We start from the raw sequence: 56,601 nt of genomic DNA, 5'->3' as shown, positions 1-56,601 counted from the left end.
TCACGCTTATCTGCCGACCGATTCTTCACCGGAGTTGTTATGACCGCTCGCCGACACCCGTTTTTCACCAGCGCCCGTGGCCGCCTGCTCTCCTTTAATCTGCTGATGGGCGTGGTCACCCTGTTGGTCAGCGGCGTGGCGGTGTTCGGCTTTCACCACGCCAGCCAGCTGCAGGAGCAGGTGCAGCGCCAGACTCTCAACGACATGCGCGGCAGTATGGATCTGGCGCGGGACACGGCGAATGTCGCCACGGCGGCGGTGCGCCTGTCGCAGGTGGTGGGGGCGCTGGAGTACAAAAGCGAAGCGGAACGGCTGCTGGCGACGCAGCAGGCGCTGAAGCACTCGCTGGCCCAGCTGGCGGCGGCCCCGCTGGCGCAGCAGGAGCAGGCGCGGGTGGCCAATATTATTCGCCGCAGCAACGCGCTGCAGCAGAGTGTGGCGGAGATGCTGGAGCGCGGCCAGCGCCGCCATCTGCAGCGCAATGCGCTGCTGAGTTCGCTTTACCAGAATCAGAGTAACCTGCGCCATCTCGCCGATCTTAACGATCGCGGCGGGGATAAGGCGATCGATCCGCGCCGGCTGGCCGAGATGGACCGGCTGATCGTGGCTGCGATCCATACCGTCACGCCGCGGTCGATCGTCCTGCAACTCGACCAGCTGCGCGGCTCCCTGCCGACACGCAGCGCCGATCCCGCGCTGGCGTTTGTCCTCCCTGATGTGAACCGCGAGCTGGCGACGCTGGCCCCGCTGTCGGCCCAGCTGGAGGAGAGCGACCTGACGATCAGCTGGTACATGTATCACATCAAAGCGCTGGTCGCGTTGCTTAACGAAGATATCAATCAGTACGTGACCCGGGTGGCGGAAGCCTCAGAGCAGCGGGCGGCGCAGAGCCATCGGGAGCTGCGCTCCATCAGTATGTTTATTCTGCTTTCCGCGCTGCTGGCGCTGGCGATCACCGGCTGCGCCGGGTGGTACATCTACCGTAATCTCGGCTCGAACCTGACCGCCATCTCGCGGGCGATGTCGCGGCTGGCTCAGGGAGAGCCGAACGTCTCGGTGCCGGCCCTGCAGCGGCGCGACGAGCTGGGGGAGCTGGCGCGGGCCTTTAACGTTTTCGCCCGCAATATGGCGTCGCTGGAGCACACCACCCGGCTGCTGAAAGAGAAGACCAACCAGATGGAGATCGATCGGATTAAGCGCCAGGAGCTGGAGGAGGCGCTGCTGCATAGTCAGAAGATGAAGGCCGTCGGCCAGCTGACCGGAGGTCTGGCGCATGACTTTAACAACCTGCTGGCGGTGATTATCGGCAGTCTTGAGCTGGTGGAGCCGGATGCGCGCGATGTGCCGCGCCTCTCCAGGGCGCTGAAGGCGGCGGAGCGTGGGGCGCTTCTGACCCAGCGGCTGCTGGCCTTTTCGCGCAAGCAGGCGCTGCATCCCCAGGCGGTGGCGATGGCGCCGCTACTGGAGAACCTCAGCGAGCTGATGCGTCACTCCCTGCCGGCGACCTTAAGCCTGGAGATTGAGGCGCAGTCGCCGGCGTGGCCGGCATGGATAGACGTTGGCCAGCTGGAAAATGCCCTGATCAATCTGGTGATGAACGCCCGCGACGCCATGGCGGGGCGCGGCGGGGTCATCAAAATACGCACCTGGAATCAGCGGGTCACCCGCAGCAGCGGCCAGCGGCAGGATATGGTGGCCCTGGAGGTGATCGATCATGGCAGCGGGATGTCGCAGGCGGTGAAAGCCCGGGTGTTTGAACCTTTCTTCACCACCAAAGCCACCGGCAGCGGCAGCGGCCTGGGGCTGTCGATGGTGTATGGCTTTGTGCGCCAGTCTGGCGGCCGGGTGGCGCTGGAGAGCGCGCCGGGGCAGGGGACGACGGTGCGGCTGCAGCTGCCGCGAGCGTTGACCGAGGTTGAGAAGGAGGTGGCGCCAGCGGTGGACGAGCCGCCCCCGGCGGGCGAGCGGCTGGCGCTGGTGCTGGAAGATGAAGAGGATGTCCGCCAGACGCTATGTGAACAGCTGCATCAGCTGGGCTGGCTGACGCTGGAAACCGCCAGCGGTGAAGAGGCGCTGCAGCTGCTGGAGGCCTCGCCGGATATTGCCCTGCTGATTAGCGATCTGATGCTGCCCGGCGCCCTGAGCGGCGCCGATGTGATCCATACCGCCCGACGCCGCTTTCCGGCGCTGCCGGTGCTACTGATCAGCGGCCAGGATTTGCGTCCAGCGCAGAACCCGGCCCTGCCGGAGGTTGAGTGGCTGCGTAAGCCGTTTACCCGAGCCCAGCTGGCGCAGGCGCTGAGCGCGGCGTACGCGAGGATTTGAGATTCCTCCGCTACCCGGGTTTCATGCGGATGATTAAGGTAGCGGCAGGACTCTGATGAGATTGGCCCCGATGAAACGTTACGCAACCGCACTGCTCTTTTGCACTCTGTCGCTGACCAGCCTGGCCGCTCGCGCCGATATTATCGATGACGCGATCGGCAATATTCAGCAAGCCATTAACGACGCCTATAACCCGGGCAGCAGTCGCTCCGATGACGACGACAGATACGATGACGATGGCCGGTATGATGACGGGCGCTATCAGGGGAGCCGTCAGCAGAGCCGTGACAGTCAGCGCCAGTATGACGAGCGGCAACGCCAGCTGGACGAGCGCCGCCGCCAGCTGGATGAACGCCAGCGTCAGCTCGACCGCGATCGTCGTCAGTTAGAAAGCGACCAGCGTCGGCTGGATGATAGCTACTGATCGCCCCCCGCAGGCCAGCGCTTAATCCAGCGCTATTTCCATCCCGTCATAGCCCGCTTCGAAACCTGTCGGCAGCGGGTTATCCATCATCCAGATGTCAAACTGGTGGCTGATATGGGTGAGGATCACCCGCGGACAGCCAATGATCTGGTTAAGGCTGCGGACGGTGTTTAGATCGTTATGGTTACGCGGGGTCTGCGCGCGCGGCTCATGACTGCAGTCGATGATCATCGCCTGCGGGCGGTTATTGAGCAAAAACTTCAGCGTCTTGTCCGGCAGCCCGGCGGTATCCGAGAGCCAGGCCAGCCGGCTGTGGGCCGACTCCAGCAGATAACCAAAGGTCAGCTTCGAGTGATTAAGGGGTAGGGGCGTCACCCGCAGCCCCTGCAGGTTAAACATCACAAACGGCGTGACGGTATGGCTAAAGTCAAGCAGACCGGGGTGTTTGAGCAGATCGTCGCAGCCTGCGTCATCCGGCGGGCCATAGACCGGAATCGACGCGCCGACTCCCCAGCGCAGCGGAAACAGCCCCTGCACATGATCCAGATGGTAGTGGCTCAGCAGCACCTGTTGAAAGCTGCCGGCGGGATGATGCTCCATCAGATCCGGTCGTCCGGCATCGAGCAGCGTCACGGCGCTGTTGAACGTGACCACTCCGCTACAGGGGCGGCGTCGGTGGCTCTCCTCGCGGCGTGCGCGGCGGCAGGCCGCGCAGTCGCAGCCGAAGACCGGCACCAGCTGAGCGCCGCCGGTGCCGGTTAAGCGGAGGGTCAGGCTCATCGTGTCACCTTTTGTTTATACCAGTTGATCCGCTTCGCGCGCCGCGTGGCTGCGCAGCAGGCGGAAAAATTCATCGACCGATTGTCGGAGACTGCCGTCGTTATTCAATGTCAGGCAGTTGTCCGGCTTATAGCGCGCGGCGCGTTCCAGACGCTGGGCGATTTCCAGCGCGTTTTCCCGGCCGCGCTGCTCCAGCCGCTGGCGCAGCACCGGCGGCGAGACGGCGAGACAGATCGGCACCAGCACCTCGCCGTAGCGTTCCCGGGCCAGCGCCAGATGGGCGCGGGAGCCGTTGGCCACCACGTCAAAGCCGGCGTGCAGCCAGAGGTCGATCTCCACGCCAATGCCATAGTAAGTATTGTTGGCGTGCCAGCTGAGAGCAAAAAGATGCTGCTCGGCGCGGGTAAAAAACTCATGTTCGCTGAGGGCGATATGATTCTCGCTGCCCGCGTTAAACGGGCGGGTTATGTAACGATGGGCCACCAGCAGCTGCGGGTGCTCGCGCTGGCGCAGCGCCGCCAGCAGGCTATCTTTACCGGAGCCGGAGGGGCCCACCAGCCAAATCAGTTTTCCTGGCATTAAAAGACCCTCTTTCCCTGGCGCCAGACATGGTCGATCTGGATATGTTCGCCGCGACGGTGCGCCAGCACCAGGTCGGCGCGTTTCCCCTCGGCGATGACGCCGCGATCGTCAAGGCCCAGCGCCTGCGCCGGATGCTGACTGACCAGACGGATCGCCTGTGGCAGGGTGAAGGCATTGTCCTCGGCGTCGGCGATGCGGAAAGCGGCATCCAGCAGGCTGGCGGGGTAATAGTCAGATGAGAGGATGTCCAGCAAACCGTGGCTCGCCAGCTGGTGGGCGGCGACGTTGCCGGAGTGGGAACCGCCGCGCACGATATTCGGCGCCCCCATCAGGACGTGCATCCCGTGCTGACGTGAAGCCTGCGCCGCGGCCAGCGTGGTGGGAAACTCGGCGATCACGCTCCCTAGCTGGTGAGATTCGGCCACATGCGCCTCGGTGGCGTCGTCGTGGCTGGCGAGGGCGATACGGCGGGCGCGGCACATGGCGGCGATGGTCTGGCGATTGGGCTGCGACCAGGTGGCGGCCAGAGCCATCTGCTCGGCTTCAAAACGGTCCATTTCGTCATGCGTCAGATGATATTTGCCCTGATAATAATCGCGGTACTTGCTGCGATCGGCGTACTGACGCTGGCCCGGCGAGTGGTCCATCAGAGAGACCATGCTCACCGACTCGCGATCGATCAGCTTTTCAAACAGCGGCAGCGTGGTGTGATGCGGCAGCTCGCAGCGCAAGTGCAGGCGGTGTTCGGCGCGGTTGAGACCGCGCTTTTGCGTCTCCTCCACGGCATTGACCATCTTCTCCAGATTCTCAAGACGATCGCCGCCATCGCGCACGTCGCCAATCGCCACGGCGTCCAGCACGGTGGTGATGCCGCTGGCGACCATCATGGCGTCATGGCTGCTCATCGCCGAGTGGGCCGGCCAGTCTACCTTCGGCCGCGGGGTAAAGAACTTGTCGAGGTTATCGGTATGCAGCTCGATAAGGCCCGGCAGCAGCCAGCCGCCTTCCCCATCCAGCGCCTGCGGCAGCCGGCTCTGGCTTTCGGCGAAGGCGAGGATGCGACCGTCCTGGACTTCCAGCGAACCGTGGACCACCTCGTCGTCGAGAACCAGTTTTACGTTATTGATAATCATGCTGTCATTCCCATGGAGTGCAGTCGGTCGGCGACCTGACGGCGTACCCCTTCGTCATGGAAAATCCCCACGATGGCCGCGCCGCGCGCTTTGGCATCGTGGATCAGGTTGACCACGGCAGCACTGTTTTTGCCATCCAGTGAGGCGGTGGGTTCATCAAGGAGCAGGATCGGATAGTCGACCGCAAAACCGCGGGCGATGTTGACCCGCTGCTGCTCGCCGCCGGAAAAGGTGGACGGCGCAAGGTGCCACAGGCGTTCCGGAACGTTGAGGCGGGTCAGGAGCTGGGCGGCTTTCGCGGCGCTCGCTTCGCGCGGCGTCCCAAGATCGAGCAGCGGCTGCATCACCACCTCCAGCGCCGAAATGCGCGGGATCACCCGCAGAAACTGGCTGACCCAGCCGATGGTGGTTTTGCGCACTTCCAGCACCTTGCGTGGGGTGGCGGTGACCAGGTCCACCCATTCGTCGCCGTGGCGAATATGGATATGGCCGCTGTCCGGCAGATAATTGGCGTACAGCGAACGCAGCAGGGTCGATTTGCCGCTGCCGGAGTGACCGTGGAGCACCACGCACTCCCCGGCGTTAACGGTCAGCGAGGCGTCGGCCAGCACCGGCAGACGCACGCCGTGCTGTTGGTGCAGAACAAAGGTTTTATGGACGTTTTCAACGCGGATCATGTTAGCTCTCACGAGGTTGAGTTGCCGGGTGGCGCTTCGCTTACCCGGCCTACGAATAACGCACCTGTGGGCCGGGTAAGGCGCAGCCGCCACCCGGCAAAACAGCATCAATTCTGCAACACCGACGACACCAGCAGCTGGGTGTAAGGATGGTGCGGATCGTCGAGCACCCGGTCGGTTAAGCCACTCTCCACCACCTGGCCCTGCTTCATCACCAGCAGACGGTTCGCCAGCAGGCGAGCGACGCCGAGATCGTGGGTAACAAGCACCACCGCCAGATTCAGCTCCACCGCCAGGCCGCGCAGCAGGTCTAGCAGTCGCGCCTGCACGGACACATCCAGCCCGCCGGTGGGTTCATCCATAAAAACCAGCTTCGGCTGGGTGACCAGATTGCGGGCGATCTGCAGACGCTGCTGCATGCCGCCGGAGAAGGTGGTGGGCAGGTCGTCGATGCGCGAGGGCGGGATCTCCACCTCCTGCAGCCACTTTTCGGCGGTGGCGCGAATGTTGCCGTAGTGGCGGGCGCCGGTGGCCATGAGCCGTTCGCCGATGTTGCCCCCGGCAGAGACCTGGCGACGCAGACCGTCCATCGGGTGCTGATGCACCACTCCCCATTCGGTGCGCAACAGGCGGCGGCGTTCGGCTTCGCTCATGGCGTACAGCGAGCGCTGCTGGTACAGCACCTCGCCCTGCTGCGGCGTCAGGCGGGCGGAGATTGCCTTCAGCAGGGTGGTTTTACCGGAGCCGGACTCGCCGACGATGCCGAGCACTTCTCCCGGCCACAGCTCGAAGGAGACATTGCGAAAACCTTTATCCGGGGCGTAGAGATGGGTCAGGTTATTCACAGCAAGTAATGGCTGGTTCATTTTTTCTGCCCCTCGCTCTGCTGGCGGCAATAGTCGGTATCGGAGCAGACAAACATCCGCTGGCCGCTGTCATCCAGCACCACTTCGTCGAGGTAGCTGTGGCGCGAGCCGCATATGGCGCAGGGCTCATCCCACTCCTGCACGGTAAAGGGATGGTCGTCGAAATCGAGACTCTCCACCGGGGTATAGGGCGGCACGGCGTAGATCCGCTTTTCGCGCCCGGCGCCGAACAGCTGCAGCGCCGGCATCATGTGCATTTTCGGGTTATCGAATTTCGGGATCGGCGAAGGGTCCATCACGTAGCGGCCATTGACCTTCACCGGATAGGCGTAGGTGGTGGCGATATGGCCGAAGCGGGCGATATCTTCATACAGTTTCACCTGCATGACGCCGTACTCTTCCAGGGCGTGCATGGTGCGGGTTTCGGTTTCACGCGGCTCGATAAAGCGCAATGGCTCCGGGATCGGCACCTGGTAGATCAGGATCTGATCCTCCACCAGCGGCGTCTCCGGGATCCGGTGGCGGGTCTGGATCAGGGTGGCGTCTTCGGTACGCTCGGTGGTGGCGACGCCGGTGACGCGCTTAAAGAACTGACGAATCGACACCGCGTTGGTGGTGTCATCCGCGCCCTGGTCAATCACCTTCAGCACGTCGTTCTCACCGATGACGCTGGCGGTCAGCTGGATGCCGCCGGTGCCCCAGCCGTAGGGCATTGGCATTTCGCGCCCGCCGAACGGCACCTGGTAGCCGGGAATCGCTACCGCTTTGAGAATAGCCCGGCGGATCATGCGCTTGGTTTGTTCGTCGAGGTAAGCAAAGTTATAGCCAGTCAGTGGGTTAGCCACGTTCGTTCTCCCGTTGCAGGCGTTTCAGCAGCGCCAGTTCGGCCTGGAAATCGACATAGTGCGGTAGCTTCAGATGCGAGACGAAGCCGGCCGCTTCGACGTTATCGGCGTGAGCCAGCACAAACTCTTCATCCTGCGCCGGGCCGGCAATCTCTTCGTCATAGTCCGGCGCCTGCAGCGCACGGTCGACCAGCGCCATGGCCATCGCTTTGCGCTCGCTCATGCCGAAGGTCAGGCCGTAGCCGCGGGTGAAGTGCGGCGGCTCCTCCTGCGGGGCGACGAAGCCATTAACCATCTCGCACTCGGTCAGCAGCAGCTCGCCAATATTGACGCTAAAGCCCAGCTCTTCCGGGACGATTTCCACCTGCACGTAGCCGCTGCGGATCTCGCCGGCAAACGGATGGTTGCGGCCATAGCCGCGCTGGGTCGAATAGGCCAGCGCCAGCAGGTAGCCTTCATCGCCGCGCATCAGCTGCTGCAGGCGCGAGGAACGCGAGCAGGGGTAGACCGGCGGGGTGCGGGTGATATCGTCGGGCGGCGTGCCGCGATCTTCCTCGGTCTTCGCCAGCCCCTGCTGCGTGAGCAGGCTAAAGACGTGCGGCGTCGGCTCTGCTTCGCCATCGGCTTGCTGCACAGACGGCGCTTCGCCGTTGGCCAGCAGGGTAAAATCGAGCAGGCGGTGGGTGTAGTCGTAAGTGGGGCCCAGCAGCTGGCCGCCGGGGATATCTTTATACACTGCGGAGATGCGGCGTTCGAGGCGCATCTCCGCGGTATTAATCGGTTCGCTGACCGCCAGCCGCGGCAGGGTGGTGCGGTAGGCGCGCAGCAGGAAGATCGCTTCGACGTTATCGCCGCTGGCCTGCTTCAGCGCCAGCGCCGCCAGTTCGCGGTCGGCGATGCCGCCCTCGGTCATCACCCGGTCCACCGCCAGGCTGAGCTGGTCGCCTATCTGTTCGACGCTCAGTTCGGGAAGCCGTCCATCGCCCCGTCGTTTCTGTTCCTGTAAGGCGTGAGCGGCGCGGATCGCCTTCTCGCCGCCCTTGACGGCAACGTACATTTAGCACACCTCCACGTGGGTAGTGCGCGGGATCGCCAGCAGGCGCTCGCCGCAGGTGAGGATCAGGTCGATGCCCAGCGGGAACGGGTGCGGGCGTTCGGTTAATTCGTCGATGATGCAGTCCGGCAGCTGCGGCGCGATCATTCGCTCTTCGGCAATGCCTGCCCCGGTCAGGCGCAGCATGCGTCCGCCGCTGAGGCTGGCAAGCTGAACGATCAGTGTGACGCCGGTTTCCGGCGCGGTGACGGTGCCAGCGGAAAGGACGTTGAGCTGCTCGGCGCTGATGCCGTCATTGGCGACGGCAAAAACCGCCTGCTGCGGCTGGTCCACCAGCGGCGCGCCGGTATGAAAGCGCAGATTCTGTCCCACCAGATCGTTACGCAGAGCGCTGGCGAGCCAGACCGGTGTTTCATGATCGGCAAGGGTCAACAGCAGGCTGGTGGAGGCCACGTTCAATGGCTGCCAGCCGTGCTGAAGCTGCTGCAGGGAGACAATCACCCCCGGCTCGCTCATCGCTTTCAGCAGGCGACGAAAACTGTGTTGGGCATCCTGCACAGCCAGGGTAAAAGCGGGTTGTAAGGTCATACGTTATCTCCGCGAACCAGGGTAAAGAAGTCGACCCGGCTGGCGTTGACTTCGGCGCGTCGGGCTTCAATGCGCGCGCTGCGTAGCGCTTCCAGCGGGGTTATCAGGGTTTCCATTAAGGTGTGAAAATGGCGGGGCGACTGCAGCAGGGCGTCGATCGCCGCGCAGCGTTCAGCGTGCGGGCGGTCGCGGCCTAAGATCCAGCTGTAACCGAGGGTACCGTCAGCCAGGCGTACCGCTGCGCGGGTAAGGGTGGCGTCGCCGGCAAAGAAGCGGTCGCCGATACCGCCCATGCGGGCCTGGAGCTGTACCAGCCCGGTTTCCGGGGTGCGAATCAATTCATATTCCGGCGCCAGCTGCAGGGACTGCATGCGCGCCAGAAGGTCCTGCGGTTCACTGTGGGCCAGCACGGACATCCAGCGCTGGCGGGTGGCGGTATCGAAGTGCATTCAGTGCTCCATGGTAAATTCAATCATGTCGGCGCGGGTCAGGCTGACGGAGTACTCCGCCGTGAGCGACTCGCTCTCGCGGCTATTGAGCGTGCGGACGCAGAGCAGCGGCGCCATATTGGGGATTTCCAGCAGCTTGCTCTCTTTTGCCTGCGCGCGGCGGGCGCTAATTTTGGTGCGTACGCGGGTCAGTTCGACGTCGAGCCGATCGCGTAGCAGATCGTGCAGCGAGCCGTGGCTGAAGGTCTGTAGCACCGGCCAGAAGCGCAGGTCGGCGAAGTAGTGGTCAATCAGGCACAGGGCGACGCCATTGACCCGGCGCAGGGTACGCAGGTGGATCACGTTCTCGCCCTCATTGATGCCAAAGGCTTCGGCGACATGGGCGCTGGCAGGGCGCAGCACCGACAGCAGCTTTTCGCTGGTGGGATCGCTGCCTTGTTCCAGCAGGTTTTGGCTGAAGCGCGCCTGGGCGTTAAGCGGGTAGTCGATGGGGCGCATCAGCACCAGCACACCCACGCCCTGACGGCGCTGAACCCAGCCGCGCTCAACCAGCTGGTCGATAGCCCGGCGCAGGGTGTGGCGGTTAACGTCGAAGCGCGTCGCCAGCTGCTGCTCGGCGGGCAGATAGTCGCCGCAGCGATAGTGATGGCGCAGCTCCTGCTCAAGTCGGGCGGCGATTTCCTGATAGCGCGTGGGGTAACTGGTCGGATGTCTGGACAGGTGCATAGTCATCAAGCCTCACACAGCATAGGCGAGGAGCTTCCTCGCGTTGTGGGCCGATCCTGACCGGTTTATGTTGCATTTCGGTTAAGTGACGATGACTAAAGGATGAAGAGTTGATGCCAGGCGGATGACAGGGCGGCCGGGCCGCCCTGGGGGCGTCAGCCTTGTTTGACCACGTTGATCATCCAGGGGACGCCAAAGCGGTCGACGACTTTGCCGAAGCCGTGGGCCCAGAAGGTTTCCTGCCAGGCCATCTCAATGCGCCCGCCGACAGCCAGCGCGTCGAACCAGCGCTGGCCTTCAGCGACATCGCTGGGATCGAGGACGAGGGTGAAGCCGGCGTAATGCACATCGGGCCCGAAGGCGCTGTCGCTCAGCATCAGCTCGCCATTATTGATGCGCAGGCTGGCGTGGGCGATAGCATCATCCGCCATCTTCTGGCCAGACGGGCAGCCGTCTGACGCTTCCTGCGCCGGGGGCGGCATTTCGCCAAAGGTCATTTTAAACATCAGCTCTGCGCCCAGCGTCTGCTGGTAGAAGGCGATCGCCTCGGCGCAGTTGCCCGCAAAGGCAAGGTAGGGACTTAAGGACATGGTGAATACCTCAGTGACCGTAACCCGTAAAGCGTAGTCGCCCGGCAGGCGATTGAGCCAGACGGCAGGGCGAAAAGGGGCGCTGAAATATGACGGCAGGCGACAGCGTAAATAGCGGTTGCCGGCGAGGGAAATAACAGGATGCGCCGGGGGACAAACGGCCACCAGGATATCGGGAGCGGCGACGGTTATGTGAAAAAATAATCGCGCCGCCTACCCGAAATTAAATCAGTTCTTTTTCACAAATTCCGATTTGAGCTTCATCGGACCAAAACCGTCAATTTTGCAGTCAATATTGTGATCGCCTTCGACCAGACGGATATTTTTCACTTTGGTGCCGATTTTCAGCATCGAAGAGCTGCCTTTAACCTTCAGATCTTTCACGACGGTAACGCTGTCGCCATCGGCCAGTAAATTGCCATTGGCATCTTTAACGATCAGAATGTCGCTCTCTTCCGTCGCCTCGGCAGGGTTCCACTCATGGGCACATTCCGGGCAGATGTACATGCCGCTATCTTCATAAGTGTAAGTCGAATCGCATTTTGGGCAGTGTGGCAGTTGCATGACGCTCCTCATGATGTCGTCGAAAAACAGGACGTTGGTCCTTTAAACAGCGGCTGAGAGCCGAAAGTGGGTATGATTATAGCGCAATCACCCACTTTTGTCGGGTGTTTTTTTGCTAAAAAATAGCCGTGGTGTTATTCCGGAAAGAAGCGAATAAACGCTGAAATTAACCGCCCGAAGTGGAGCAAAATCGACGAAATAATTTCCGCGCGATCGGTAGGAAATGAACTTATTTATTTTCCGACACTCTGTAATGAGGCGGTAAATTTCTGTGAAGTTGATCGCAGATATAAACACTGTTAGGGTAAAAAAGGGGAGCAGGTCAATTTCATCAAGCATCACGATGAGCCGCTCCATTTATTCACCAGTAGCCAGAGCAGGCGTCAACAGGTTCGGTTGTACATTCTGTCAGCAGACAGTGCAGGCAAACCTGCTACGCTTGAAATGAGGAGCACAGCAATTCACCGCTCCTGACGCACGATGCGAATGGCCTTGCCATTCGGCGAAGAGGCGTGCACTCAAGGCGGAGTAGCAGAGGAAAAATATGCTTAAAAGGAAAAAAATAAAGCCCATCACCCTTAAGGATGTGACCATCATCGATGATGGTAAACTGAAAAAGGCGATCACCGCGGCCTCCCTGGGCAACGCGATGGAGTGGTTCGATTTCGGCGTCTACGGCTTTGTGGCCTACGCCTTAGGTAAAGTCTTCTTCCCCGATGCCAACCCAAGCGTGCAGATGATTGCCGCGCTGGGTACCTTCTCCGTACCATTTTTAATTCGTCCGTTAGGAGGCCTGTTCTTCGGGATGCTGGGCGATAAATATGGTCGGCAAAAAATTCTCGCGATAACTATCGTGATCATGTCGATAAGTACTTTCTGTATCGGCCTTATTCCGTCGTATGCCACGATAGGTATCTGGGCACCGATCCTGCTGCTGCTGTGTAAAATGGCGCAAGGCTTCTCGGTTGGCGGTGAATATACCGGGGCGTCGATCTTCGTCGCGGAATACTCTCCTGACCGCAAGCGCGGCTTTATGGGCAGCTGGCTGGACTTTGGCTCCATCGCCGGGTTTGTGATGGGGGCCGGCGTGGTGGTTCTCATCTCCAGCGTGGTGGGTGAACAGAACTTTCTCGACTGGGGTTGGCGTATCCCGTTCTTCCTGGCGCTACCGTTAGGTATCATTGGTCTCTACCTGCGCCATGCGCTGGAAGAGACGCCAGCGTTCCAGCAGCATGTTGACACCATGGAGCAGGGCGACCGTGAAGGACTGCAGGACGGGCCGAAGGTCTCTTTTAAAGAGATTGCCACCAAGCACTGGCGTAGCCTGCTGACCTGTATCGGTCTGGTGATTTCCACCAACGTGACTTACTACATGCTGCTGACCTACATGCCGAGCTATCTGTCGCATAACCTGCACTACTCGGAAGATCATGGGGTGCTGATCATCATCGCTATCATGGTCGGGATGCTGTTTGTACAGCCGGTTATCGGTATGCTCAGCGACCGTTTCGGCCGTCGCCCGTTTATCCTGATTGGTAGCGTGGCGCTGTTTGCCCTGTCGATCCCGGCCTTCATTATGATCAACAGCAACGTGACTAGCCTGATCTTCGCCGGCCTGCTGCTGCTGGCGGTGGTGCTGAACTGCTTTATCGGGGTGATGGCCTCCTCGCTGCCGGCGATGTTCCCGACGCACATCCGCTTCAGCGCCCTGGCCAGCGCCTTTAACATCTCGGTGCTGATTGCCGGTCTGACGCCAACCCTGGCGGCGTGGCTGGTGGAGACCACCCAAAACCTGATGATGCCGGCGTACTACCTGATGGTTATCGCGGTGGTGGGTATGGCGACGGGCCTGTCGATGAAAGAGACGGCTAACCGTCCGCTGAAAGGGGCGACCCCGGCGGCGTCGGATATTCAGGAAGCGAAAGAAATCCTTGGCGAGCACTACGATAACATCGAGCAAAAAATCGAAGATATCGATCAGGAGATCGCCGATCTGCAGGCAAAACGGTCGCGTCTGGTGCAGCAGCATCCGCGTATCAACGACTAACCGTTTTCACTGTTAATCATGCCGCCTGGGGAAACCCCGGCGGCATTTTTTATGCCTTCGGCAAGGCCAGGCCGTGACGCCGCTGCTGGCTGAGTTTACGGTACTGCTGCGGCGGCATGCCCACGTAGCGGGTAAAGGTGCTGTAGAAGCGGCTGCTGGAGCGAAAACCGGCGGTAAGGGCAATATCCAGGATGGTCTTGTCGGTATCGCTCAGCAGCGCCCGCACATGATTGATACGCATGGCGGTAATGTACTGCTTCATGGTCTGCTGCATCACCCGCTGAAAGACCCCCATCGCATAGTTCGGGTTGAGCTTCACGTGCTCCGCAACGGCATTGACGGTCAGCGCCTGGTCGTAGTGGGCAGCGATAAACTCCAGCATCTGGCTGACATAAAACTGCGCGTGGCGGGAGACGCTGTTCTTGTGGGTGCGTGAGGTTTTATTGACCAGAATCGGCTGCCAGCCGGCGAGGCTCAGCCGCTTCAGCATCAGGGCGATTTCATCGATCGCCAGCTGGCGTATCTGTTCATTCTCGTGGCTCAGTTCCTGCTGCCAGCGGCGCACTTCGAAGGCGCTCAACTGCTGCGCGGCGAGGGATTTAATCACCATCCCATGGGTGACGTGGTTGATAAGCTCCCGGTCCAGCGGCCATGAGAGAAACAGATGCATCGGCAGGTTGAATATCGCCATCTGCTGGCAATCGCCGGGGCGGGTCAGCTGATGCGGCGTACAGGCCCAGAACAGAGTGATATAGCCTTTCTCAATGCGCACCACTTCGTTATTAATCAAATACTCCACGTCGCCATCGAACGGCACGTTGACCTCCACCTGGCCGTGCCAGTGGCTGGTGGGCATGGCGTGCGGCGGGCGCAGTTCGATATCCATACGCTGATACTCGGAGTAGAGCGCCAGCGGGCTGCGGCTCTGCTTTTCGTCGCTGCTGCACATAAAGGGATCGGGGGGCAGAGAGGTGAAGCGGTGTTCCATCGTTAGCGTATTCCTGAATTGTCAGAGTGGCTGCATTTTTCGCCAGAACTGACGACAGCTTAGCGGAAGAATCGGCCCATTTTCTCTCCTTTTTGCTCAATCTGTTCCCGAAATCTCAGATTTTGTGGCGCTTAATGGCCGATCTGAGCTTTCGGGAATGCTCCGGCGGGAACAGGGCAGCGCAGCGGGGAGCGGCGTGCCACTCTGCAAGTGTTCAATGACCTGATGGAGAGTGCGTGATGTCTGCCCCAAAAATTACTTTTATCGGCGCCGGTTCGACGGTGTTCGTCAAAAATATTCTCGGTGATGTTTTCCAGCGCCCGGCGCTGAAATCGGCGCATATCGCGCTGATGGATATCGATGAAACCCGGCTGGAAGAGTCGCATATCGTGGTGCGCAAGCTGATGGATTCCGTGGGCGCGAACGGCGAAATCAGCTGCCACCGCGACCGGAAAATCGCCCTGCAGGGCGCCGATTTTGTCGTCGTTGCCTTCCAGATTGGCGGCTATGAGCCCTGTACCGTCACCGATTTTGCAGTCTGCAAGCGCCACGGCCTGGAGCAGACCATTGCCGATACGCTGGGGCCGGGAGGCATTATGCGCGCGCTGCGCACCATCCCGCACCTGTGGGCTATCTGCGACGATATGAGCGAGGTCTGCCCGGACGCCACCATGCTTAACTACGTCAACCCGATGGCGATGAACACCTGGGCGATGTACGCCCGCTACCCGCATATCAAGCAGGTTGGCCTGTGCCACTCGGTGCAAGGCACAGCGGAAGAGCTGGCGCGCGACCTCGATCTCGATCCGGCGGATTTACGCTACCGCTGCGCGGGGATTAACCATATGGCGTTCTATCTGTCGCTGGAGAAAAAGCTCGCGGACGGCAGCTACGTCAGTATCTACCCCGACCTGCTACAGGCCTACGCCGACGGGCGGGCGCCGAAGCCGAACCTGCACGGCAACCCGCGCTGCGAAAACATTGTCCGCTATGAAATGTTCAAAAAGCTGGGCTACTTCGTCACCGAGTCCTCGGAGCATTTCGCGGAATACACGCCATGGTTTATCAAGCCGGGCCGCGATGACCTTCTCGCTCGCTATAAAGTGCCGCTGGATGAATACCCTAAACGCTGCGTCGAGCAACTGGCCAACTGGCATCAGGAGCTGGAGAGCTATAAGCGCGGGGAGCGCATTGAGGTGAAACCCTCCCGCGAATATGCCAGCACCATCATGAACGCCATCTGGACCGGCGAGCCAAGCGTGGTGTACGGCAACGTGCGCAACGATAATCTCATCGACAACCTGCCTCAGGGCTGCTGTGTGGAAGTGGCCTGCCTGGTGGACGCCAACGGCATCCAGCCGACCAAAGTGGGCGCGCTGCCGGCGCATCTGGCGGCGCTGATGCAGACCAATATCAACGTGCAGACGCTGCTCACGGAGGCGATCCTCACTGAAAATCGCGATTACGTCTATTACGCCACGATGATGGATCCGCACACCGCCGCGGTGTTGGGGATCGAAGAGATCTACGCGCTGGTGGACGATCTGATCGCCAGCCACGGCGACTGGCTGCCGGCCTGGCTGCACCGTTAATCCTCTTATGCCGCCGGGGCAACGAACCCGGCGGTGCCTGTCACGCTCTATCAAACGCTAAAGGAGGCGCTGGCGACAGCGACCTGGACCCTATGAGTATTTCAATGACAACAAAGCTCAGCTACGGATTTGGTGCCTTTGGTAAAGATTTCGCTATCGGTATCGTCTACATGTACCTGATGTATTACTACACCGATATTGTTGGCTTATCGGTCGGGGTGGTTGGCACCTTGTTCCTGGTGGCAAGGATCCTCGATGCGATAGCCGATCCGATTATGGGATGGATCGTTAACTGTACGCGGTCGCGATGGGGAAAGTTCAAACCGTGGATCCTGATCGGCACGATAACCAACTCGGTGGTGCTGTATATGCTGTTCAGCGCCCACCATTTCAGCGGCGGGGCGCTGCTGGCGTGGGTGTGGCTAACCTACCTGCTGTGGGGCTTCACTTACACCATCATGGATGTGCCGTTCTGGTCGTTGGTGCCGACCATTACCCTCGATAAACGCGAACGCGAGCAGCTGGTGCCTTACCCGCGCTTTTTCGCCAGTCTGGCGGGATTTGTCACGGCCGGCGTCACGCTGCCGTTCGTCAACGCCGTCGGCGGCGCCGATCGCGGTTTCGGTTTTCAGATGTTCACTCTGGTGCTGATCGCCTTCTTCGTCGTTTCCACCCTCGTCACCCTGCGCAACGTGCATGAGGTTTACTCCTCCGACAGTGGTGTGAGCGAAGACTCCAGCCACCTCTCACTGCGCCAGATGGTGGCGCTGATCTATAAAAACGATCAGCTGGCCTGCCTGTTAGGCATGGCGCTGGCCTATAACACGGCGGCGAACATTATCGCTGGCTTTGCGATTTACTACTTTACCTACGTGATTGGCAGCGCGGAGATGTTCCCGTATTACATGTCCTACGCCGGGGCGGCGAATTTGCTGACGCTGATCCTGTTCCCACGACTGGTAAAAGGGCTATCGCGGCGCATTCTGTGGGCGGGTGCTTCGATCATGCCGGTGCTGGGCTGCGGCGTGCTGTTGCTGATGGCGCTGGGCGGCGTTTACAACATCGCGCTGATTTCGCTGGCCGGGGTGCTGTTGAATATCGGCACCGCGCTGTTCTGGGTGCTGCAGGTTATTATGGTGGCCGATACCGTCGACTATGGCGAATATACGATGAATATCCGCTGCGAAAGCATCGCCTATTCCGTTCAAACGCTGGTAGTCAAAGCCGGTTCGGCGTTTGCGGCCTGGTTTATCGCTATCGTGCTCGGTATCATCGGTTACGTGCCGAATGTTGTGCAGTCGTCCCACACGCTGCTGGGGATGCAGGCGATTATGATTGCGCTGCCGACGCTCTTTTTTGCTCTGACGCTGTTTCTCTATTTCCGTTATTACAAACTGAATGGCGATATGCTGCGACGGATTCAGATTCACCTGCTGGATAAATATCGCCGGGTACCGGAAAATGACGTCGAGCCGGAACGGCCGATTGTGGTACCCAATCAGGTGTAAAAAGCGTGCGAAAACCGCTGACGAAAGAGGGGAGGGATGCTCTCTTTTTGAGCAAAAAACAGTGTCTTAAAAAGACAGAAAGAGAAAACTGTAGTTCTCTATTTTATCTCAATTATTTCTCTTTTTGAGTGTTCTGGACTGTTTGTTTCTCCGATTGTTCTCAAATAAAACTCAGAATTGTCTCTTTTTCGTGCTCTTGCGCTGCTTTTTAACTCTTGCTACTCTTTTTGGGTCTTACATTTTTCTCTTATTTGTCTCAGTGATGGAGCAATGCAATGCGCATTTTTATCGATGATGGTTCAACCAATATCAAAATGCTGTGGGAGCAAGATGGCGAAACTTTCACCCATATCAGCCCCAACAGTTTTAAACGCGGCTGGTCTGCCACCTTCGGTTCGGGGAAGCCTTTTAACTACACGGTGGATGATGAAAAGTACTCATTCGACCTGATCACTCCCGATGCGCTCCCAACCAATAACATTGACTGGCAATACAGCCCGTTGAACTCCATCGCTGTCCATCACGCGCTGCTGACCAGCGGTCTTGAGCCACAGGATGTTGAAATTGTGGTCACCCTGCCGCTGACCGAATTTTATGATGAAGATGCGCAATATCGCCTCGACAATATTGAGCGCAAGAAAAAGAGCCTGCTGCGCGACGTTAAACTGAATAAAGGCGTGGTGTTCAATATCACTAAAGTTACCGTGCGCCCGGAATCGATTCCGGCGGGCATTAGCCTGTGTGATGAGCTGAAACCGTCGCATTCGGTGCTGATTATCGACCTTGGCGGCACCACGCTGGATATTTCAATGGTCGCCGGGCAGATGACCTCGGTTTCGCGCATTTACGGCGACCCGAAGCTGGGCGTATCGCTGGTGACCGACGCCGTTAAGCTGGCGCTGGCCCGGGCGAATACCGACACCTCCAGCTATAACGTCGACCAGATAATCATCAACCGCCACGACGAAGAATACCTGACCGACAACATCAACGATCCGGATGCGGTTTCTGAGGTGAAGAAGGTGATCAATAACAGTATCGAACGTCTGACCACGCGTGTCCTGACGGCCATCGATAGCTTTAAAGGCTATTCGCACGCGATCGTCATTGGCGGCGGCGCGCCGCTGGTTGCCGACGCCATTCGTGAACGGATGGGTCTGCGCGAGGATCGTTTCGTGGTGGCTGAAGAGCCGCAGTTTGCCCTGGTGCGTGGTCTGAAAATTATTGGTTAAGGAGCGTCTATGACTCTGGATCGCAGAAAAGTGCTGATTTACCTGCGCCCGGATATCAGCGCCAGCGAGCGCTTCGCGGACGCAAAAATTGAGGCCCATCACCGTGGCGACCGCGGCGATATGTCGCGTACCGCGCTGCTGGCGGGGCTGGCGTTAGGGGAAGTCGATAGCCGCTTGCCGTCGATGCTGGCGGCGTTGCTGGCGGAAGATACTAAACCGGAAACGCTGCGTAAGATGCTGGCCTCGTTCCTTGAGATCCAGCCGGCCTCTCCCGCCCCGGCAGCCGCCCCGGCTAAGGCGCCGGAGCCGCCCGCGCCGGTGAGCGAGAGCGTCTCCGCGCGTAATCTCGCCGGTTCGTTACCGGATTAAGCGCTATTCCCGGTTTGCGCGACCCGGGAAACTCCCCGGCTTGCGCTGCGCTTAGTTTGTATGCCGGGTATGGCGTAGCCGCCATTCGGCATACAGACGGCTCCCTGGCTGGGGCCATGCCCGGCGGCGCTACGCTTGCGCGGGCCTACGGATCCAGTTCAATGGTGGGCTCCAGTGCCGTTTGTAGGCCGGGTAAGGCGTAGCCGCCACCCGGCATACAGGCGGCTCCCTGGCTGTAGCCATGCCCGGCGGCGCTACGCTTGCGCGGGCCTACGGATCCAGTGCAATGGTGGGTCCAGTGCCATTTGTAGGCCGGGTAAGGCGTAGCCGCCACCCGGCATACAGGCGGCTCCCTGGCTGGGGCCATGCCCGGCGGCGCTACGCTTGCGCGGGCCTACGGATCCAGTGCAATGGTGGGCCCAGTGCCATTTGTAGGCCGGGTAAGGCGTAGCCGCCACCCGGCATACAGGCGGCTCCCTGGCTGGGGCCATGCCCGGCGGCGCTACGCTTGCGCGGGCCTACGGATCCAGTGCAATGGTGGGCACTGTGCCGTTTGTAGGCCGGGTAAGGTGTAGCCGCCACCCGGCATACAGGCGGCTCCCTGGCTGGGGCCATGCCCGGCGGCGCTACGCTTGCGCGGGCCTACGGATCCAGTTCAATGGTGGGCTCCAGTGCCGTTTGTATGCCGGGTATGGCGTAGCCGCCATTCGGCAAACAGGCGGCTCCCTGGCTGGGGCCATGCCCGGCGGCGCTACGCTTGCGCGGGCCTACGGATCCAGTGCAATGGTGGGCACTGTGCCGTTTGTAGGCCGGGTAAGGTGTAGCCGCCACCCGGCATACAGGCGGCTCCCTGGCTGTGGCCATGCCCGGCGGCGCTACGCTTGCGCGGGCCTACGGATCCAGTGCAATGGGTGGGCTCGATGTCATTTGTAGGCCGGGTATGGCGTAGCCGCCATTCGGCAAACAGGCGGCTCCCTGGCTGGGGTCATGCCCGGCGGCGCTACGCTTGCGCGGGCCTACGGATCCAGTGTAATGGTGGGTCCAGTACCATTTGTAGGCCGGGTAAGGCGTAGCCGCCACCCGGCATACAGGCGGCTCCCTGGCTGGGGCCATGCCCGGCGGCGCTACGCTCGCGCGGGCCTACGGATCCAGTGCAATGGTGGGCCCAGTGCCGTTTGTAGGCCGGGTAAGGCGTAGCCGCCACCCGGCGCGAAGACGGAACGCCACGACCCGGGATGTCGCCCCTATCCGTGGGCGAGGAAGCGCGCCAGGCGCTGCTGCAGCAGGCGATTTTCGCGGGTCAGCCGCGCGTTCTCATCCAGCAGGGTCAGCGCCACCGCAATTCCCGGCCAGTCCAGCTCCAGCTCGTTACGCAGGCGTACCGCGCGATGCACGATCGTCACCGCGCTGTCGTCGAACAGCCAGGTGTCCGCCTGCGGCTGGTGTGGCTCAATCATCCCTAAGCCGACGATCTCCGTCAGCTCCTCTTCCGACACCCCGGTACGCAGGCACAATTCGGTAATGGTAAACGTCACTGTTACTGTAGCCATCAGGCTTTCCCCCATGTCTTACGCGGATCGAAGCTGGCTTCGGCGGCGGCCAATTGTTGCCAGAGCTCACGCGCTTTTTCATCTGGTTTTGGCGGCATCACTATTTTAATAACGGCGAACAAATCGCCGGTGTGGGTTTTGCTCACGAGTCCTTTCCCTTTGATACGCAGTCGCTGCCCTGCCTGACTGCCCGGCGGCACCGTCAGCAGAATGCTCTCTTTCAGGGTGGGCACCGTCACTTTCGCGCCCAGCGCGGCCTCCCATGGCGCCAGCGGCAGGACGATCTCCAGGTTATGACCGACAATATCGAATAGCGGATGCGGGGCGATGTGGATAACCAGCCACAGATCGCCGTTCGGGCCGCCATTCTCCCCCGGCGTCCCCTGGCCTTTTAGGCGGATACGCTGACCATCGACTACCCCGGCGGGGATCTTCACATTCAGCGTTTTCGGCGTTTCGCTTTCGATCATGCCAAACACGTTGTACACCGGCAGGTTATAGCTGATGGTGCGCGTCTGCTCGGCCAGCGTCTCTTCAAGGAACACCGCCACTTCGATCTCCAGATCGTGGCCGCGCGCCGCGTGTTGACGACGACGCTGATGCGCCTGCTGGCCAAACATGGAGGAGAAGATGTCGTCGAAATCTTGCTGACTGTAGCTCTGCTCGTGGGTCTGTCGCTGGCGACCGAAGCCGGGATCGTTGCGATGCTGCCAGAGCTGATCGTATTCGGCGCGCCGTTGCTCATCTTTCAGGACTTCCCAGGCTTCGGCGAGATCCTTAAATTTGGCTTCGGCATCGTTTTCTTTACTGACGTCGGGGTGATATTTGCGCGCCAGGCGGCGGTAGGCGGTCTTGATGGTTTTCAGATCGTCGGTTGGTTGCACCCCGAGAATGGCATAATAATCCTTCAATTCCATGATTTTATCTCATCTATGCTCAGTGCGGTGGTTACATATTCCCTGGAACAGGCGTCAGTATAAAGCGTAGGGCAAATGCGCCCTGACGGGGAAGAAAAGTGGCGGAAACTTGACGCCGTCGGGGTAGACGGCGCCGTGGATAAGATTAGTCTTTCGCCTGCGGCCGTGGGCGGCGGCGCCATCCGGTGAATAGCACCAGCAGCGCGCCGACGGCGCCAGCCAGGCGCGCGGTGCCCTCGCCGGCGCTGGGAAACAGCTGGCGAATGGTAGGGTCGCTGACCAGCATTGACCCGGCAATCCAGCCGATGAGCATCCCGCCCAGCAGCACCACCGCGGGAAAGCGGGTGAGCAGGACCAGCACCAGCTTGCTGCCGGCGACAATAACCGGAATGCTGATCGCCACGCCGAGGGCGACCAGCGCAATGTGCCCTTTCCCCGCAGCAGCTACCGCCAGTACGTTATCCAGCGACATAATCACATCGGCAACAGTGATGGTGATCGCGGTGCGCCACAGGCTGCCAGAGCTGCTAACCTCGCTCTCTTCTTCCTCATTCCTGACCAGCTTGATACCAATCCACAGCAGGAGCAGGGCGCCGACTATTTTCAGCCACGGCAGCGACAGGAGATACAAAGCGATCGCCAGCAGCAGAACGCGCGCCAGGATGGCGCCCACGGTACCGATGATGATCGCTTTGGTGCGTTTCTGCGGCGGCAGTTTGCGGCAGGCCATGGCGATCACCACGGCATTGTCGCCACCCAGCAGTAAGTCGATGGCGACAATCTGCAGCATAATCACTGCCATGTCCCATTGTTGAAGAAATGCATACATATCGAGAGAAACCACCTGAAAAAAGAGCAAGAAAAACCGCTGCGCAGGGTACTCCGCCTGGGCCGCGTTGACCACTGGCGCAGACCTGCGCTATCGCGCGGGAAAGAGAGAGCCTGAAAAATAAAGTTACGAATCAAGGCGCCGTTGGGCAAGGCTTCGGCGAAAAAGGGTGATATTTTGTCACCCAGACTCACCTGCCGTTCACTTATCGCAAGGATCCCCACTATGTCTGGCCACAAGAAATACCTCTCTGTCGCCCTGCTGAGCGCTGTCTTACTGCCGGCGATGGCCTCTGCCGCTGACGCGCCGGCGACTTTCACCCCGGAACAGGAGGCGAAAATCGGCAAAATCGCCGCCGACTATCTGGTCGCCCACCCGGAAGTCCTGCTGCAGGCGAGCCAGAAACTGCAGCAAATTCAGGCTGAGCAGCAGGCCAGCGCGGCCACTCAGGCGGTGCTGAAGAACGCCGCCGTGTTGACCCAGGATAAAAATACCCCGACCTACGGCCCGGCCAACGGCAAAGTCACGGTGATCGAATTCTTCGACTACCAGTGCGTCTACTGCAGCCGTCTGGCGCCGGTGATGGAGCAGGTGATTAAAGCGCACCCGCAGACCCGCTTCGCCTTCAAAGAGTGGCCGATTTTCGGCGGCCGCTGGGAAAGCTCGCTGGAGGCGGCAAAAACCGGCCTGCAGATCTATCAGCAGAAAGGGGCGGATGCCTATCTGGCCTACCATAACGGGATTTACGCTACCGGCCATAACGAAGGCAAGCTGACGACGGCGGATATCCAGCAGCAGGCGAAGAAAGCCGGCTTCGATACGAAGAAGGCCGCCGACGTCGAACCGGTGCTGCAGAGCATAAACGATCTGGCGCAGGAGATTGGTCTGAGCGGCACGCCGGGCGTGATCGTGATGCCGACCACCGGCGCCACGGAAGCCAGCATCACCGTCTTCCCGGGGCTGGCAGACAAAGCCTCGCTGGAAGCCGCCATCAAAAAAGCCGGCGGCTAATCCCCGGCATATTACCTGTCCAGGCCGCCGACGGCGGCCTTGCTCTCATGCGTCATCGCTCTCTTCCTGCGGCGGCGGTAACGCGTGGCTTTTTAAATCAATAATCTGCCCGATTTGATCGTGGTAAACGGTGAGCAAATTATAGCGGCTCATCTCCGAGATAATCTGCGGCGCGACGTTAAAGCTGCTCGCCAGCTCATCGTCGCGCAGAGCGAGCACCGCGGTATGACGCCGGGTACGGGCGCGGCGCCGGTTGTAGTGATACCAGAGGATCAACAGCCAGCCGTTCAGCGCGGCAATCAGCAGATACACCAGCGCCGTATTCAGGGAGTCCATCAGCGATTCCCAGCGCGGAGAGGGCGGCGCGATGAACTGCATCAGCAAATTGGCGTACAGAAAGAACAGAAAACCGAGCCAGGCCAGCAGCGTTAAGCCGGCGTCGACCAGCCGGGGCAGCACCCGATGTTCGGTTAAGATGAGCGTATTTTCATTCATCACAGGCTTCCTTTTCCCCGGTCCGGACTCACCCAGCGCGCGCGGGAACGTTGACGTTTCACCATCACTTTCGGAAAAGCGACCAGCGTGGTCAGCAGGCCGATCATCCAGTAGACCATCGGGAACCAGATCACCCAGAACAGCGATTTGGCGACCTTTTTCTCATAGCGCCGCTCGATATACAGGCTGGCGACGAACTGCAGCAGGCACATCAGGCCGAGCAGCATGCCGGTGAATTCCGGTGGAAACAGGCTATGCACCGCCAGATTGTCAGGCAGCGGCATCAGGCGGCTGAGGATAAACAGCAGAATGGTGATCGCATAGGCAAAGGCCCACAGCGTGGAGCAGGCATACTCCAGAAACAGCAGCCACATCCGGTGATGCTGCCAGTGAAACAGGCGGCGCAGATTGACCAGAAAGACTTCGGCGCCGCCCTGGGCCCAGCGCAGACGCTGCTTCCATAACCCTTTGAGGGTCTCCGGCATCAGGATCCAGCACAGCGCTCGCGGCTCGAAAAAGATGTCCCAGTGGCGGAGCTGAAGCTTCCAGCTGATATCAATATCTTCAGTGATCATATCCGGGCTCCAGTAGCCGACGTCCGCCAGCGCCTGGCGCCGGAAGGCGGCGATTACGCCGGAGACGGTAAAGACCCGGCCATAGATCCGCTGCGTCCGTTTGATAAGCCCAATGATCGACGAGAACTCCCCAACCTGAATGCGGCCGATCAGCGTGGATCGGGTGCGGATCCGCGGATTGCCGGTGACCGCCCCGACGTGCGGATAATGGATCAACGGCGCGACTAGCCAGGCCGCGGTATCCCGGTCCAGCAGGGCGTCGCCATCGATGCAGACCAGCAGATCGCCGCGGGCGGCGGCGGCGCCCGCTTTGAGCGCCACCGCTTTTCCCTGATTGGCGGCCAGATGGATCACCCGCAGCCTCGGCTCTTCCTGCGCCAGCTGCTGGAGCACCTGGGCGGTGTTGTCCGAAGAGCCGTCGTTAATCGCGATCACTTCAAGATTGGCGTAACGCTGGGCCAGCGCTGCGCTGATGGTTTCCCGGGCGTTTTTCTCCTCGTTAAAGCAGGGGATCAGGATCGAGATCAGTGGATTGCCCGGCAGCGTCGGCGGCGGGGTATCCTCCCCCCACGGCCAGTGACGTTCCAGCTGAAACCAAAAGTAGAGACCCCCGGTGATCCACAACACTGACATAAACAGCGGCCAGAAAAAGACAAAGTCGAGGATAAGCTCGCCGGTAAATACCGCTGCGACACCTAACGGCAGCCCGAATACGAGGCATAAAATGCACAATGCGATAATGCGATCAGTCATGGTCAGGGTACCACCAGGAAGAAAATTGCGGCCTGATACGAGAGATATCAGGCTGGTTGTTAATAAAATCGTCAGGGTAGTAGCCGTAGTTTTTGACGCCGTTCAGCCGCAGCAAACGCATCCAGTCCACCAGCTGCTGGTCGGGAATGGCGTTTTGCTGGCGTCGATTCCAGTCTCTGGCCTGCAGTTCAAAGATGGTTTTCTTCAGCGCACCCGGGTGGCGGGCGACGGCCTGCACCAGCCGCGTCAGCCAGGCCTGGCTGGCGTCGATCGGCACGGACTCCATCAGCGGCATCGCCATGGGGACCGTCCAGTCATAGGCGGCAAGGAAGTCATCCAGATTCTGCGCAAACCAGGCTTCGCTTTGCGGCTCCAGGATCGGCAGGGCGAAGAGATTACGCGCCGTTTTCACCTGCGGGCCGCGGATGTCCTGCACTGCCTGGCGTAGATCCAGAGTGAAGCGGGTCAGGGTTTGGCTTTTGAAACGCATCCATGCCTGGCGCTCTTGCGGACGTTGGGGCACTGGGGCGGCATCGTGCGCCATACCCGTCTGCCGCCAGGCGGCGACCGCCTCCGGGCTCACGTCTTCAAAATCGGTCAGCACGGCGTCGTCGTGAAACAGGATCCCGCTGAAGCTGGCGTGTCGGGCCAGATCTTCGTAGATGTCGGTGATCTGCTGGCGAACCCGGGGATCCCAGGGCGACAGACGGACGTACGGCTGGCGGGCAAGTAACGCCTTCCCGGTTTGCGGATCCCAGCGCTGAACGCGCGGCAGATCTGAGGCAAGATCGAAGGCCAGCACCGGCATCCAGGCATAAACCTTCACATTGCCGCGGGTCTGCAACTGCCAGGAGACGAAGTTAAACAGGTCGGCGCGCATCGGCAGCCAGCGGTTGGGGAAATAGAGCGACTTGACCGTGCCGTCGCCCTGCGGGTCGGAGAAGGCCTGCAGAAAGACGTGGCTGATTTTCATGTCATAGACGCGCTGCACCAGCTTATCGATATTCTTTGCCTGCTGGACGGGATTGGGGTCATAGACATAGTCCAGATCCACATGCATCACCCGAACAGGATCGGCTTCCTGAATTTGGGTCACGGCGCTGGCAAAGGCCTTGAGCGACGGGTTACCGGCGATCAGCAGGCGTGGAATATTGTCCAGATCCTTCACGTTGCCCAGGCCGTCGTTCAGCGTAAACGCCAGCTGATACCCTTGCTGTTTGGCGATGGCCAGGGTGCTGCCGCTGGCGGCGCCGTAGGGCCACACCCAGGCGCGCGGCGTTTTCCCGGCAACCTCATGGATTTTCGCCGTCACTTTCTGCACGTCATCGGTCATTCGCCGGGTAAACTGCGCGTCGCTTTCATAGCGGCCGGTGGTTTTATCCCAGCCGCGGTTGGCGGCGGCAGGCTCGCGGCTGCCCTGCGGATTGGCCGGTAGACCGTAGTGCGAGGCCCAGGTGTGCGCGCCGATCTCCACCAGCGGCGAGCGGCTGAGCTCGCGCACCATCTCCCAGGTAGCGAAGCGCTCGCGCGGCGTCATCAGGCCGCCAAAATTAACGGGCTGACCAGCGGGAGTGTCCACCCAGCTGCCCACCGGCGCCCACAGCGCCGGGACGTTCCAGGCTTTAAGCAGCGGCCATACGCGGGTGTAAAAGCTGCTGTAACCATCGTCAAAACTGAGGAGAAAAGCCTTGGGCGGCAGCGACTTTAAGCCATAATGTGCATCGAGAATGTCCTGAACGCTAATCGCATGGTAGCCGTTATGCAGCAACCAGGCGATCTGCTCATTGAGTGCGCTGGTGCGCACCGAAAGATAACGCTGGTCGGCGGCATCGTCTTCGACGTCATGGTAGGCCAGCACCAAAAAGCGATCCGCCGGCCAGGGTTGATTGGCCTCCAGTTGGGGGCGCTGCTGCGGGGCGAGGAAGGGGACTTCCTCAGCACGCACGCTGAAGATAAGGCACAGCCAGATGAGAAGCATCAGGCCGTTGCGCAGGGTCGTGTTCAGCATGGTCATCCTTAAAACCGTATATTTGCATCAAGAGTGATGGCGAGGTTGTTTTCACGTTTGCCGTCGTAGGGGCGCTTATCCCAGTTCAGCATCACCCCGGTGTCGACGACGTTGTTCCAGCGCAGGCGCTGCCCGTAACCCAGCACCGTGATCGCCCCGGCGGCGTGATTTTTTTGCCAGTAGCTGCCGCCGCCGGCGAGCAGCTGCTGGCTCCAGACGGTGTCATAGCGCTGGTAAAGCGTGTGATCGACGGCCAGCGCCGCGGTGGCAGCGAGGTCCCGTGCCGGACTGTAGTAGGCGGTGTCGGTGCGGCTATTGGCGCTGGCCGACAGACCGGGCTGCAAATCCAGCGTTAACCATGGGGTTTGCCAGAGGCGTTCTTTACCGGAGAGGGTGTACTCCTGGCGGCGGTTGCGATCGGTAAACCGGCTGGCGGCCGCGCTGACGCGGTACTCCCGGCGTTCGTTTGGAGACCAGCGCAGCCAGCCTTCGCCGCGGTTGGCGCTGACGCCGTTGCGTAACGCGCGCAGCGGCGTCTGCTGCGAAATCCGCTCCAGTTCGCCGCCCAGCTGCCAGCGATCGCTAACGTCATGGGCGGCGGAAAGGCGGACGCCGGGCTTGTTCTCGCCGTGAAAATTGACGCTGGAGAGCTCAAGCTCGCCCCAGTAGTCGCGCGGACGCCATTCAATACCGGCAAACAGCTGGCGACGGCTGCCTTTCCCCTCTTCAAAATTGCCTTCAGCGAAGCGGTGCCCGCCGAACAACCGCCAGCTGTCGGCTAGCGGCGGGCTGTAGATCGCCGTCTCAAAACTGAGGTCGTGCGTGCCGCTCACCGGGTTGTCGGAATGCAGCCCTTTGCCAACGCTCAGGCGCAGCTCGGAGAGATGATGGATCTCGCGCGCTCTGGCCAGGCGCTGGGTGTTCAGATCCCGTGGCGAGCGGGCGACGACGTCGTCAGTCAGCAGATCCATTTGCCGCCACTCCTGCAGATCGAGGGCGACCCAGGCCTGCTGGCGCTCCAGCTGCAGGCTGGCGGGTTCCAGAGATTCCGCCGCTTTTAGCTGGCGTTCGGCTGCCCGTGGCAATCCTCTCTCCTGCAGAAGGGCGGCATAGTCTATCTGCAGGCCCTGGTTTCCAGGGGCCGTCGCCGCCAGGCGCTGCATTCGGGCTTCGGCCTGCGGCAGGTCGTTGGTAGCCGCTAAATAGTGCACGTTAAGCGACTGTGCGGTGAGCCAGTCGTCGTTCGGCTGCGGCGTTGGCGAGCCGTAGAGACGACGGATGTAGGGCGCATTCCTGGTGAGGCGGGCGACATACCGTTGCGCCGCCGGGTACTGACCGGTGTCCAGCAGAGCGTAGAAAAGCTCGTGTTCCTCATTCTGTTGGCTTGTCAGCCACGAAGGATGCTGGTGGATAAGCGTCAGCGCAGGCTCAATTTGCTTAAGGGCGATAAAAGAGGAGATGACCCAGCCGATGGCCCAGTCGGGAACGGCCCGCTGCTGGGCGATCAGGCTTTGGTATTCGCGGATGACCTGCGCGTACTCGGCGCTGGCGTACAGCGCGCCCAGACGATCAATACGCGCCCGGATGATGTCGGGCGCAGCCTGTGGGTCGGGGTGCCAGGCGGCGATCATCGCGTCATACTGCGTGAGCGCCGTGCGGGCCAGCGCGTAACGCGCCTTTTCTTCGCGGGAAGGGGTATCGGCAAGGCGCACCAGTTCGGCGGCGGCGTTCAACTGCAAGTTACGCTTTTCCGCAGGCGTCAGTTCGACGCTATTCGCCAGGCCGAGAGCAGGGGAATCAATCCGGTTGCGGGTCAGGGTCGCCATCAGGCTGGCCAGCGCGGTTTTGTTTTGCGGATCACGATCGAGGATCTGCGTGTCCACCAATAGCTGGTCCCAGCTTTTGCCCAGCCGCAGGTAGACATAGGAGAGCGTCTGCAGGTGCGCAACGCTCGCCTGCTCCGCCACCAGGCGACGCGCTTCGCTGAGCGCCTCGCCGTCCTTGCGGGCATCGGCGAGCGTTTTGATATAGCCGATACGATAGTCGTCGCTGCCAGGGGCCTGGCTGAGCGCCTGCTGCCAGAGGGTGAGCGAGGTTTGCCACTGCTTCTGGTTGCGCAGGGCCTGCGCCGCGGCGGCGGTGCCCCGTGCGGGAAGCGGCATATAGACCTGGTAGCGTCGCCAGACTTTCACCACTTCATCGTCCTGACCGGCCCAGAGGGCCACCTGCAGCCAGTCCGCCACCTGAGAAGGGGTTAAGGCATGCCGCAGCTGGTACTGCTGAAGGTAACTGAGAAAGGGGGCGTACTGGCCTTGGCGCGCTTGCAAGATTTGCTGGTCATAGAGCGAATCCGCTCCCTGAACCAGCGCCGGGAAGAGCAAAAGCAAGCCGATTGATAGCGAGAGTTTCGTGTTGCGATTAAACAATAACGTATTTGAATAAGGTGATCTTTCCATTTCTATTTGCCATATGTTCATCAAGAATCCATTGCACAACACGACCGTCCTTTGACGGTGAGTTAAAGGATGAGGATGGTCCCATTTAGCTGACTGGCACTGCAGGTGAATGACCTATTGCAAACTAATAAACATATCTCCTGTAGATAAATGAATGGGTAATTTATACCCGATACGGCAACCGATAAATATGGATAAATTATGGTCTGCGTTTTAAGATAATTCTGTAAAATCGACTTCATTCGAGCGGAAGTGTTCAAGTTGATTTCTTTAACCTACTGATATAAATAAAAAAGAAAGTCAGGTGGAATTTTGTTTCAAAATGGCGGTGTGACTTATATTTAGTTGGGATTAGAGTTTTTTAGGCAATATTTAAGATGATTTCTGACAAAAATTCTCAATAGCAAAAAAAGCATCTTTTCTGTGGATTTTTTTATTTATAATCAATCTGTTTATTTCCTGTCAGAACGCAAGGAGGGTTTTCACAGCCAGATTCAGATGCCGCGCTAATGATAAATCACAGGTCTCGTTATTTTCACCGCCATGCGAAGCGTTCCATAGGGGGAGGGAAAACGTCTGGTTGACGAGAATTTGTTGATTAAATGTTAAAGGGACGATTTGTGGCAACTTTAATGATATTGGTTACCCAGGATTACTATCTTTTTCAAGGTGTTAAGAATTTTTTTCCTGATATCATTCAGTTAGATTCTAGCGGAAAAGCGATTTTAGATAATGAGGTTGATGAAGTCTCTCTGCTGGTTGATAGCCGCTCGCCGCTTTGCCATTACGATTATCTCGTGCTGGCAGCGGCGAAATCCAGAAAGCGAATATGTTGTATCGTCCTCGATATGCGCCATCGGGAAGAGCATTTACTGAGCCTGAAATCGTTTTTAAACATGTCATTATCACCCGCGGATATGGCGACATTATTTGGCCTTTTTCTGGAGATGAATAGCAAGCGTCTGACCAAAGAGTGGTTTGACGATCTGCGCTTAAGTTTGTCTGAACAGTTAATGTTACGTTTACTCATGGCGGGGATGACCATGGAGGAGGTGGCCGTCAATCTCAATACGTCACTAAAAAGCCTTTACCGCAAGCGTACTGCGCTTTATGAGCGGTTGGGGTTAGATAATTTTAATGAAGCTTGCTTATTTATCTTTCGAAATAAGCTGCTGGAGCAGACCGAACGTTCGTTATGAAGCTTCGCTGTACAGAGAATGGATGTTATCGCAAGGTATTTGTTGACGAAAATCTAATAAATTAAATAGATATTGATAGGTACAACCGTCGATACCCGGCGGTATCGATGATGGCATTCGGCATATAATTCCGGAGCTCTTTGGAAGTATTTACCGCCAATGCGGTTTGCTATGCACAGCGATTATTATAATGAATATATTCCTTGCGCCGCACAGGAATAGTTTTGTCATAAATTAACACTACCATGGTATTCCGACTCACGTGTCGGAATACCATGAGATATCGTGAAAGCATCAGAGGAGCGAGGTGGATGAGAATAAGGGACAGTATTGCTGAGCGGCTAGAGGCATGCGGGCTCTACCGTCGGGCGGCATCCAGATGGATTGAGGTGATGCAGCGTTGCCTGGACGATGAGGACCGAGAGTGGATCCGTCACCATCGCAATCAGTGTCTGAAAAAGGCGCAACGTCCGCCGGCGCCGAAAGAGGAGTTTGCCGACCTCCACCAGGCGGCGAAAGAGACTCAATATCGTATGGGCATTGCGAAGCCCTATGGCGAAGCATTCAGGCTGCCCGGCAAAGGGAAAACGGCCGCCGAGTAATGCCTTTCTTCACGACGTTTGCCTGACGGCTTCGCCTTATCCGGCCTGCGGGTCCTCCACAGGTTCAAACAGCGTAGGCCCGCGCAAGCGCATGGACTGCACCCCAAAAGTTGGACACCCAACTGAGTAAGGTGCAATTTTATGGCTAAACCAAAGTATTCCCCTGAAACAAAACTGGCTGTGGTTAATCATTATTTGTCCGGTAAAGACGGAGAACAGAGTACAGCCGACCTTTTTGGTATTGAAAGAACATCTGTCCGTCGCTGGGTCAGGGCATGGCAGTTCCACGGTGCAGAAGGCCTGACTGCAAAAAATAATCATTATTCCGATGAATTTAAACTCGTGGTCGTCCGGGCGGTTATCAGTGACCGCCTGACGATGCGTGAAGCGGCTGCCCGGTTTAACCTCTCCGCAGAAATACTTGTCCGGCGCTGGCTCGACGTGTACAACGATGCCGGAGCGGAAGGTCTTTTAAACATGCAATGCGGACGGCCCGGACAAATGACAAAGCCAAAAAATATCCCACCACTGACAGATAAAGAGCTGGAAAAACTCTCCCCCGAAGAGCTCAGGGCCGAACTGCGTTATCTGCGGGCAGAGAATGCCTATCTAAAAAAGTTGAAAGCCTTGGTTCAGAGCGAAAAAAATGGCAAAAAGCCCTGATAATCAGTGAACTAAGGCATGAACACGCTCTGCGGGACCTTCTGCGGGCGGCCGGTATGTCCCGTAGCACGTGGTATTACAATATGAATGCACTGAAGCAAGGGGACAGGTATGCGGGTCTTAAAGAGAACATCAGGAAGATATACCACTATCACAAAGGTCGTTATGGCTACCGCAGGATCACGCTCGCACTGAGAAAACAGGGGCTGCGGATAAACCATAAAACAGTGCAGCGGCTGATGGCAGAACTGTCACTCCGGTCTGTGATAAGGGCGAAAAAATATCGTGCCTGGAAAGGGAGAACGGGCGAGGCCGCGCCCAATATCCTGAGCCGGAACTTCGGTGCGTCAAAAGCCAACGAAAAATGGGTAACAGATGTGACAGAGTTCCCGGTACAGGGAAAAAAGCTTTACCTGTCGTCAGTTCTCGATCTGTTTAACCGGGAGGTTATCGCCTACAGCCTGTCGGAAAGGCCGGTGATGGAGATGGTGAATACGATGCTGGACGGTGCGTTCCCGAAGCTCAGACCGGGAGATGCTCCGCTGCTGCACTCGGATCAGGGCTGGCATTACAGGATGAGGAGCTATCAGGAACGTTTAAAGGCGCATGGGATGACGCAGAGTATGTCGCGTAAAGGAAACTGCCTGGATAATGCAGTGATGGAAAACTTCTTCGGGACCCTGAAATCGGAGTGTTTTTATCTGAGGGAGTTCAGGAGTGTCAGTGCGCTAAGAAAAGCCGTAGAGGACTATATCCATTACTACAACAACGAGCGGATAAGCCTGAAATTAAAAGGTCTGAGTCCGGTAGAGTACCGAACCCAGGCTCTGAGAGCCGCTTAATATGAACCATCCAACTTTATGGGGTCAGTCCAGCAGCGCCGCCGGGCGATACACATCAGACGCCGTACCCGCGGTTGTGCCGGATGGCGGCATAAATGCCTTATCCTGCTTACAAATGGCATTGGGTCCACCCATGACATTCGTCCGTAGGTCCGCGCAAGAGCATGGGGTCAGTTCATTGCTGAGCGGTTTTTTCGTTTTCAAAGCAAGAGAATACGCATGAAAAAAGGATCTCAAGAAGATCCTTGTGATGTCACGTTCAGCCGTTAACAATTACGTTAATACGACTCATATTTAAGCCCGTAATTCCTACTCCACCTAACGTCAAAAAGGGGCTTTCTATCAATACACCGATCCTCTGTCGGGATGTCGTTAAAACAAAAAACCTCATCGGTAGAAAACAGTAGGTTTTCATCCGGTTCCGTGCGATATCCATTCCCAAAATCAACAATCCATACATGGTAAAAGCCGTCTTTACCCTCGTGTGGAATCCCGTACTTCGCCTGTATTACGGCCTTATTGGCTTCCCACCAGGCTATCTGACGACTTTTCAGGTATGGAAAATGCCTGACCAGAATCGTATTTCCATCGTGAACTGCCACAATCTCAACCGGGGACATATACTGCCATAGTAGATAACCACCTACCGCAGCCGCTACAACCCCCGCTATCAGTCGCTTATTCACCCCGCCTCCCGCTGATTTCCACGGTCGCATTCATCTCGGTGATGAACGGCCTATAGCCGTATTTCACATAGCGCTGCAGCACAAACCAGATCCGGAAAATTCGGCCCTGATGAAAAACAGGGTTCAGGATATCCGCGTCATCAAGCCCGAAGTGGTCCTGTACCCGGTAGTGTACTTTCGCCCGGTAGCTGTCGCCCGTCACCTCCAGTGACTCGAGCGTGATATGCGTCGACCACGTATCATGGACGGTAATCACCAGCCCGTTAGTCTTATCGATCTGACGATCAAATTTAGGTAGAACAGCTTTATTAACTTCCTTAAAGTTGCCCTTTCCGTCGAATAAATCGTCCTTTTTACCGAGAGGAAGAAATCCATATTCGTAGCTAACAGCATCATCCAAGGCCCTTTTAATCCCCAACAACGAGCTATCACTCGAATGGTCATTCAGGATCTGCTCTTTCAGCGCCCTGTCCAGTAATGGGCTGCTGTACGGTGTGCCGCTGTTCCCCTGCATATGATTAATCATGTCGGTGATGATGTTTTTATATGGGCCATGGAAGGAGAATACCTTGGCAAGTCCCCGGAACTCATCAAACATCAGCCGGACACTTTCCTCCCGGGTGACCACGACCGGCGTACTTCCCGTCAGGCTGCCCGGATAAAATACACCATACGAACTGGCGGGCGCTGGTGGGACAAGGGTCAGCGTATACGGGTTCACTTTCGCCGAGACGTCCGTCAGACCAAAGCGCTCTTTCAGTGCTTCCTCGCTCAGATCACCGTGGTGCATGTCCTTTGCGCCGTAGTCATCCATTGCCCTCTGCGTGGCATAAATCAGCGCCGGAAGGGGCATTGGCTCAGGCCCTTTAGCCTTCGCCTCATTCAGTTTTTTCCTGCTGGCTTCCCTCTCCCGTTCGGCAGCCAGCCCGGCATTGCAGTTATATTCGTAGGTGTTATCCAAATCTTGCGGAATGAATTTCGCCCGACACGGGCAGGAGCTGTAACTTTCGATAGAGCCTGCTAGCTGGCGGTTTACACCGCCTACTTCGTACATGTCGCCCATGCCACCACAAATACGGTAGATCCCCGGATGTTTTCCGCAGGTCACTTTATCGCTTTCCCGCGCCTGTGATCGCCCGAAAAATTCGGTGTCTTCAGCACCGGTGATAATTTTACCGCCACAGACGGTACGATCTCCCTGGAAAAGAAAATAGCCTTCCAGCGCCATCAGTGCTTATCTCCCGGCACAGTTAAAAAGCCATCCGGCAGTGCATCGCCCTCACGGAATACAAACATCTGACACCCCTGAGGTGTCGAAATGATTTCATCACCGTTATCCAGCATGCTGCCCACGAGCGCCATCGATTCCCCCTGCATCACCCGACCTTTACCGGCTCCGCAAATAATGGTCGCCTCACGTCCATCCGGATACACAACTTTATCTCCGACCCGCGCAGAATAATGCCCGTCAAGGGTACTTTTGCCGGATGTCTCACGGATCACGCCACCATGACGGGTCAGGCTACCAATCGTTGCACCCCGGAAAATATGGAGAATAGGGCGCTGTAACATTGATTCCATTTCTGCGACGAGTGACTGACGCGACTGTGGCTCAAGTTCTGACAGAAACTCATCGGTAAATGGCGGCTGACGCAGCCGTTCCAGTACATCAGTGGTCAGTTCATTGGTGTATTGCTGTGACATGGTAAATCCTTTTAGTGTATCTGGTTGCTCATTCCGCTCTGAGCGATCATGGATTAGAATTGAAGTTCGATCAGTGTTTCGCATCTGTTCGATCAATCGGGATGCGTTAACTTTTTATAGTGCTTTTAACCTGTTTTTCCCTCGCTTTCCACTACCAGCGAGCTTTTCCTCATCGACTTACCCTGCAGAACCACCCTGCGCGCGTTTTATACAGCAGCCTGTCCAGGATTACGTCTGCCGTTGTCAGGATCTCCATCAGTCCATGCTGTCCACTGGGAACTGATTCACTACGATGGTACTGCTTTGGCCGTAATGGTCTTAGGTGATCTCCAGCAGGCGTTTCTTCGTCCTCCAGGCCCGTGCAAGCGCAGCGCCGCCGGGCGATACACATCAGACACCGTACCCGCGGTTGTGCCGGATGGCGGCATAAATGCCTTATCCGGCCTACGAGTCCTCTGCTGGTTCAAACAGCGTAGGCCCGCGCAAGCGCAGCGCCGCCGGGCGATACACATCAGACACCGTACTCGCGGTTGTGCCGGATGGCGGCATAAATGCCTTATCCGGCCTGCGGGTCCTCCACAGGTTCAAACAGCGTAGGTCCGCGCAAGCGCAGCGCCGCCAGGCAGCGGGTGATAGAACGGAGTTCGATGAAGAGTCCGGATGTAGAAAAGCAAAAACCCGCCTTTTGGGCGGGTTCTTTAAATAGTGGTGCCCGGACTCGGACTAACGCCGCAGGCGTTGAACAGCGCGCTTGCCGCGCTGGCCCCGAAGGGGTGAGCCGCTGTGCGGCGAATAATCGAACGGAGTTCGATGAAGAGTCCGGATGCAGAAAAGCAAAAACCCGCCTTTTGGGCGGGTTCTTTAAATAGTGGTGCCCGGACTCGGAATCGAACCAAGGACACGGGGATTTTCAATCCCCTGCTCTACCGACTGAGCTATCCGGGCAACGGGGCGCATTAAACCGTAATCCGCCCACCCCGTCAACCAAATTTCTTAAATTACTTATCGATTGCTTATCTTTGCGGCAATTCTGCGTTCAAAGGCGCGTTTTGGCTTAACTTCACTGCATGCCGTTATCGCCCTCGCGGGTTTTCCAGCCGCTGGTAATGGCGATAACGTGGCGTAGTCCGGAGATGAGATAATCGCCAATGACCTCCTCGTCCTCACGCGGCGAGCTCAGGGTAATTTCCGCATCCACGCCGTGGCGATAGGCGCCATGATGGCTGAAAATGGTGCCGATATAACACTTCCCGTTCAGCCAGACCGGAATATAGGCCACCGTCTCATAGATATAGTTAACGGCGACGCCGCTGTAGTAGTTATCCGCCTCGTCAGCGGAGGTGCCCGGCGGGATGGGGCAGATCGGCGCGTCGTTGTCGCTGGCGGGTCTGTCTTTCAGCAGGCTGCCCTGCATTACCTCCAGCGAGCGCAGCAGGTCAGCTTTATCGCCGTCGCTCAGGCTGGGGGTCAGCGGCTGGTCTTTCTCCGGGGAGCGGATGCTGTTCAGCGTATAGCGATAGCGAACCGTCACCGCGGGCGTCTGGCTGGTGGTGCTGAACGGGCGTAGCAGGTAGAGGTTATCTTCGCCAAACTGGCCGTTGTACCACAGGGCATACACCTGGCCGTTGATTTTGACCCAGTGGTTCCACTGGTTAGCCCCGCGGCCATTAATGGAAAAGAGGGCGCCGGGCACCCCGGCATCGAAATCATCACCATTATCACTGTCGCTGCCGTTGACGGCGGCAAAATCATCATCACCTCGCTTGAGCACCCCGGTGTAGCTGAAGAGCCCGGTGCCGCCCACATAGCTGTCGATGATCAGGTCGCGTTTGCCGTCGCCGTCGAGGTCGATAAGGGTAAAGCTGACTTTGCCGTTTTCTGAATCCGCGCTAATCGAGGAGCGCAGAAACGCCTGCCACTCATCATCGCTGATATCCGGGGACGGTTTACTGGTCGTGATCAGCGTATCGTCGGCGTAAGTGAGCGTGAAGTCGGTAATATGGCCGGTTAACGGAAACTGCTCGGCGACCTTATTCAGCGACAATTCTGGATCGCTTTTTTGCGCTTTCAACACTGCGTTATACAACGTGCGCAGAGCCAGGTTATCCGCCTCTTTCTGCTGCCTGGGGATCACCTGGCTGACAAAGGTCGGCAGCATCCAGGTGCCACCCGGGGTGATTTCCCGACACATACCGGTGCTGTACTTCAGGCTGGGGGTAAAGGTTTTACCATCCCAAACGCGCGTCTCGCCGGTGACGCAGTCGGCCATGCCCCGTTCTTTGTGCAAAAAGACGATAGCGCCGTCGGCGTAGCTGGAGGCCTCGGTAGTGAGCAGTCGCGGTTTGCTCAACTGGTCGTTATCGACCAGCCACAGGGCATAACCGTCGTTATAGGGCGCTCGCCAGCAGAGCGCCTGCGCCAGAGAATGGGTTTTATCCAGCGCGGTCAGCGTGATCTGGCGATCTGCCGCCGGAATGGCCTGATTCTGCCAGTCGTCGCAGCGCTGGTTCAGCAGCGGCGTCAGGATGGGCAGCAGTTTCTGGCGCTGAAGCATACTCAACGGCACTGGCTGCGCGTTATGGAGAACCGGGGCGGCGATAATTTCCGGGGCGGGAGTGGCTGGCAAAATGGCATCGTCGCCGGCATCGCCTTTATCCAGCAGCGCATCGGCGGTGCCGGTGCGTCGCTGAAACGCATCCATTTTACCCAGCACCTCGCGGCTGCCGGCGCTGGAAAGCGGCAGGTGCTGGCCGTTAAGGGTGAATTCGATTTTGCGCTGATTCGTTAACGCCTGTAGCAGGGCGGTGGTCTGATCGCTGTCGAGGCGAAAGTGGCTGTCGTCGAGAGCGTCCAGCGCGCCAAAATCCCGGTCGTCGATCAGCAGGCTGGCGGTGGAGTCGGCGGGGATATCGTGCTCGATTTGCGCAAAGGTTACCGTAGCGGTGAGGTGCTGTTCGCTGCCCGCGTTGCGGGTCAACAGCACGCTGACCTCACCCATGCGGACGCCGTAACCCGCCGCCCGGCAGGCGCCGGTATTATCGCAGGCGAGCTCCCAGTCTTTTTGTGCAAAGGAAAAACCTTGCAGGGGAGCCGCCAGCAGGGGCGTAGAGCAGAGGCCCAGCCAGGCAGCCCAGAAGAACGCGCGCATATCAATCCCTGTCAGCAATCAGTGAGGGGGAAATTATAGGCGCGACGTGGCGGTTAGGATATCAGAATCAGGTCAAGGCGCCGCCCATACGGCACTGGGCGAAGCGTAGAATATCTTCAGCCAGCCGCCGGGCGGTATCCACATCCGTCTGGCTACGTTTGACCAGCAGACGGCTCAGACAGCCCTCGACAATCAGCTCCATCTGCTTGGCGACCATTTCCGGGTCATCCACCTCCAGCTGAGTCAGCAGCTCGTGAGTGTAGGCCAGCGAAGCCTGCTTCTGCTGTTCCGCCAGCTGGTGAATGGGGTGCTGAGGATCCGGGTAGAAGGTGCAGGCGGCGATAAACAGGCAGCCCGGGTACCGCTGGTTGCTTACGCAGGTGGTGAGTGCGGCATAGCGTGCCAGCAGCTTTTGCTCTGCGCTTAAGGTCTCGTCCAGCAGGAGCTGACGACGCCAGGCATCCACCTGCTGGCTCAGATAGCGAAGCGCGTCGTACAGCAGCGCTTCGCGGTCAGGCCAGAAGCGTTTCAGGTCGCTCGTCGGGCAGGACACGCGCTCAGCGACCATCTCCAGCGACGTGTTGGCGATACCTTCAATTTCAAGAATCTTAATGGCTTCTGCCAGGACGTCTTCACGTAGCACGGTGTTCTCCTCCATCTTTCCTCCTAAAGTGTCGCTCACGCTTGCCAATCGCGCAAATGGGCGCTGAATGCCGCGGCATCCATAAAGCCGGTGACTCGCCGCTCAGGCTGTTCCTGACCCTCAGCGTTGAAGAACAGGATCGTCGGCAGACCCAGCACCTGCAGGTGTTTCAGCAGCGCGACGTCTTGCGGGCTGTTCTTCGTCACATCAACCTGTAATAACACGGTGCCTTTCAGCGCCTGCTGCACGTCAGGTGAACTAAAGGTGTATTTTTCAAACTCTTTGCAGGCCACGCACCAGTCGGCGTAAAGATCGAGCATCACCGGTTGACCTTTCGCCTGCGCCAGCGCCTGGTCAAGCTCGGCCACCGAGCTGACGCGGGTGAAAGCCAGGTGCGCCTGCTGCTCGGCCGCCGGGGCGCCAAACGCCCAGTCCTGCAGAGGCCGCGCGCTGACCAGCGCGGCGGCAAGCAGAATGATCTGTACCAGCCGCATCCACGGCCGGGTAGCGCCCAGCGAGGTGATAAACGCCCAGCTGAAGAAGGCGACACCGAGCATTGACCACAGCCGTAACCCCCACTGGTCGCCGAATATGCGTTCCAGCAGGAAGACGGGCAGGGCAAGGATCACAAACCCGAAGGCGGTTTTCACATGGCTCATCCACGGGCCGCTTTTCGGCAGCAGGCGATTGCCAAACACGGTCACAAGGATCAACGGCAGACCCATGCCCAGCGCGTAAAGGTACAGCGTGCCGCCGCCCAGCCACAGATTACCGCTCTGGGCGATATACAACAGAATGGCGCTTAGCGGCGCGGTAGTGCAGGGGGAGCAGATCAGCCCGGCAATAGCGCCCATCGCAAAGACCCCGCCGGGCGAGCCGCCCTGGCGCTTATTGCTGAGCAGCGTCAGCCGGGTCTGCAGCGACGACGGCAGCTGCAGCGTGAACAGGCCGAACATGGAGAGCGCCAGCAGTATAAACACCGCCGACAGGCCGACCAGGACATACGGGTGCTGCAGGGCCGCCTGGAACTGCAGCCCGGCGGCGGCTACCACCAACCCCAGCGCGGTATAGGTCAGGGCCATCCCCTGGACGTAAATAAAGGCCAGCAGCAGGGCGCGCGCGGTGGAAAGCCGCTGTTTTCCGCCCAGCACGATGCCCGAAATCAGCGGGTACATCGGCAGCACGCAGGGGGTGAAGGCGATACCAATGCCAATCAGCAGCGCCCACAGGGCGGTGAAGGGCAGACGAGCGGGGACGTCTGCTGGCGGCGCCATGGCAGGCGCCTGCGGCACGGCGTTCTCCTCCATCGGGCGCGGTTCAACCGGCAGCGGCGGATTGAAGGCCGGGCGATGGTTCAACGACGACACGGGCGCGGCGGCGGTTGGCTGAGCGTCGTTTGAGGCCGCCCGCACGGCGCTCAGCGGGATCACTTTAGTCTCCGGCGGATAACAGAATCCGGCATCGGCGCAGCCCTGCCAGGTGACGGTGAGAGTAGCCTCTTTGTCCGCCTCCTTCACCGTCACCGGCACGGTCAGGCGTTGGCGAAAGATCTCGCTTTTGCCGTAAAACTCATCTTCATGCCACTCTCCCGCCGGCAGCGCCGGTTCGTCGATCGTCGCCCCGGCGGCGCTGAAGGTAAACTGTTGACGATAAAGATAATAACCATCCTTGATTTGCCAGCTCAGGTTGACGTCATGCTGTTGCTGCTGAAAGTCAAAGGCGAAAGCTTGATCAGCAGGCACGAAGTTCGAGCGCCCCGGCGCGTCGAATAACCCGGCGGTGGCTGATGTGCTGCACAGCAGCAGGATCAGCGTAATGATGCGGTAAGCCATGAGAGGTAATCGTTGTCTCCATGCGTGACGGGTAGAACCAGCAGTTCTGGGGTTTGATACGGATGGTGTGACTTCAGGCAGTCCAGCAGCGCCTGCTGATGGGCAAGGTCAGTTTTGAGTAGCATCTGCACTTCATACTCCTGCTCGAGTTTCCCTTCCCAGTAATACAGAGAGGTAGCCCCCGGCAGTAGCGTGGCGCAGGCTGCCACCTTTTCCGCCAGCGCTTTTGCCGCCAGATCCTGGGCGGTCGCTTCGTCCGGCGCGGTACAGAGCACAACAACAGCATCAGGCGTAGTCATCATGAACCTCGTATCAGCGAAAAGAGGCACTATAACACGCAAGATGCGGGGATATTAGCGTAACGAGCGGGGAAAGTGAGGGCAACGGAAGGCGGGCCCGTAGTGGGCCCGCCGCCAGCGGTATTTACAGCATAATCCCGCCAAAGATAAAGCCAAGGATCACGCACAGCGTGATAGCGATAACGCCGGGGATCAGGAAGGCGTGGTTAAAGACATATTTACCAATGCGGGTTGAGCCGGTGTCGTCCATCTCTACCGCCGCCAGCAGGGTTGGGTAGGTCGGTAGAACGAACAGCGCCGAGACCGCGGCAAACGAGGCGATAGCCGTCAGCGGGCTGACGCCCAGCAGCAGCGCGGCAGGCATCAACGCCTTGGTGGTGGCTGCCTGCGAGTAGAGCAGCGTGGCGGCGAAAAACAGTACCACCGCCAGCAGCCATGGGTAATTGTGCAGCAGATCGCCGGCCACGGCCTGGATGTCGCTGATATGCGCTTTAACGAAGGTATCTCCCAGCCAGGCGACGCCGAGGACGCAGACGCAGGCGCTCATCCCGGACTTAAAGGTGCTGGCGTTGAGCACTTCGCCGGTGTCGATTTTACAGGTGATGCTAATCAGGGTGGCGATGGTCAGCATAAATACCACGATCGCCTCGTTACGCGGCAGCACCGGGTTCTTAATCAGGCCGACGGTATCGCTGATGGCCGTGGCGTAGAACATCACCGCCACGATGCCGATCAAAAACAGCAGAACTGAACGTTTGGCGTGCGGCTGCAGCTCAAATACCTGGCTACCGCGCAGTCTGACTTCCCCCTTGGCCAGCCGCTCCTGGTAAACCGGATCGTCTTTCAGTTCGCAGCCGAGGAAGTTGCAGACGATAGCGGTGAGCATCACCGCCAGCAGCGTGACCGGAATACAGATGGCCAGCAGCGTCAAATAGCTAACGCCCAGCGGTTCAAGGATACCTGCGAAAAAGACCACTGCGGCGGAAATGGGCGAGGCGGTGATCGCTATCTGGGAGGCCACCACCGCAATCGACAGTGGACGAGACGGACGAATGCCTTGCTCTTTGGCAACTTCGGTGATCACCGGCAGCGTGGAGAAGGCGGTATGGCCGGTGCCAGCGAGCACGGTCATAAACCAGGTCACCAGCGGGGCAAGGAAGGTAATGTACTTCGGGTGGCGGCGCAGCATCCGTTCGGCGAGGCTGACCAGGTAATCCATCCCGCCGGCGACCTGCATGGCGGCGATAGCGGCAATGACCGCCATAATGATTTCAATAACGTCGAAGGGGATCGCACCCGGTTTAATTTGAAAAATAAGCGTCAGGACAAGGACGCCAAGGCCACCGGCAAAGCCGATACCGATGCCGCCGAGCCGGGCGCCGAGATAAATCGCCAGCAGGACAATAACCAGTTCTGCACCAAACATATATGCCTTCCTTGTTTTTTAACAAGTTGATATTGAATTGTTGTATTTTAGTAAAACCAAAAAGCAAAAAAGGCATGTCATCGCTGACATGCCTTTGAATGACTAACCTGAAAGATTACTGTTCGCTTTCATCGGTATAACGCTTTGCTTTATAAGCGGGATGCATCAGGTTTTGCGCAGAGAAAATATCATCCAACTCCGCCGCCGTCAGCAGTCCGCGCTCCAGCACCACTTCCCGTACGCTCTTGCCGGTTTCGGCACAGATCTTGCCGACGATATCGCCATTGTGGTGGCCGATAAACGGGTTGAGGTAGGTGACGATGCCGATGGAGTTGTAGACGTAGCCTTCACATACCGCTTTATTGGCGGTGATGCCGTTAACGCATTTCTCCAGCAGGTTGTAGCAGGCGTTGGTCAGGATATGAATCGACTCGAACATCGCCTGGCCGATCACCGGCTCCATCACGTTCAACTGCAGCTGACCGGCTTCGGAGGCCATGGTCACAGTGGTATCGTTGCCGATAACTTTGAAGCAGACCTGGTTGACCACCTCCGGCACCACCGGGTTAACCTTCGCCGGCATGATTGAAGAGCCAGCCTGCAGCTCAGGCAGGTTGATTTCGTTGAGGCCCGCGCGCGGACCGGAAGAGAGCAGGCGCAGGTCGTTACAGATCTTGGATAGTTTCACCGCCAGGCGTTTCAGCGAGCTGTGAACCATAACGTACGCCCCGCAGTCCGAGGTGGCTTCAATCAGATCTTCCGCCGGGACGACCGGTAAGTTGCTTACTTCAGTCAGCTTCTGCACCGCCAGCTGTTGATAGCCGTCCGGGGTGTTGAGGCGAGTACCAATGGCGGTGGCGCCGAGGTTCACCTCCAGCAGCAGCTCCGCAGTGCGCAGAATGCTTTTGGTCTCTTCATTAAGCAGCACATTGAAGGCATGGAACTCCTGGCCGAGGGTCATCGGCACCGCGTCCTGCAGCTGGGTGCGGCCCATTTTGAGGATGTCCTGGAACTCCACGGCTTTCGCCTGGAAGCCTTCGCCCAGCTGTTTAATCGCATCGATTAACTTAAGGATGGAGGCATACACCGCAATGCGGAACCCGGTGGGGTAAGCATCGTTGGTGGACTGGCATTTGTTGACGTGATCGTTTGGGTTCAGGTACTGGTATTCGCCTTTCTGGTGGCCCATCAGCTCAAGGCCAATGTTCGCCAGGACTTCGTTGGTGTTCATGTTTACGGAGGTACCGGCCCCGCCCTGGAAGACATCGACCGGGAACTGGTCCATGCATTTGCCGTTATTCAGGACTTCGTCACAGGCGGCGATAATCGCATTTGCCGCGCTTTTGGGAATGGTCTGCAGCTCCTTGTTCGCCAGCGCGGCGGCTTTCTTAACCATGACCATGCCGCGCACGAATTCTGGTATGTCGCTGATTTTGCTGTTGCTAATGTAGAAGTTTTCAATCGCTCGCAGAGTATGAACGCCGTAGTAAGCGTCCGCGGGAACTTCCCTGGTGCCCAACAGATCTTCTTCGATACGAATGTTGTTTAACATGTGAACCTTCTTTTCAAGCTGCCAATGAATTCACCAAACACACAGAATATCCAGTATTCAGTATATTTTCTGGCCGACGATTATTTCCTTAACCGGCCCGGTGCCCAAGATCATATGCTGATGATAGCGAATATCAGTAAGCTTGATCACTTATTACATTGCGGGTATGAGAAGATTTATTAATCTGTGAAATGGGTCACCGCTTTCTTATTCCTGAGAAAAATAAGCCTTTCCGCTGATTGAAAAGCCGCTCAGCATCCCCATGTTAGTGGGATGCGATCAGCAAATTGATGATTACGGGCGCTGAACGCAGCGCCCGTTGATGAAGGAGACGCCGGTGCGTTGGATTCCGTTTATTGCCTTTTTTCTTTACGTTTACATTGAGATATCGATCTTTATCCAGGTTGCGCACGTGCTGGGCGTCTTTATGACCCTGATCCTGGTGATCTTTAGCTCGGTGGTAGGGATGTCGCTGGTGCGTAACCAGGGCTTCAAAAACTTCCTGCTGATGCAGCAGAAGATGGCCGCGGGCGAGAGCCCGGCGGCGGAGATGATCAAGAGCGTATCGCTGATTATCGCTGGTCTGCTGCTGTTGCTCCCGGGGTTCTTTACCGACTTCCTCGGCCTGCTGCTATTGCTGCCGCCGGTGCAAAAGCATTTGACGATGAAGCTGATGCCGCACCTGCGCTTCAGCCGGATGCCGGGCGGCGGCTTTAGCGCCGGAACTGGCGGCGGAGAGACCTTCGAAGGGGAATTCCAGCGCAAAGATGAGCAGCGCGACCGTCTGGACCATAAGGACGATCGCCGCGATTAACATTCCCCCGGCCCGGTCAGCAGATGCGACCGGGCCGCTTTCTTTGCAGGCCTACACGCTTCCCGTCGCCAGCTTGCGCCTGGGTAAAAACAGCCACAGCCCCGCCAGCATCACCAGCGCGTACAGGCTTTTCCAGCCGACCATCGCCAGCAGCAGCAGACAGAGAATGCTGCCCACCACCGCCAATAGCCGATAGCGACCGCGCAGCAAACGACAACCCGCCAGCATGCACAGCAGATAGATCATGATGAAAATGCCATTGGCGTAAACGATCAGCGCGTCCAGATTGATATCGAGCAGATAGATGCCAAGGGTGCTAACTACGCAGGATCCCAGCACGGCGTTGAGGGCGTTGCGCGGGATCTGCCGTGGCGACAGCCTTGCGAGGTAGCTGTGTGGCTTATGCTGCGCTTGCGACCAGACCAGGCGGGCAAAGCTTTGAATATAGATGTTGAGGCTGGCGAAACAGGCGAGATAGCCGATGACGCAGGCTACCCACAGCGCTTCGACGCCGAACAGACGGACCACGATATTCGGTAATGACGCCGCCGCCGCCATCTCCTCGCCAAAGGCGTGGAAGTGCAGCACCAGCACGGTGCAGGCCCAGTAGACCGAGCCGGCAAGCAGCAGGCCTATCATCAGCGCCCTGGGGAAATCACGCTCGGGATGTTTAAACTCCGAGGCGAGATGCGCGAAGGCTTCCAGACCGACAAAGCACCAGAACATCACCGACAGCGCCAAAAAGAGCTGCCCGCGGTCAATCTCCGCCGGGGCCGGGAAGGGGATCTGCGCCGGGCTTATCCCGCCGCGCCACCAGACTACGACGATCAGCGCCACAATCAGTACGGCAACCAACGTCTGCAGGTTGGCGCTGGAGCTGGCGCCACGCGAACCGACCCACCAGACGATGGCCAGGGTGCCCAGCTCCGCCAGCAGCAGCTGCGCATCATGCCAGCCGAACAGCGCCTGGCCAAAACCGGTGGCGATGTGCAGGGCGGCGGGGAGTCCGACCGGGATAACCGATAAAAACAGCCAGCCGGTGACGCTGGCCAGACGTGGCCCAAAGGCCATATCGACAAAGTGGGCCACGCCGCCCGCGCTGGGAAAATGGCGGCCGAGCAGGGCGAAGACGATGGCAATCGGGAAAACAAGGAGAATGAGCAGCGGCCATGCCCACAGGCTGTTATCGCCAGCGACCAGCGCCGCCAGCGCCGGGACGGCGAAGACGCCGGTACCCAGCAATGAGGTGGAAAGCAACCCAACTCCCTGTCCCAGCCCTAACTCCTGTTTTAAACCACTCATGATTCAATCCTGCGCCAGTGAAAAAAAAGAGAGTATCACAATCGCTTTTCCTTATGACCGATTGCCTGACATGGCCGCTTTTTGTGCGCCAGCGCAAAGGTAAAAATTTTTTTTAATTTTGCCCTTGAAGCCGTAAATGGCCATCCCCATCTCTCTCTGCACTAGCCGGTAAACCGCGTTCGGCCCGGCGTCACCCATAACTGATAATGACTTTCTCGAAGGAGAGCTATCAATGAGTATTCGTCCGTTACATGATCGTGTGATCGTCAAACGTAAAGAAGTTGAAACCAAATCTGCGGGCGGCATCGTTCTGACCGGTTCTGCAGCAGCTAAGTCAACTCGTGGCGAAATCATCGCTGTCGGTAAAGGCCGCATCCTGGAAAACGGGACCGTGCAGCCGCTGGACGTTAAAGTTGGTGACATCGTGATTTTCAACGATGGCTACGGCGTGAAGACTGAAAAGATCGACAACGAAGAAGTACTGATCATGTCCGAAAGCGACATCCTGGCAATTGTTGAAGCTTAATTCGCACGACCCTGAACGAATTTGAGGAATAAAAGAAATGGCAGCAAAAGACGTAAAATTCGGTAACGACGCTCGTGTAAAAATGCTGCGCGGCGTAAACGTACTGGCAGATGCAGTTAAAGTGACCTTGGGCCCGAAAGGCCGTAACGTGGTTCTGGACAAATCCTTCGGCGCGCCGACCATCACCAAAGATGGTGTTTCCGTTGCACGTGAAATCGAACTGGAAGACAAGTTCGAAAACATGGGCGCGCAGATGGTGAAAGAAGTTGCCTCTAAAGCGAACGACGCAGCAGGCGACGGTACCACCACCGCAACCGTACTCGCTCAGGCTATCGTGAACGAAGGCCTGAAAGCTGTTGCAGCAGGCATGAACCCGATGGATCTGAAACGCGGTATCGACAAAGCGGTACTGGCTGCAGTAGAAGAGCTGAAAGCGCTGTCCGTTCCGTGCTCTGACTCCAAAGCTATCGCTCAGGTAGGTACCATCTCCGCTAACTCCGACGAAACCGTCGGTAAACTGATCGCGGAAGCGATGGATAAAGTTGGTAAAGAAGGCGTGATCACCGTTGAAGACGGTACCGGTCTGGAAGACGAACTGGACGTAGTTGAAGGTATGCAGTTCGACCGCGGCTACCTGTCTCCGTACTTCATCAACAAGCCGGACACCGGTGCCGTTGAGCTGGAAAGCCCGTTCATCCTGCTGGCTGACAAAAAAATCTCCAACATCCGCGAAATGCTGCCGGTTCTGGAAGCCGTAGCGAAAGCTGGCAAACCGCTGGTCATCATCGCTGAAGACGTTGAAGGCGAAGCGCTGGCGACCCTGGTGGTTAACACCATGCGCGGCATCGTTAAAGTGGCTGCGGTGAAAGCACCGGGCTTCGGCGACCGTCGTAAAGCTATGCTGCAGGACATCGCTACTCTGACTGGCGGTACCGTTATCTCTGAAGAGATCGGTATGGAGCTGGAAAAAGCGACTCTGGAAGACCTGGGCCAGGCGAAACGCGTGGTTATCAACAAAGACACCACCACCATCATCGATGGCGTTGGCGAAGAATCCGCAATCCAGGGCCGTGTTGCTCAGATCCGTAAGCAGATCGAAGAAGCGACCTCCGACTACGACCGTGAAAAACTGCAGGAACGTGTCGCTAAACTGGCTGGCGGCGTGGCAGTAATCAAAGTCGGTGCGGCTACCGAAGTTGAAATGAAAGAGAAAAAAGCACGCGTCGACGACGCCCTGCACGCAACCCGTGCTGCGGTTGAAGAAGGCGTGGTGGCTGGCGGCGGCGTAGCGCTGGTTCGCGTTGCGGCGAAACTCGCTGGCCTGACCGGTCAGAACGAAGATCAGAACGTCGGTATCAAAGTTGCGCTGCGCGCAATGGAAGCGCCGCTGCGTCAGATCGTGTCCAACGCCGGTGAAGAGCCGTCTGTTGTGGCTAACAACGTGAAAGCTGGCGACGGTAACTACGGTTACAACGCAGCAACTGAAGAATACGGCAACATGATCGACTTCGGTATCCTGGATCCAACCAAAGTCACCCGTTCTGCACTGCAGTACGCGGCTTCCGTGGCTGGCCTGATGATTACCACCGAGTGCATGGTGACCGACCTGCCGAAAGGCGACGCGCCTGACTTAGGTGCTGCTGGCGGTATGGGCGGCATGGGCGGTATGGGCGGCATGATGTAGTGCGACGAGAGTCGCGTAGGTAGCTAGCCTAGCGGGCTACGTCGATAGTGAACACTAACTTTGGTTGTGTTCACTATATCCCGCATTAAGTAGCATAAATGTAATAAATGTCCGATGTTCCGGACTTTAAATGCCTCCGGAACATCGGCGCTTCGCTTAGCGAAGCCCTAACTTCCGGATATGGCTTTAAAGTCAGAGTCCCTTAAAACTTACAAATGTATTAACTGTTATAACTATTTGAAATTTATCAAATATATTAACTTTTATAACTATTGTAACGTCTCAATAGATTCACGCTGAAGCAAGTTGCTGTTTTGACTTGTGATGTAGCGGGGAAAACATCGTCTTTATTAATGTTATGTACGCTAGCACCTACCGGTGTGAAGCTGTACGCATGATTGTCTGGCTGTATTGCTGTTTGATACAGAGCCAGACCTGTTATGTAACTAGCAGTAGCCTAGGAGCAGCGCGTCGCCAGTAATGGCGAGGTGTGAGAGCGCTCTGACAATGTACTCCCCGATGTTTGGGTGCTGTTTTATCGTGAGATAAGCAGTGGATTTTGCCAGTAGCAGGCAAATGAGAGGCTAGGCTGGATCATAGGGTTAACGTTAAGTGAACTGTCCGTAAGCACCGTCAGCCGCAAGCAGCAAAAGCTACTGATATGCTGTGACCAAAAGGTACAAGGTCGGTTATTCCTTTTACATCTGGGAATACGTTACCAACAGACCTTCGGTGTATAGGCAGAACCTAAGTGATTCGTGTCATGAGTACGGAACTCGGTAAGCCCGTATCTTCGCCACAATGTGGCAGGTGAGTCGCAAGACAAGCTGTTGAGGGTGCGGGTAGAGGAGGTTGGAGAAAGCGAATGCCATTCTGTAATGGAATGGATAGGGGGTTAAAGGTTCCTCCACCGGAAACGGGGCAGACTTCCGACTGGTCTTTAATTGTGTGCAGTACTGTAAAGCAATCTAACGTGGCAGAAAGCTGGCTAAGGTGGTTCATACCCACCCTAACCAGACCCTTGCGGGAGCATAAGATAACTCCCGTAAGGGGGTTGTCCGTCTGCTATTCGCTCGGGGCTTTCTAACCAAAGCACTGAGGAGGGTAGCAAGTTGAGTACGTTAATAAAAGTACCTGCGCTTTCCGGCAGGGCGGAAAATTGGCACCAGATTAACTGGCGTCAGGTACACCGTCAGGTCAGAGGGCTACAGATACGAATCGCAAAGGCAACGGAGCAGAAGCGCTGGCGTAGGGTGAAAGCCCTGCAAAGGATGCTGACGCGCTCGTTTGCAGCTAAAGCACTGGCTGTCAGGCGAGTTACCGAAAATCGAGGCAAAAAGACAGCCGGAGTGGATCGCCAGTTGTGGAACACTCCCGGAAGTAAGTGGCAGGCGATAGGCCAGCTAAAACGGACGGGTTACAAACCGTCTCCGTTAAGGCGTGTTTACATTCCCAAGAGCAACGGCAAACGCCGTCCTCTGGGTATACCGACGATGAAAGACAGAGCGATGCAGGCGTTATACCTGCTGGCACTTGACCCCGTCTCGGAAACAACGGCCGATCGCAACAGCTATGGCTTCCGTCCGGCTCGTTCAGCAGCAGATGCGATTGAGCAATGTTTTGTTAATCTCAGTCGTAAAAGCTCTGCTGAATGGGTATTGGAAGGCGATATAAAAGGGTGTTTTGACAATATCAGTCATGACTGGTTACTTGCTAACATTCCGTTGGATAAACAGGTACTCGGGAAATGGCTTAAAGCGGGATTCATGGAATCCGGTCGGTTACACCCGACGGAGGCTGGTACACCACAGGGGGGCATTGTTTCTCCGGTACTGGCGAATATGGCACTGGACGGGCTGGAAGCGGTGTTAGAAACCCATTTCGGGAAGAAAAACACCAAAGCCAGCTACAAAACCAAGGTCAATTATGTGCGTTACGCAGATGATTTTATCATTACGGGTATCTCTAAAGAGTTGCTGGAAGATGAAGTCAAACCCCTCGTTGAAGCCTTTATGGCGGAACGGGGGTTGCAATTATCACCCGAAAAAACGGTGATAACGCATATCTCCGAAGGGTTTGATTTTCTGGGGCAGAACGTGCGCAAGTACCATGGCAAGATGCTGATAAAGCCTGCTGCTAAGGGATTGCGTAACCACCTCCAGAAAGTCCGGCAAATAGTGAAGCGCAATGCGGCATCAAAACAAGGTGATCTGATAAGGCAACTTAATCCGGTACTTCGGGGTTGGGCAAATTATCATCGTCATATTGTCGCCAAAGAAACGTTTAGCTATATCGACTATCGCGTCTGGAAGTTGCTCTGGCGCTGGTCATGCCGTCGGCACGGTAATCGCAACAAGTACTGGGTGAAACAGAAGTATTTTCACTCTGTAGGTAGCGAAAACTGGGTATTCCAGAGTGTCGATGCGGATAACGGCCTGCAAAGGCTGTTCTCCTGCAAAGATATCCCTATAAGACATCACATTAAAATCAGGTCTGAGGCTAATCCATATGATCCGGTTGACGAGTTGTACTTCGAACAGCGGCAGGTTAAGCGCTGGAAAGAAGGTAAAATGCAGCACGGAAAACTGCGGTTGATATGGGAGCGACAGGGCCATCGGTGTCCGGTCTGTCACCAACTATTTAAAGATAATGATGATTGGGATGTCCATCACATTATTAGACGGGTAGATGGTGGCGGTGACGAAATCGATAATTTAATGATGCTGCATCCTAACTGCCATCGGTTGGTGCACAGTTAAAAAATACGCTCGACAGTCACTAGACCCACATCTAATCTATGGTTTTATACCTTGATGGGAGTGATCTATGAGCATTATTAAACGTCATATGGAAGATCAGCAGGATAAATTCAATGTTGCCACTAATATCGCAATTGAAGCTGGGGTATTAGAACGCTGCGAATACTGTGAAGCTACGGTTTTTCAAGGTGATGAGGACATTGAAGAAGCCTATAAGCTTGGTAACACTCAATTTAGTAAAGGCAAATTTGAAGGTTTCTTTGAATCTCGAAGAGAGATGACAGATGCTATCAAAGACGCAGTGGAATCGGGTGACCATGCGGCAGAATGCTGTTTCTATTGTCACGATAAAATGTACGGTGATGACTGAGCATTAACGTTGTCGGCCCAACAGTAGTGCGGGCTTATAAAGGCTTGAGCCGTATGCGGGGAAACTTGCATGTACGGTTCTTAGGGGGCGGCGGCACAGTAATGTGCTGCTGCTACCCGACATCGTGCGCTCTACGGCATAAAAAAGCAGAAACCCCTGGCCAGCAATGGCTGGGGGTTTTTCTTTTGGCGCGCTTTTTAGTATAAGGCTTATACATAAAAATCATTTAAGCTGCATCAGAGCGGCAAGCACCTCTGTTTCGGGCGTGAACTGACAAGCGCGGCCGGGGAGGAAATGAACGCGGCTCATGCCGACGCAGTTTGAAGGATGACAGATTTACATCCGGGCCAGTGCGTCCAGCTCATCGATCATGGGGAATAACATGCAGGTAAAATATTTAGCAGGGATTGTCGGCGCAGCCTTACTGTTGGCAGGTTGCAGTTCCAGCAATGAATTAACCTCTGCCGGCCAGAATGTGCGCTTCGTGCAGGAGAAGCCGGGCGCAGAGTGTCAGCTGTTAGGGACCGCGACGGGTAAACAGAGCAACTGGCTCTCCGGCCAGAATGGCGATGAGGGTGGTTCCATGCGCGGTGCGGCAAACGCCCTGCGCAACCAGGCGGCAGCCATGGGCGGCAACGTGATTTACGGCGTCAGCAGCCCGACGCAAAACCTGCTGTCGAGCTTTGTGCCTACCGACAGCGAAATGAACGGCCAGGTTTATAAGTGCCCGAACTGATGCGTGACGCCTCTCTCCGCGAGCGCAGAGAGAGGCGTGGTCGTTAGATGAGGATCAGGCGCTAAGCTCCGCTTTCTTTTCAAGGTAGAAGGCGTGTAGGGGACGCAGGCATTCTTCCAGACTGAGCATTCTTCCCGGCTGGGAAGGGATGACAGTACTGAAGATCTGACATGGCGCCAGCTCCGCGTGCATCGCCTTGAGCTTGGGGCTTTTCTCGATAATCCGCGTCACAACGTTATTTTCCAGTTCTGATAAATGCGGCGCACTGGTTTTCACCACCGCACCGGAGACAATTTTCTTGCCTTCGTCTGTCTCGCAGCAGTACAGCACACCCAGATAATGGGAAAACAGGTTTAGCTTCCAGTCTTCCTGGGGATACTGCTGGTAATCAATATTGGGTTGAGTGGTTAAGTCGACGGTATAGCACATTAAAAAATCCATATTTGAGCTTAAGTATTGGATTAGTGTTTGATCGCCTACAGTTTTTAATGCTTGTTGAATACCTATTATCAGGGCTTCTACTTGCCTGTCGTCAATACATAAAGTACTAATCTGTTCATCCTGAAATACAAGAATTAACGTTGACTGTGTTTCGCCAGGTTTGAGCGTAATGGACATGATTCGCCGCTCAGGGGATGGTTGCTGTATTTCAGCCATCTCAACCTGAGGGATATTGGCAACAACTGCCTCATTATAGGTGATAAGCTCATCTTTATAGGCCTCTCCTTGGTTTTCAAGCCGCTGAAAAATCACAGCCATTCTGCTCTGCAGTATCAGGAGCAGATCGGCTAGCACCGGTGCCTGAAGATAGTAAATTTCGCAAAAGCCATTTTCCTTCTTAACTTTTAGCAGCAACGCTAAAAAACGCTCTTCAAAGGTAATTCCGGCGGTATTAAAACCTATAAACGTTCCTTGCATATTCATATCCTTTATTAAGCAGTAGTCACCGGCTTCGATTGTGCGAGATCGATAACACGATCGGCGGATGCAATGGTCGATGGTCGATGCGCGACGATAATCCGGGTAATACTTAGCGCTGAAATAGACTGATTGATAACCGACTCATTTCTGAGGTCAAGATGGCTGGTAGCCTCATCCATAAATAAAATACTCGGTTTGCGATACAGTGCACGGGCGATCAGGATACGCTGCTTTTGCCCGCCTGAAATGCCCAGTCCAAGTTCGCCGACAATGGTTTCGTACCCCATGGACATCTTCATGATTTCATCATGAATGTTGCAGCGTCTGGCACATTCCATCACAAAATCAAGATCGGCGTTATCATCAAATCCACTAATATTATCAATAAGTGAACCGGAAAAGAGGCGGTCTTCCTGTAGCACGCAGGCGATACCAAGACGGTAGTTATTTAAGCCAATCTTTTTAATCTCCAGATTATCTGCAAGTATTTCACCTGAGTCAGGTGAGAGCAGTCCGCACATCACTTTTAAAAGCGTTGTTTTGCCAACCCCGGATGGACCAATTAGCGCGACTGATTCTCCAGGATCAACGGTAATGTTCAGATTGGTGAAAATGGGTTGCGAAAAAGGATCGTACTGGTAACTTAGATTTCTCACTTCTAATTTTACGCCAGTATTTTCTGTAAACACCCGGCGTGAAGGAAGTTCTTTCTCTGGTTCACTAAATGCTATTTCTGATAGACGTTCATTATGCAGAGATAGCATACGAAGCTGCATGACCAAATCAATGAGATTAGATGCTCGTTGCGAAAATTGGCCGCGGTAAGCATTGAATGCCATAAACATACCGAGCGTCATCTCGTTATCAATAACCATGATAGCACCCAACCACAGTACAGCAACCTGATCGATTGAAGTGATGAAAGTATTAATGCCACCATACATCATATCAAAACGAGTTTGCTTTATGCCTGCATTACTGGCATCGACGTTAAGATTCAGCCAGTGCTGCGAGCGACGCTCTTTTAAATTTAATGCCTTTATTGTAGAAATACCGTACAGTGACTCCATAAAGTGGGAATTTGCACGTGCGCCTTTAACGACCTGTTCTTCCGTAACTCGACGATAAAATCCATAGGTTGCGAAACGCATAATCGCATAGCAAACGGTAAAACCAACGACGACCCATACTAACCAACCACCGTATAAGGTCAGCATCACCAGTAAGCCGATTGTCATTATGGAATCAATGATGCCGGTGACGATACTATTGGTAAATATTGAGCGAATGGTATCCAGAGACGAGAAGCGAGATTGAATATCACCTAGATGCCTTTTCTCAAAAAAGGATAATGGTAAACTTGCCAGATGGTCAAATAGCGTCGTTTTCCATTGAATATTTGTCAGCGTATTTAATGTCAAAGACGTCCATGCACGTAACATGCTAATAAACATGCGGAATAGGGTAAAAAATATCAAGCCAATACAAATAACAGAAAGTAAGCTTTGATCGTGTGCCATGATAACATGGTCGGTTACTAGTTGCGTACCAATCGGTAACAGGAGGCCGATAGCTTCAACTACAACCGAATAGGCAAAAATCTTTATAAGAGCCGGTTTTAAACCAACAATTTTATGCATAAGATCCAGAAGTCGCAGCCTGGATTTTGCTTCTTCTTGTTGGAAATTATGGTCGGGCCACAGTTCAAGTGCAACGCCGGTAAAATTGTTTGACATCTCGCTGATGCCGATGACTCGTTTACCCAGAGCCGGATCGTGAATAATAAATCCGTTTTTTCTTACTTTCGTAAGAACGACATAGTGATTCATTCCCCAATGAATAATGCAGGGAAGTTTAAGTTGCTTAATTTCATCGAGATCGAGAGCTAACGCTCGGCTTTTTAGACCGGCATGCTCTGCCGTTTTGCTTAGAGACATCAGTGAGGAGCCCTGTGAGGGGCTACCAAACCGCTGACGAAAATTAAACAAATCGATATTCAGCCCATAATAACCACAGACCATTGCCAGACAGGCAATACCACATTCTGATGATTCAGACTGAAGTATAACAGGCGTTTTGTTAACCAAGGAAAAATTTAACTTCGCAACTACGGTTTTGAATAGTTCGTTAGTCATTGATCGGCCCAGTAATGCTTTGAGTTATCTTATACACAGGGGTAAACATCCACATATAAAGTGGGCGCTCTTCCAGGAATACAACAGCTTGAGCCTTGAGGCCATTTGAAAGCGAAAGCGTTTTGCCATTATACTCGAAAGTTTTGTTTTCTATTTTTACTATGGTTTTATAGAGCGCCAGTTCCTGCTGATTAGTTCCGTTATTCACATTAGTGTATTCAGACAGTTCCTGTCGAGATGTAGGTACTGAAGATATCGAAAGTATCTTTCCAGGGAATTGCCCAAATTTATCAGCAGGGAAAGCATCATAACGAATGTTTATAATGTCACCAGGTTTTACATAAGGTATACTGTTATTAGGTAGCCATAGAATAAGATAATACTCTATATCACCAGTAGGTTGGATCTGAGCTAAGCTGCTACCTTTATCAACCATCTGCCCTTTAGTAACAGCCAGCGATTCAATTCTTCCTTCTGTGGTTGCTTTAATAATGACATTGCCATTTGCATTTGATTCAACCAGCTGATTTTTATAATCATTTATCTGATTTTCCTGAGATGAAATTTGGTTGTCAAAATCTGCTATTTTTGTAATCCTATCGCTATTCAACTGAGTTATTTGTGACTCCAGTTGCATCTTTTGGCTGACCAATGACTGATAGGTGCTCTGTTGCTGAAAGTATAGTGAATGCTGATAATTATACTGATCTTTGGTGATAAGACCGTCACTAAGATATTTATCGTAGCTGGAAAGATTATCATGCATTTTCTTTAAACCAGTCTGTGCATTAACCAGCATGCGATTCGTTTCTTTCAACGAGTCAT

General features: G+C 56.7%; 55 protein-coding genes, 1 tRNA gene and 1 pseudogene (1 of these 57 cut by a window edge). 19 read left to right on the top strand and 38 right to left on the bottom strand.

Annotation, left to right across the window (positions count from 1 at the left end):
• Nucleotides 1-39: 39 nt before the first annotated feature.
• Together ACR809_RS23650 and yjdP are read left to right on the top strand one after the other, a co-directional pair.
• Nucleotides 40-2,325, top strand: coding sequence for an ATP-binding protein (locus tag ACR809_RS23650; RefSeq protein ID WP_122051605.1), 2,286 nt, complete (start codon nt 40-42; stop codon nt 2,323-2,325).
• Between the two features lie 70 nt (nt 2,326-2,395).
• Nucleotides 2,396-2,749 carry a DDRRRQL repeat protein YjdP gene (gene yjdP, locus ACR809_RS23645; RefSeq protein ID WP_004151729.1) on the top strand — a complete coding sequence of 118 codons (354 nt, stop codon included), beginning with the start codon at nt 2,396-2,398 and terminating at the stop codon, nt 2,747-2,749.
• 21 nt (nt 2,750-2,770) lie between these two features.
• Here yjdP and phnP read toward each other — a convergent pair whose 3' ends face one another.
• From phnP to ACR809_RS23580, 13 genes are all read right to left on the bottom strand, one after another.
• Nucleotides 2,771-3,529 carry a phosphonate metabolism protein PhnP gene (gene phnP / locus ACR809_RS23640; protein ID WP_122051604.1) on the bottom strand — a complete coding sequence of 253 codons (759 nt, stop codon included), beginning with the start codon at nt 3,527-3,529 and terminating at the stop codon, nt 2,771-2,773.
• 15 nt (nt 3,530-3,544) lie between these two features.
• A complete protein-coding gene (phnN, locus tag ACR809_RS23635; RefSeq protein ID WP_004151727.1) occupies nt 3,545-4,108 on the bottom strand; it encodes a ribose 1,5-bisphosphokinase in 564 nt (187 codons plus the stop codon).
• Nucleotides 4,108-5,244, bottom strand: a complete 1,137-nt coding sequence (gene phnM / locus ACR809_RS23630; protein WP_009484481.1) for an alpha-D-ribose 1-methylphosphonate 5-triphosphate diphosphatase — start codon at nt 5,242-5,244, stop codon at nt 4,108-4,110. The genes phnN and phnM overlap by 1 nt, the downstream gene beginning before the upstream one ends.
• Complete coding sequence (gene phnL, locus ACR809_RS23625) at nt 5,241-5,921, bottom strand: phosphonate C-P lyase system protein PhnL (protein WP_002885196.1); 681 nt, start codon at nt 5,919-5,921, stop codon at nt 5,241-5,243. The genes phnM and phnL overlap by 4 nt, the downstream gene beginning before the upstream one ends.
• Nucleotides 5,922-6,028: 107 nt before the next feature.
• Nucleotides 6,029-6,787: a phosphonate C-P lyase system protein PhnK gene (gene phnK, locus ACR809_RS23620; protein WP_032417725.1), complete on the bottom strand. Its 759-nt coding sequence runs from the start codon at nt 6,785-6,787 to the stop codon at nt 6,029-6,031.
• Nucleotides 6,784-7,632, bottom strand: a complete 849-nt coding sequence (locus ACR809_RS23615; RefSeq protein ID WP_002885202.1) for an alpha-D-ribose 1-methylphosphonate 5-phosphate C-P-lyase PhnJ — start codon at nt 7,630-7,632, stop codon at nt 6,784-6,786. The genes phnK and ACR809_RS23615 overlap by 4 nt, the downstream gene beginning before the upstream one ends.
• Entirely contained in the window at nt 7,625-8,689 is a 1,065-nt protein-coding gene (locus ACR809_RS23610) for a carbon-phosphorus lyase complex subunit PhnI (RefSeq protein WP_004177786.1), read from the bottom strand. The genes ACR809_RS23615 and ACR809_RS23610 overlap by 8 nt, the downstream gene beginning before the upstream one ends.
• On the bottom strand, nt 8,690-9,274 hold the full coding sequence (phnH, locus tag ACR809_RS23605) for a phosphonate C-P lyase system protein PhnH (protein WP_002885207.1): 585 nt from the start codon (nt 9,272-9,274) through the stop codon (nt 8,690-8,692).
• Nucleotides 9,271-9,723: a phosphonate C-P lyase system protein PhnG gene (gene phnG / locus ACR809_RS23600; RefSeq protein WP_002885214.1), complete on the bottom strand. Its 453-nt coding sequence runs from the start codon at nt 9,721-9,723 to the stop codon at nt 9,271-9,273. The genes phnH and phnG overlap by 4 nt, the downstream gene beginning before the upstream one ends.
• A complete protein-coding gene (gene phnF / locus ACR809_RS23595; RefSeq protein ID WP_023287023.1) occupies nt 9,724-10,449 on the bottom strand; it encodes a phosphonate metabolism transcriptional regulator PhnF in 726 nt (241 codons plus the stop codon).
• A gap of 155 nt (nt 10,450-10,604) precedes the next feature.
• Complete coding sequence (yjdN, locus tag ACR809_RS23590) at nt 10,605-11,039, bottom strand: VOC family metalloprotein YjdN (protein WP_002885221.1); 435 nt, start codon at nt 11,037-11,039, stop codon at nt 10,605-10,607.
• A 228-nt stretch (nt 11,040-11,267) separates the two neighbouring features.
• Nucleotides 11,268-11,603, bottom strand: coding sequence for a zinc ribbon domain-containing protein YjdM (locus tag ACR809_RS23585; RefSeq protein ID WP_004177783.1), 336 nt, complete (start codon nt 11,601-11,603; stop codon nt 11,268-11,270).
• A gap of 87 nt (nt 11,604-11,690) precedes the next feature.
• A complete protein-coding gene (locus tag ACR809_RS23580) occupies nt 11,691-11,960 on the bottom strand; it encodes a hypothetical protein (protein ID WP_009484475.1) in 270 nt (89 codons plus the stop codon).
• A 187-nt stretch (nt 11,961-12,147) separates the two neighbouring features.
• Between ACR809_RS23580 and proP the strand changes: the two genes are divergently transcribed.
• A complete protein-coding gene (gene proP / locus ACR809_RS23575; RefSeq protein ID WP_002885227.1) occupies nt 12,148-13,650 on the top strand; it encodes a glycine betaine/L-proline transporter ProP in 1,503 nt (500 codons plus the stop codon).
• A 49-nt stretch (nt 13,651-13,699) separates the two neighbouring features.
• On the opposite strand, the gene melR is transcribed toward proP, so the two are convergent.
• On the bottom strand, nt 13,700-14,638 hold the full coding sequence (gene melR / locus ACR809_RS23570) for a transcriptional regulator MelR (protein WP_004177781.1): 939 nt from the start codon (nt 14,636-14,638) through the stop codon (nt 13,700-13,702).
• A 239-nt stretch (nt 14,639-14,877) separates the two neighbouring features.
• On the opposite strand from melR, the gene ACR809_RS23565 reads away from it, so the two are divergent.
• The 5 genes from ACR809_RS23565 to ACR809_RS23545 all read left to right on the top strand — a co-directional run bounded on the left by ACR809_RS23565 (nt 14,878) and on the right by ACR809_RS23545 (nt 19,339).
• A complete protein-coding gene (locus ACR809_RS23565; protein WP_122051603.1) occupies nt 14,878-16,230 on the top strand; it encodes an alpha-glucosidase/alpha-galactosidase in 1,353 nt (450 codons plus the stop codon).
• Between the two features lie 92 nt (nt 16,231-16,322).
• Complete coding sequence (melB, locus tag ACR809_RS23560; RefSeq protein WP_019724884.1) at nt 16,323-17,738, top strand: melibiose:sodium transporter MelB; 1,416 nt, start codon at nt 16,323-16,325, stop codon at nt 17,736-17,738.
• Nucleotides 17,739-17,743: 5 nt separating this feature from the next.
• Nucleotides 17,744-17,866 carry a hypothetical protein gene (locus tag ACR809_RS23555; RefSeq protein ID WP_004146677.1) on the top strand — a complete coding sequence of 41 codons (123 nt, stop codon included), beginning with the start codon at nt 17,744-17,746 and terminating at the stop codon, nt 17,864-17,866.
• Nucleotides 17,867-18,013: 147 nt separating this feature from the next.
• Complete coding sequence (gene parM / locus ACR809_RS23550; RefSeq protein ID WP_004146678.1) at nt 18,014-18,970, top strand: plasmid segregation protein ParM domain-containing protein; 957 nt, start codon at nt 18,014-18,016, stop codon at nt 18,968-18,970.
• Nucleotides 18,971-18,979: 9 nt separating this feature from the next.
• Nucleotides 18,980-19,339 (top strand): plasmid partitioning/stability family protein, encoded by a 360-nt coding sequence (locus ACR809_RS23545; protein WP_023280751.1) that lies wholly within the window; start codon nt 18,980-18,982, stop codon nt 19,337-19,339.
• A gap of 145 nt (nt 19,340-19,484) precedes the next feature.
• On the opposite strand, the gene ACR809_RS23540 is transcribed toward ACR809_RS23545, so the two are convergent.
• The 3 genes from ACR809_RS23540 to cbpA all read right to left on the bottom strand — a co-directional run bounded on the left by ACR809_RS23540 (nt 19,485) and on the right by cbpA (nt 21,806).
• Nucleotides 19,485-19,673 (bottom strand): hypothetical protein, encoded by a 189-nt coding sequence (locus ACR809_RS23540; RefSeq protein ID WP_162992562.1) that lies wholly within the window; start codon nt 19,671-19,673, stop codon nt 19,485-19,487.
• A 910-nt stretch (nt 19,674-20,583) separates the two neighbouring features.
• Nucleotides 20,584-20,889: a chaperone modulator CbpM gene (gene cbpM / locus ACR809_RS23535; protein WP_002885324.1), complete on the bottom strand. Its 306-nt coding sequence runs from the start codon at nt 20,887-20,889 to the stop codon at nt 20,584-20,586.
• Complete coding sequence (cbpA, locus tag ACR809_RS23530) at nt 20,889-21,806, bottom strand: curved DNA-binding protein (protein WP_002885338.1); 918 nt, start codon at nt 21,804-21,806, stop codon at nt 20,889-20,891. Before cbpA ends, cbpM begins: the two co-directional genes overlap by 1 nt.
• A 75-nt stretch (nt 21,807-21,881) precedes the next feature.
• Between cbpA and ACR809_RS23525 the strand changes: the two genes are divergently transcribed.
• The gene (locus tag ACR809_RS23525; RefSeq protein ID WP_020316611.1) at nt 21,882-21,995 is read left to right on the top strand and encodes a hypothetical protein; all 114 of its coding nucleotides are present in this window, start codon (nt 21,882-21,884) and stop codon (nt 21,993-21,995) included.
• On the opposite strand, the gene ACR809_RS23520 is transcribed toward ACR809_RS23525, so the two are convergent.
• Nucleotides 21,952-22,635 carry a TerC family protein gene (locus tag ACR809_RS23520; protein WP_004221988.1) on the bottom strand — a complete coding sequence of 228 codons (684 nt, stop codon included), beginning with the start codon at nt 22,633-22,635 and terminating at the stop codon, nt 21,952-21,954. The genes ACR809_RS23525 and ACR809_RS23520 overlap by 44 nt on opposite strands.
• A 225-nt stretch (nt 22,636-22,860) precedes the next feature.
• Between ACR809_RS23520 and ACR809_RS23515 the strand changes: the two genes are divergently transcribed.
• Entirely contained in the window at nt 22,861-23,646 is a 786-nt protein-coding gene (locus ACR809_RS23515) for a DsbA family protein (protein ID WP_032418179.1), read from the top strand.
• A 45-nt stretch (nt 23,647-23,691) separates the two neighbouring features.
• Here ACR809_RS23515 and pgaD read toward each other — a convergent pair whose 3' ends face one another.
• The 4 genes from pgaD to pgaA are packed head-to-tail and all read right to left on the bottom strand — an operon-like array spanning nt 23,692 to nt 29,933.
• Nucleotides 23,692-24,141, bottom strand: a complete 450-nt coding sequence (gene pgaD, locus ACR809_RS23510; RefSeq protein WP_004177775.1) for a poly-beta-1,6-N-acetyl-D-glucosamine biosynthesis protein PgaD — start codon at nt 24,139-24,141, stop codon at nt 23,692-23,694.
• Nucleotides 24,141-25,469, bottom strand: coding sequence for a poly-beta-1,6-N-acetyl-D-glucosamine synthase (pgaC, locus tag ACR809_RS23505; RefSeq protein ID WP_032418178.1), 1,329 nt, complete (start codon nt 25,467-25,469; stop codon nt 24,141-24,143). Before pgaC ends, pgaD begins: the two co-directional genes overlap by 1 nt.
• On the bottom strand, nt 25,462-27,477 hold the full coding sequence (gene pgaB, locus ACR809_RS23500; RefSeq protein WP_064162164.1) for a poly-beta-1,6-N-acetyl-D-glucosamine N-deacetylase PgaB: 2,016 nt from the start codon (nt 27,475-27,477) through the stop codon (nt 25,462-25,464). Before pgaB ends, pgaC begins: the two co-directional genes overlap by 8 nt.
• Nucleotides 27,478-27,485: 8 nt before the next feature.
• Nucleotides 27,486-29,933, bottom strand: coding sequence for a poly-beta-1,6 N-acetyl-D-glucosamine export porin PgaA (pgaA, locus tag ACR809_RS23495; RefSeq protein WP_074177858.1), 2,448 nt, complete (start codon nt 29,931-29,933; stop codon nt 27,486-27,488).
• Between the two features lie 632 nt (nt 29,934-30,565).
• Between pgaA and ACR809_RS23490 the strand changes: the two genes are divergently transcribed.
• A complete protein-coding gene (locus ACR809_RS23490; RefSeq protein ID WP_002885396.1) occupies nt 30,566-31,132 on the top strand; it encodes a helix-turn-helix transcriptional regulator in 567 nt (188 codons plus the stop codon).
• Here the strand turns inward: ACR809_RS23490 and ACR809_RS23485 are convergent.
• On the bottom strand, nt 31,127-31,249 hold the full coding sequence (locus ACR809_RS23485) for a hypothetical protein (protein WP_004146686.1): 123 nt from the start codon (nt 31,247-31,249) through the stop codon (nt 31,127-31,129). The genes ACR809_RS23490 and ACR809_RS23485 overlap by 6 nt on opposite strands.
• 128 nt (nt 31,250-31,377) lie before the next feature.
• On the opposite strand from ACR809_RS23485, the gene ACR809_RS23480 reads away from it, so the two are divergent.
• Both ACR809_RS23480 and ACR809_RS23475 read left to right on the top strand, forming a co-directional pair.
• On the top strand, nt 31,378-31,734 hold the full coding sequence (locus ACR809_RS23480; protein WP_305961458.1) for a PerC family transcriptional regulator: 357 nt from the start codon (nt 31,378-31,380) through the stop codon (nt 31,732-31,734).
• A 141-nt stretch (nt 31,735-31,875) separates the two neighbouring features.
• Nucleotides 31,876-33,239, top strand: a protein-coding gene (locus tag ACR809_RS23475) for an IS3-like element ISKpn1 family transposase (RefSeq protein ID WP_085955203.1) whose coding sequence is annotated in 2 segments (ribosomal slippage) — nt 31,876-32,344 and nt 32,344-33,239 — 1,365 coding nt in all. Because the reading frame shifts where the segments join, the coding sequence is not laid out codon by codon here.
• 278 nt (nt 33,240-33,517) lie between these two features.
• Here ACR809_RS23475 and ACR809_RS23470 read toward each other — a convergent pair.
• The 11 genes and pseudogenes from ACR809_RS23470 to aspA all read right to left on the bottom strand — a co-directional run bounded on the left by ACR809_RS23470 (nt 33,518) and on the right by aspA (nt 44,529).
• Nucleotides 33,518-33,925 carry a DUF943 family protein gene (locus tag ACR809_RS23470; protein WP_032418175.1) on the bottom strand — a complete coding sequence of 136 codons (408 nt, stop codon included), beginning with the start codon at nt 33,923-33,925 and terminating at the stop codon, nt 33,518-33,520.
• Nucleotides 33,918-35,153 (bottom strand): PAAR domain-containing protein, encoded by a 1,236-nt coding sequence (locus ACR809_RS23465; RefSeq protein WP_032418174.1) that lies wholly within the window; start codon nt 35,151-35,153, stop codon nt 33,918-33,920. The genes ACR809_RS23470 and ACR809_RS23465 overlap by 8 nt, the downstream gene beginning before the upstream one ends.
• The gene (locus ACR809_RS23460; protein ID WP_032418173.1) at nt 35,153-35,629 is read right to left on the bottom strand and encodes a PAAR domain-containing protein; all 477 of its coding nucleotides are present in this window, start codon (nt 35,627-35,629) and stop codon (nt 35,153-35,155) included. Before ACR809_RS23460 ends, ACR809_RS23465 begins: the two co-directional genes overlap by 1 nt.
• Before the next feature lie 125 nt (nt 35,630-35,754).
• A pseudogene (locus ACR809_RS23455) lies at nt 35,755-35,947 on the bottom strand (AAA family ATPase); the annotation flags it as partial.
• 551 nt (nt 35,948-36,498) lie between these two features.
• Nucleotides 36,499-36,574, bottom strand: a tRNA-Phe gene (locus ACR809_RS23450).
• Nucleotides 36,575-36,689: 115 nt separating this feature from the next.
• Nucleotides 36,690-38,777 carry a DUF1176 domain-containing protein gene (locus ACR809_RS23445; RefSeq protein WP_032418172.1) on the bottom strand — a complete coding sequence of 696 codons (2,088 nt, stop codon included), beginning with the start codon at nt 38,775-38,777 and terminating at the stop codon, nt 36,690-36,692.
• A 67-nt stretch (nt 38,778-38,844) separates the two neighbouring features.
• Nucleotides 38,845-39,420 carry a transcriptional regulator gene (locus ACR809_RS23440; protein ID WP_004218175.1) on the bottom strand — a complete coding sequence of 192 codons (576 nt, stop codon included), beginning with the start codon at nt 39,418-39,420 and terminating at the stop codon, nt 38,845-38,847.
• A 35-nt stretch (nt 39,421-39,455) separates the two neighbouring features.
• Nucleotides 39,456-41,252, bottom strand: coding sequence for a protein-disulfide reductase DsbD (locus ACR809_RS23435; RefSeq protein WP_049205622.1), 1,797 nt, complete (start codon nt 41,250-41,252; stop codon nt 39,456-39,458).
• A complete protein-coding gene (gene cutA, locus ACR809_RS23430) occupies nt 41,228-41,551 on the bottom strand; it encodes a divalent cation tolerance protein CutA (protein WP_002885422.1) in 324 nt (107 codons plus the stop codon). Before cutA ends, ACR809_RS23435 begins: the two co-directional genes overlap by 25 nt.
• 124 nt (nt 41,552-41,675) lie before the next feature.
• Nucleotides 41,676-42,977, bottom strand: coding sequence for an anaerobic C4-dicarboxylate transporter (locus ACR809_RS23425; protein ID WP_002885423.1), 1,302 nt, complete (start codon nt 42,975-42,977; stop codon nt 41,676-41,678).
• Nucleotides 42,978-43,092: 115 nt separating this feature from the next.
• A complete protein-coding gene (gene aspA / locus ACR809_RS23420) occupies nt 43,093-44,529 on the bottom strand; it encodes an aspartate ammonia-lyase (RefSeq protein ID WP_122051602.1) in 1,437 nt (478 codons plus the stop codon).
• 337 nt (nt 44,530-44,866) lie between these two features.
• Here aspA and ACR809_RS23415 point away from each other — a divergent pair, with 337 nt between their 5' ends.
• Complete coding sequence (locus tag ACR809_RS23415) at nt 44,867-45,343, top strand: FxsA family protein (RefSeq protein ID WP_002885425.1); 477 nt, start codon at nt 44,867-44,869, stop codon at nt 45,341-45,343.
• A gap of 51 nt (nt 45,344-45,394) precedes the next feature.
• Here ACR809_RS23415 and yjeH read toward each other — a convergent pair whose 3' ends face one another.
• Complete coding sequence (gene yjeH / locus ACR809_RS23410) at nt 45,395-46,645, bottom strand: L-methionine/branched-chain amino acid transporter (protein WP_004146698.1); 1,251 nt, start codon at nt 46,643-46,645, stop codon at nt 45,395-45,397.
• Nucleotides 46,646-46,877: 232 nt separating this feature from the next.
• Between yjeH and ACR809_RS23405 the strand changes: the two genes are divergently transcribed.
• The 5 genes from ACR809_RS23405 to ACR809_RS23385 all read left to right on the top strand — a co-directional run bounded on the left by ACR809_RS23405 (nt 46,878) and on the right by ACR809_RS23385 (nt 52,720).
• Entirely contained in the window at nt 46,878-47,171 is a 294-nt protein-coding gene (locus ACR809_RS23405) for a co-chaperone GroES (protein ID WP_004152420.1), read from the top strand.
• A 37-nt stretch (nt 47,172-47,208) separates the two neighbouring features.
• Entirely contained in the window at nt 47,209-48,855 is a 1,647-nt protein-coding gene (groL, locus tag ACR809_RS23400) for a chaperonin GroEL (protein ID WP_002885441.1), read from the top strand.
• Nucleotides 48,856-49,967: 1,112 nt separating this feature from the next.
• Nucleotides 49,968-51,614, top strand: a complete 1,647-nt coding sequence (gene ltrA / locus ACR809_RS23395; RefSeq protein WP_032445264.1) for a group II intron reverse transcriptase/maturase — start codon at nt 49,968-49,970, stop codon at nt 51,612-51,614.
• Between the two features lie 67 nt (nt 51,615-51,681).
• Nucleotides 51,682-51,984 carry a hypothetical protein gene (locus tag ACR809_RS23390; protein ID WP_032445266.1) on the top strand — a complete coding sequence of 101 codons (303 nt, stop codon included), beginning with the start codon at nt 51,682-51,684 and terminating at the stop codon, nt 51,982-51,984.
• A gap of 382 nt (nt 51,985-52,366) precedes the next feature.
• Nucleotides 52,367-52,720, top strand: coding sequence for a DUF4156 domain-containing protein (locus tag ACR809_RS23385; protein ID WP_004152419.1), 354 nt, complete (start codon nt 52,367-52,369; stop codon nt 52,718-52,720).
• A gap of 54 nt (nt 52,721-52,774) precedes the next feature.
• Here the strand turns inward: ACR809_RS23385 and yjeJ are convergent, their stop codons facing one another.
• The 3 genes in view from yjeJ to ACR809_RS23370 are tightly spaced (at most 14 nt apart) and all read right to left on the bottom strand, a layout consistent with a single transcriptional unit that may run on beyond the window.
• Nucleotides 52,775-53,638 carry a YjeJ family protein gene (gene yjeJ, locus ACR809_RS23380; RefSeq protein WP_032439553.1) on the bottom strand — a complete coding sequence of 288 codons (864 nt, stop codon included), beginning with the start codon at nt 53,636-53,638 and terminating at the stop codon, nt 52,775-52,777.
• A gap of 14 nt (nt 53,639-53,652) precedes the next feature.
• Nucleotides 53,653-55,776, bottom strand: a complete 2,124-nt coding sequence (locus ACR809_RS23375) for a peptidase domain-containing ABC transporter (protein WP_032439554.1) — start codon at nt 55,774-55,776, stop codon at nt 53,653-53,655.
• Nucleotides 55,769-56,601: the 3' portion of an HlyD family secretion protein gene (locus ACR809_RS23370; protein ID WP_020723552.1), read on the bottom strand. The gene runs 454 nt beyond the window's last position; only the last 833 of its 1,287 coding nucleotides appear in the window; its start codon lies off the right edge, out of view; it ends in the stop codon at nt 55,769-55,771. Before ACR809_RS23370 ends, ACR809_RS23375 begins: the two co-directional genes overlap by 8 nt.

The sequence above is a fragment of the Klebsiella sp. CD33 genome (assembly GCF_051992865.1).
In the GTDB taxonomy this organism is placed as follows: Bacteria; Pseudomonadota; Gammaproteobacteria; order Enterobacterales; family Enterobacteriaceae; genus Klebsiella; species Klebsiella pneumoniae.
This window is presented reverse-complemented; position numbering and strand designations above follow the sequence as displayed.

Coding starts and splice junctions, on each gene's coding strand:
- ACR809_RS23650 (WP_122051605.1), top strand. CDS start 40: ATGACCGCTCGCCGACACCCGTTTTTCACCAGCGCCCGTGGCCGCCTG.
- yjdP (WP_004151729.1), top strand. CDS start 2,396: ATGAAACGTTACGCAACCGCACTGCTCTTTTGCACTCTGTCGCTGACC.
- phnP (WP_122051604.1), bottom strand. CDS start 3,529: ATGAGCCTGACCCTCCGCTTAACCGGCACCGGCGGCGCTCAGCTGGTG.
- phnN (WP_004151727.1), bottom strand. CDS start 4,108: ATGCCAGGAAAACTGATTTGGCTGGTGGGCCCCTCCGGCTCCGGTAAA.
- phnM (WP_009484481.1), bottom strand. CDS start 5,244: ATGATTATCAATAACGTAAAACTGGTTCTCGACGACGAGGTGGTCCAC.
- phnL (WP_002885196.1), bottom strand. CDS start 5,921: ATGATCCGCGTTGAAAACGTCCATAAAACCTTTGTTCTGCACCAACAG.
- phnK (WP_032417725.1), bottom strand. CDS start 6,787: ATGAACCAGCCATTACTTGCTGTGAATAACCTGACCCATCTCTACGCC.
- ACR809_RS23610 (WP_004177786.1), bottom strand. CDS start 8,689: ATGTACGTTGCCGTCAAGGGCGGCGAGAAGGCGATCCGCGCCGCTCAC.
- phnH (WP_002885207.1), bottom strand. CDS start 9,274: ATGACCTTACAACCCGCTTTTACCCTGGCTGTGCAGGATGCCCAACAC.
- phnG (WP_002885214.1), bottom strand. CDS start 9,723: ATGCACTTCGATACCGCCACCCGCCAGCGCTGGATGTCCGTGCTGGCC.
- phnF (WP_023287023.1), bottom strand. CDS start 10,449: ATGCACCTGTCCAGACATCCGACCAGTTACCCCACGCGCTATCAGGAA.
- yjdN (WP_002885221.1), bottom strand. CDS start 11,039: ATGTCCTTAAGTCCCTACCTTGCCTTTGCGGGCAACTGCGCCGAGGCG.
- ACR809_RS23585 (WP_004177783.1), bottom strand. CDS start 11,603: ATGCAACTGCCACACTGCCCAAAATGCGATTCGACTTACACTTATGAA.
- ACR809_RS23580 (WP_009484475.1), bottom strand. CDS start 11,960: ATGGAGCGGCTCATCGTGATGCTTGATGAAATTGACCTGCTCCCCTTT.
- proP (WP_002885227.1), top strand. CDS start 12,148: ATGCTTAAAAGGAAAAAAATAAAGCCCATCACCCTTAAGGATGTGACC.
- melR (WP_004177781.1), bottom strand. CDS start 14,638: ATGGAACACCGCTTCACCTCTCTGCCCCCCGATCCCTTTATGTGCAGC.
- ACR809_RS23565 (WP_122051603.1), top strand. CDS start 14,878: ATGTCTGCCCCAAAAATTACTTTTATCGGCGCCGGTTCGACGGTGTTC.
- melB (WP_019724884.1), top strand. CDS start 16,323: ATGAGTATTTCAATGACAACAAAGCTCAGCTACGGATTTGGTGCCTTT.
- parM (WP_004146678.1), top strand. CDS start 18,014: ATGCGCATTTTTATCGATGATGGTTCAACCAATATCAAAATGCTGTGG.
- ACR809_RS23545 (WP_023280751.1), top strand. CDS start 18,980: ATGACTCTGGATCGCAGAAAAGTGCTGATTTACCTGCGCCCGGATATC.
- cbpM (WP_002885324.1), bottom strand. CDS start 20,889: ATGGCTACAGTAACAGTGACGTTTACCATTACCGAATTGTGCCTGCGT.
- cbpA (WP_002885338.1), bottom strand. CDS start 21,806: ATGGAATTGAAGGATTATTATGCCATTCTCGGGGTGCAACCAACCGAC.
- ACR809_RS23525 (WP_020316611.1), top strand. CDS start 21,882: ATGCGCCCTGACGGGGAAGAAAAGTGGCGGAAACTTGACGCCGTCGGG.
- ACR809_RS23520 (WP_004221988.1), bottom strand. CDS start 22,635: ATGTATGCATTTCTTCAACAATGGGACATGGCAGTGATTATGCTGCAG.
- ACR809_RS23515 (WP_032418179.1), top strand. CDS start 22,861: ATGTCTGGCCACAAGAAATACCTCTCTGTCGCCCTGCTGAGCGCTGTC.
- pgaD (WP_004177775.1), bottom strand. CDS start 24,141: ATGAATGAAAATACGCTCATCTTAACCGAACATCGGGTGCTGCCCCGG.
- pgaC (WP_032418178.1), bottom strand. CDS start 25,469: ATGACTGATCGCATTATCGCATTGTGCATTTTATGCCTCGTATTCGGG.
- pgaB (WP_064162164.1), bottom strand. CDS start 27,477: ATGCTGAACACGACCCTGCGCAACGGCCTGATGCTTCTCATCTGGCTG.
- pgaA (WP_074177858.1), bottom strand. CDS start 29,933: ATGGAAAGATCACCTTATTCAAATACGTTATTGTTTAATCGCAACACG.
- ACR809_RS23490 (WP_002885396.1), top strand. CDS start 30,566: ATGATATTGGTTACCCAGGATTACTATCTTTTTCAAGGTGTTAAGAAT.
- ACR809_RS23485 (WP_004146686.1), bottom strand. CDS start 31,249: ATGCCATCATCGATACCGCCGGGTATCGACGGTTGTACCTATCAATAT.
- ACR809_RS23480 (WP_305961458.1), top strand. CDS start 31,378: ATGGTATTCCGACTCACGTGTCGGAATACCATGAGATATCGTGAAAGC.
- ACR809_RS23465 (WP_032418174.1), bottom strand. CDS start 35,153: ATGGCGCTGGAAGGCTATTTTCTTTTCCAGGGAGATCGTACCGTCTGT.
- ACR809_RS23460 (WP_032418173.1), bottom strand. CDS start 35,629: ATGTCACAGCAATACACCAATGAACTGACCACTGATGTACTGGAACGG.
- ACR809_RS23445 (WP_032418172.1), bottom strand. CDS start 38,777: ATGCGCGCGTTCTTCTGGGCTGCCTGGCTGGGCCTCTGCTCTACGCCC.
- ACR809_RS23435 (WP_049205622.1), bottom strand. CDS start 41,252: ATGGCTTACCGCATCATTACGCTGATCCTGCTGCTGTGCAGCACATCA.
- cutA (WP_002885422.1), bottom strand. CDS start 41,551: ATGACTACGCCTGATGCTGTTGTTGTGCTCTGTACCGCGCCGGACGAA.
- ACR809_RS23425 (WP_002885423.1), bottom strand. CDS start 42,977: ATGTTTGGTGCAGAACTGGTTATTGTCCTGCTGGCGATTTATCTCGGC.
- aspA (WP_122051602.1), bottom strand. CDS start 44,529: ATGTTAAACAACATTCGTATCGAAGAAGATCTGTTGGGCACCAGGGAA.
- yjeH (WP_004146698.1), bottom strand. CDS start 46,645: ATGAGTGGTTTAAAACAGGAGTTAGGGCTGGGACAGGGAGTTGGGTTG.
- ACR809_RS23405 (WP_004152420.1), top strand. CDS start 46,878: ATGAGTATTCGTCCGTTACATGATCGTGTGATCGTCAAACGTAAAGAA.
- groL (WP_002885441.1), top strand. CDS start 47,209: ATGGCAGCAAAAGACGTAAAATTCGGTAACGACGCTCGTGTAAAAATG.
- ACR809_RS23390 (WP_032445266.1), top strand. CDS start 51,682: ATGAGCATTATTAAACGTCATATGGAAGATCAGCAGGATAAATTCAAT.
- ACR809_RS23385 (WP_004152419.1), top strand. CDS start 52,367: ATGCAGGTAAAATATTTAGCAGGGATTGTCGGCGCAGCCTTACTGTTG.
- yjeJ (WP_032439553.1), bottom strand. CDS start 53,638: ATGCAAGGAACGTTTATAGGTTTTAATACCGCCGGAATTACCTTTGAA.
- ACR809_RS23375 (WP_032439554.1), bottom strand. CDS start 55,776: ATGACTAACGAACTATTCAAAACCGTAGTTGCGAAGTTAAATTTTTCC.